At 67.0% G+C, this 49,379-nt stretch carries 39 protein-coding genes and 3 tRNA genes; 21 read left to right on the top strand and 21 right to left on the bottom strand.

Going from position 1 to position 49,379, the window contains the following annotated elements; all coding sequences use genetic code 11:
• Nucleotides 1-926: 926 nt before the first annotated feature.
• From O3684_RS07790 to O3684_RS07805, 4 genes are all read right to left on the bottom strand, one after another.
• Nucleotides 927-2,039: an IS1249 family transposase gene (locus O3684_RS07790; protein WP_500066136.1), complete on the bottom strand. Its 1,113-nt coding sequence runs from the start codon at nt 2,037-2,039 to the stop codon at nt 927-929.
• Nucleotides 2,040-2,377: 338 nt separating this feature from the next.
• A tRNA-Pro gene (locus O3684_RS07795) sits at nt 2,378-2,451 on the bottom strand.
• 208 nt (nt 2,452-2,659) lie between these two features.
• Nucleotides 2,660-3,640 (bottom strand): metallophosphoesterase, encoded by a 981-nt coding sequence (locus O3684_RS07800; protein ID WP_500066138.1) that lies wholly within the window; start codon nt 3,638-3,640, stop codon nt 2,660-2,662.
• Nucleotides 3,630-5,750 (bottom strand): transglycosylase domain-containing protein, encoded by a 2,121-nt coding sequence (locus tag O3684_RS07805; protein ID WP_500066140.1) that lies wholly within the window; start codon nt 5,748-5,750, stop codon nt 3,630-3,632. Before O3684_RS07805 ends, O3684_RS07800 begins: the two co-directional genes overlap by 11 nt.
• 168 nt (nt 5,751-5,918) lie before the next feature.
• Here O3684_RS07805 and O3684_RS07810 point away from each other — a divergent pair, with 168 nt between their 5' ends.
• Together O3684_RS07810 and sp36 are read left to right on the top strand one after the other, a co-directional pair.
• A complete protein-coding gene (locus tag O3684_RS07810) occupies nt 5,919-6,278 on the top strand; it encodes a WhiB family transcriptional regulator (RefSeq protein ID WP_500066142.1) in 360 nt (119 codons plus the stop codon).
• Nucleotides 6,275-6,454 (top strand): Sp36 family protein, encoded by a 180-nt coding sequence (gene sp36, locus O3684_RS07815; RefSeq protein ID WP_003791133.1) that lies wholly within the window; start codon nt 6,275-6,277, stop codon nt 6,452-6,454. Before O3684_RS07810 ends, sp36 begins: the two co-directional genes overlap by 4 nt.
• 147 nt (nt 6,455-6,601) lie before the next feature.
• On the opposite strand, the gene O3684_RS07820 is transcribed toward sp36, so the two are convergent.
• The 4 genes from O3684_RS07820 to O3684_RS07835 form a co-directional block, all read right to left on the bottom strand.
• Entirely contained in the window at nt 6,602-7,285 is a 684-nt protein-coding gene (locus O3684_RS07820; RefSeq protein WP_003791132.1) for a Crp/Fnr family transcriptional regulator, read from the bottom strand.
• Nucleotides 7,286-7,465: 180 nt separating this feature from the next.
• Nucleotides 7,466-8,371, bottom strand: coding sequence for an alpha/beta fold hydrolase (locus O3684_RS07825; RefSeq protein WP_500066144.1), 906 nt, complete (start codon nt 8,369-8,371; stop codon nt 7,466-7,468).
• Nucleotides 8,368-10,278: a hypothetical protein gene (locus O3684_RS07830; RefSeq protein WP_500066145.1), complete on the bottom strand. Its 1,911-nt coding sequence runs from the start codon at nt 10,276-10,278 to the stop codon at nt 8,368-8,370. Before O3684_RS07830 ends, O3684_RS07825 begins: the two co-directional genes overlap by 4 nt.
• A 54-nt stretch (nt 10,279-10,332) precedes the next feature.
• The gene (locus O3684_RS07835) at nt 10,333-11,262 is read right to left on the bottom strand and encodes a hypothetical protein (protein WP_500066147.1); all 930 of its coding nucleotides are present in this window, start codon (nt 11,260-11,262) and stop codon (nt 10,333-10,335) included.
• 17 nt (nt 11,263-11,279) lie between these two features.
• Here O3684_RS07835 and O3684_RS07840 point away from each other — a divergent pair, with 17 nt between their 5' ends.
• Entirely contained in the window at nt 11,280-12,116 is an 837-nt protein-coding gene (locus O3684_RS07840) for a hypothetical protein (protein ID WP_500066149.1), read from the top strand.
• Nucleotides 12,117-12,157: 41 nt separating this feature from the next.
• Here O3684_RS07840 and O3684_RS07845 read toward each other — a convergent pair whose 3' ends face one another.
• Nucleotides 12,158-12,928, bottom strand: coding sequence for an HAD family hydrolase (locus O3684_RS07845; protein ID WP_500066151.1), 771 nt, complete (start codon nt 12,926-12,928; stop codon nt 12,158-12,160).
• 142 nt (nt 12,929-13,070) lie between these two features.
• Here O3684_RS07845 and O3684_RS07850 point away from each other — a divergent pair, with 142 nt between their 5' ends.
• The 6 genes from O3684_RS07850 (at nt 13,071) to O3684_RS07875 (ending at nt 17,653) form a co-directional block, all read left to right on the top strand.
• Nucleotides 13,071-14,099, top strand: coding sequence for a CpaE-like family protein (locus O3684_RS07850; protein ID WP_500066152.1), 1,029 nt, complete (start codon nt 13,071-13,073; stop codon nt 14,097-14,099).
• A complete protein-coding gene (locus tag O3684_RS07855) occupies nt 14,092-15,204 on the top strand; it encodes a TadA family conjugal transfer-associated ATPase (RefSeq protein ID WP_500066154.1) in 1,113 nt (370 codons plus the stop codon). The genes O3684_RS07850 and O3684_RS07855 overlap by 8 nt, the downstream gene beginning before the upstream one ends.
• On the top strand, nt 15,201-16,463 hold the full coding sequence (locus tag O3684_RS07860) for a type II secretion system F family protein (RefSeq protein WP_500066155.1): 1,263 nt from the start codon (nt 15,201-15,203) through the stop codon (nt 16,461-16,463). The genes O3684_RS07855 and O3684_RS07860 overlap by 4 nt, the downstream gene beginning before the upstream one ends.
• Before the next feature lie 160 nt (nt 16,464-16,623).
• Entirely contained in the window at nt 16,624-16,899 is a 276-nt protein-coding gene (locus tag O3684_RS07865; RefSeq protein ID WP_500062965.1) for a DUF4244 domain-containing protein, read from the top strand.
• Nucleotides 16,896-17,234 (top strand): TadE/TadG family type IV pilus assembly protein, encoded by a 339-nt coding sequence (locus O3684_RS07870; protein WP_500066156.1) that lies wholly within the window; start codon nt 16,896-16,898, stop codon nt 17,232-17,234. The genes O3684_RS07865 and O3684_RS07870 overlap by 4 nt, the downstream gene beginning before the upstream one ends.
• Nucleotides 17,231-17,653: an Rv3654c family TadE-like protein gene (locus tag O3684_RS07875; protein WP_500066158.1), complete on the top strand. Its 423-nt coding sequence runs from the start codon at nt 17,231-17,233 to the stop codon at nt 17,651-17,653. The genes O3684_RS07870 and O3684_RS07875 overlap by 4 nt, the downstream gene beginning before the upstream one ends.
• 291 nt (nt 17,654-17,944) lie before the next feature.
• On the opposite strand, the gene O3684_RS07880 is transcribed toward O3684_RS07875, so the two are convergent.
• The 3 genes from O3684_RS07880 to O3684_RS07890 all read right to left on the bottom strand — a co-directional run bounded on the left by O3684_RS07880 (nt 17,945) and on the right by O3684_RS07890 (nt 21,616).
• Nucleotides 17,945-20,524, bottom strand: a complete 2,580-nt coding sequence (locus O3684_RS07880) for a DEAD/DEAH box helicase (protein ID WP_500066186.1) — start codon at nt 20,522-20,524, stop codon at nt 17,945-17,947.
• A 190-nt stretch (nt 20,525-20,714) separates the two neighbouring features.
• On the bottom strand, nt 20,715-21,203 hold the full coding sequence (locus tag O3684_RS07885; RefSeq protein WP_500063464.1) for a YbjN domain-containing protein: 489 nt from the start codon (nt 21,201-21,203) through the stop codon (nt 20,715-20,717).
• A complete protein-coding gene (locus tag O3684_RS07890) occupies nt 21,200-21,616 on the bottom strand; it encodes a YbjN domain-containing protein (RefSeq protein ID WP_500066160.1) in 417 nt (138 codons plus the stop codon). The genes O3684_RS07885 and O3684_RS07890 overlap by 4 nt, the downstream gene beginning before the upstream one ends.
• 402 nt (nt 21,617-22,018) lie before the next feature.
• Here O3684_RS07890 and O3684_RS07895 point away from each other — a divergent pair, with 402 nt between their 5' ends.
• From O3684_RS07895 to O3684_RS07915, 5 genes are all read left to right on the top strand, one after another.
• On the top strand, nt 22,019-23,110 hold the full coding sequence (locus O3684_RS07895) for a phosphatase PAP2 family protein (protein WP_500066161.1): 1,092 nt from the start codon (nt 22,019-22,021) through the stop codon (nt 23,108-23,110).
• Between the two features lie 1,250 nt (nt 23,111-24,360).
• Nucleotides 24,361-24,885: a hypothetical protein gene (locus O3684_RS07900; protein WP_500066163.1), complete on the top strand. Its 525-nt coding sequence runs from the start codon at nt 24,361-24,363 to the stop codon at nt 24,883-24,885.
• A gap of 780 nt (nt 24,886-25,665) precedes the next feature.
• Nucleotides 25,666-27,585 (top strand): ribonucleoside triphosphate reductase, encoded by a 1,920-nt coding sequence (locus O3684_RS07905; protein ID WP_500066164.1) that lies wholly within the window; start codon nt 25,666-25,668, stop codon nt 27,583-27,585.
• A gap of 1 nt (nt 27,586) precedes the next feature.
• Nucleotides 27,587-28,399, top strand: coding sequence for an anaerobic ribonucleoside-triphosphate reductase activating protein (locus O3684_RS07910; RefSeq protein WP_500066166.1), 813 nt, complete (start codon nt 27,587-27,589; stop codon nt 28,397-28,399).
• A 116-nt stretch (nt 28,400-28,515) separates the two neighbouring features.
• Nucleotides 28,516-29,757, top strand: coding sequence for a variant leucine-rich repeat-containing protein (locus tag O3684_RS07915; RefSeq protein WP_500066168.1), 1,242 nt, complete (start codon nt 28,516-28,518; stop codon nt 29,755-29,757).
• Nucleotides 29,758-29,932: 175 nt separating this feature from the next.
• Here the strand turns inward: O3684_RS07915 and O3684_RS07920 are convergent, their stop codons facing one another.
• Nucleotides 29,933-31,078 carry an acyl-CoA dehydrogenase family protein gene (locus O3684_RS07920; RefSeq protein ID WP_500063472.1) on the bottom strand — a complete coding sequence of 382 codons (1,146 nt, stop codon included), beginning with the start codon at nt 31,076-31,078 and terminating at the stop codon, nt 29,933-29,935.
• 196 nt (nt 31,079-31,274) lie between these two features.
• Here O3684_RS07920 and O3684_RS07925 point away from each other — a divergent pair, with 196 nt between their 5' ends.
• Nucleotides 31,275-31,883 (top strand): LytR C-terminal domain-containing protein, encoded by a 609-nt coding sequence (locus O3684_RS07925; protein WP_500063473.1) that lies wholly within the window; start codon nt 31,275-31,277, stop codon nt 31,881-31,883.
• Nucleotides 31,884-33,520: 1,637 nt separating this feature from the next.
• On the opposite strand, the gene O3684_RS07930 is transcribed toward O3684_RS07925, so the two are convergent.
• The 5 genes from O3684_RS07930 to O3684_RS07950 all read right to left on the bottom strand — a co-directional run bounded on the left by O3684_RS07930 (nt 33,521) and on the right by O3684_RS07950 (nt 40,371).
• Nucleotides 33,521-34,768: an App1 family protein phosphatidate phosphatase gene (locus O3684_RS07930; RefSeq protein ID WP_500066170.1), complete on the bottom strand. Its 1,248-nt coding sequence runs from the start codon at nt 34,766-34,768 to the stop codon at nt 33,521-33,523.
• Between the two features lie 46 nt (nt 34,769-34,814).
• Nucleotides 34,815-36,035: an MFS transporter gene (locus O3684_RS07935; protein ID WP_500066171.1), complete on the bottom strand. Its 1,221-nt coding sequence runs from the start codon at nt 36,033-36,035 to the stop codon at nt 34,815-34,817.
• Between the two features lie 211 nt (nt 36,036-36,246).
• Complete coding sequence (locus O3684_RS07940) at nt 36,247-37,749, bottom strand: multicopper oxidase domain-containing protein (protein ID WP_500066173.1); 1,503 nt, start codon at nt 37,747-37,749, stop codon at nt 36,247-36,249.
• A complete protein-coding gene (locus O3684_RS07945; protein WP_500066175.1) occupies nt 37,742-39,040 on the bottom strand; it encodes a serine/threonine-protein kinase in 1,299 nt (432 codons plus the stop codon). The genes O3684_RS07940 and O3684_RS07945 overlap by 8 nt, the downstream gene beginning before the upstream one ends.
• Nucleotides 39,037-40,371, bottom strand: coding sequence for a DUF8744 domain-containing protein (locus O3684_RS07950; protein ID WP_500066177.1), 1,335 nt, complete (start codon nt 40,369-40,371; stop codon nt 39,037-39,039). Before O3684_RS07950 ends, O3684_RS07945 begins: the two co-directional genes overlap by 4 nt.
• A gap of 206 nt (nt 40,372-40,577) precedes the next feature.
• Between O3684_RS07950 and O3684_RS07955 the strand changes: the two genes are divergently transcribed.
• From O3684_RS07955 to O3684_RS07965, 3 genes are all read left to right on the top strand, one after another.
• Nucleotides 40,578-41,306 (top strand): hypothetical protein, encoded by a 729-nt coding sequence (locus O3684_RS07955; protein ID WP_500063480.1) that lies wholly within the window; start codon nt 40,578-40,580, stop codon nt 41,304-41,306.
• Nucleotides 41,307-41,314: 8 nt separating this feature from the next.
• Nucleotides 41,315-42,931, top strand: coding sequence for an alpha/beta hydrolase (locus tag O3684_RS07960; RefSeq protein ID WP_500066179.1), 1,617 nt, complete (start codon nt 41,315-41,317; stop codon nt 42,929-42,931).
• An 80-nt stretch (nt 42,932-43,011) separates the two neighbouring features.
• Nucleotides 43,012-43,530 (top strand): DUF4853 domain-containing protein, encoded by a 519-nt coding sequence (locus O3684_RS07965; protein ID WP_500063483.1) that lies wholly within the window; start codon nt 43,012-43,014, stop codon nt 43,528-43,530.
• Nucleotides 43,531-43,625: 95 nt separating this feature from the next.
• Here the strand turns inward: O3684_RS07965 and O3684_RS07970 are convergent, their stop codons facing one another.
• From O3684_RS07970 to pgm, 3 genes are all read right to left on the bottom strand, one after another.
• Nucleotides 43,626-44,402, bottom strand: coding sequence for a GIY-YIG nuclease family protein (locus O3684_RS07970; protein ID WP_500066180.1), 777 nt, complete (start codon nt 44,400-44,402; stop codon nt 43,626-43,628).
• Nucleotides 44,395-45,552 (bottom strand): DNA cytosine methyltransferase, encoded by a 1,158-nt coding sequence (locus O3684_RS07975; protein ID WP_500066181.1) that lies wholly within the window; start codon nt 45,550-45,552, stop codon nt 44,395-44,397. Before O3684_RS07975 ends, O3684_RS07970 begins: the two co-directional genes overlap by 8 nt.
• 128 nt (nt 45,553-45,680) lie before the next feature.
• Complete coding sequence (gene pgm / locus O3684_RS07980) at nt 45,681-47,357, bottom strand: phosphoglucomutase (alpha-D-glucose-1,6-bisphosphate-dependent) (protein ID WP_500066183.1); 1,677 nt, start codon at nt 47,355-47,357, stop codon at nt 45,681-45,683.
• Between the two features lie 249 nt (nt 47,358-47,606).
• Between pgm and O3684_RS07985 the strand changes: the two genes are divergently transcribed.
• The 3 genes from O3684_RS07985 (at nt 47,607) to O3684_RS07995 (ending at nt 49,284) form a co-directional block, all read left to right on the top strand.
• Nucleotides 47,607-48,947 (top strand): AGE family epimerase/isomerase, encoded by a 1,341-nt coding sequence (locus tag O3684_RS07985; RefSeq protein WP_500066184.1) that lies wholly within the window; start codon nt 47,607-47,609, stop codon nt 48,945-48,947.
• Between the two features lie 82 nt (nt 48,948-49,029).
• Nucleotides 49,030-49,116, top strand: a tRNA-Ser gene (locus tag O3684_RS07990).
• A gap of 78 nt (nt 49,117-49,194) precedes the next feature.
• Nucleotides 49,195-49,284: transfer RNA gene (locus tag O3684_RS07995), tRNA-Ser, on the top strand.
• Nucleotides 49,285-49,379: the final 95 nt, after the last annotated feature.

Raw genomic sequence — 49,379 nt, forward strand, 5'->3', positions numbered from 1 at the left:
GTCATTTATGTCTGTTTCCCGAGCTTCACCGTCGGGTGCGGCGCCCTACGCGGGTTCCGTGTGGGGGGTTTGCACTACACGGGGGTGCGACACGCCGGCGACACGCCGTCAGAGGGCTTCGTGTAGTGCAAAACCCCCATCGCACCAGATTGGAGATCGCACGGTGCATAATTCGCGCGGCCGGTGAGGGGGGATAGGCCGCGCAAGGTGTCGCCTCCCCAAGGCTGCTTCTCCCCGAGGTGCCTTCTCCCCGAGGCGCCGCCAAGAACGCTTCTCCACAAATTTCGCATGCAATTCCCCGACGGTGCGAATCGACGCAAGCTCAAAAACCGTGTAATTTCAACGATCCGATTTCAATACTTGAAATATTCTCAGGGGAATTGCATGCGAAATCGCTGGACCCCGCGCTGTCTACCCCCAGAAAAGTCGCACGTAATTCCTTCCGGGCCTCATTCGGCGATAGCTCGAAAACCGCGTAATTTCAACGATCCGATTTCAATATTTGAAACATCCTCGGAGGAATTACGTGCGAAACTGCTGTGCCCGTGGGACGGCAGAGCGGGCCGCGCACCCCCGCCCGGAGGCCGCCGCGTGGCCTGCGGGGCCTGGTCGGACAACGCGTCGACGCGCCGAGCGAAGCTCGTGGCGCGGACGGCGGGCGGGCAGGCTACGCGGCGGCCGGAGATCAGGCGGGCTGCCTCGAGGCACTGCACATCCGGATAGGTAATCACGATCCGGATAGGTAACGAATATCCGGATAGCTTAATTACCTATCCACATGCGCATAACCTATCCGGATGTGCACAACCTATCCGCATCCACGCACCCCACCCACCTAGCATGCAAACTGCAAGCAGACCAGGGCCTGCAGGCCGCGTGGTGGTCGGAGATCTGGGGTTATAGGACAAAACGTGTTGGTTGAGGGGTTAGTCCCAGGTGTTGTGGTAGGGGGTGGTGTGGTGGAGTTCGTTGAAGCAGATTGCGTCGCCCCAGCCGGGGATGATGGCGGTGGCTTGGTGGTTTTGCGCGGCTTGTTGCCAGGCGTTTTCGAGGTCTGTGTCGGTGGGCATGGTGGCGAGGATGCGGGCTGCTGGCTGGGGGTGCGCAGAGTGGGTGTAGCACCACCAGAACACGGCTTTGATGCGTCGGGTCAGGCGCATGCCGCGGTGGTCGCGCAGCATCTGGCGTAGGCGAGCGTTCGTGCTTTCGATCTGGTTGGTTGTTGCGGGCATCGGCTGGTCCCAGGTGGGGTCCAGGTACGTGAACAACAGACCTTGCCTGATGAGCTTGTTGAGGCTGTTACGAGCCCGAACAAGCCTCTCGTGGGTGTATTCCCATCCTCCGTCAGGCCTGTGTGTTTTCTCCTCCAGGAAGTCCTTCCAGCGCGTGCACCAGGCCTGGTAGGCATCGATCCATTCCTGGGCGCCTTCACTGTCGTGCACGTGCGTGAGCTGGCGCCCCAGAGCATACAAGCTACGCGAGGCCTCCAGTTTGGGGCGCGTTGTGGTGGCTTGGCGGATACGGCAATACGCGTGGAAGGTGCAGCGTTGCACGCGCGTGGTCGGCCAGATTCTCTTGCAGGCTTTCGCGAACCCGCTGCCCCCGTCAGTGACAACCAGGGCCGGTGGCGCGATCCGGCTCATGAGCGCTTCCCAGGCACGGGAATTCTCACTCCTAGCCGCGTACCAACCCAGCACGGAATCGGGAGTTTGAGCGATGAGAACAACGGCGCCTCGGCCCAGGTGAATACCGTCAACGAAGATGACCTCATGAACCTCATCGACGATCGGGCTAAACGGCCATAACTGCCACAACGGCTCACAGCGCCTACGAAACGAGCGTCCCCCGCCAGGCAAATCCGCCTGACGACGCCCACCCAGCAGCCAGGCCAAGAACTCATCAAGATGCTTCGCCGTGGAATTAATGCGGCTGACCTGGCTGATATTGCACGGGGTGCAGCGCCATCGCTGCGCCCCTGAAGCTGAGTGTCCATACCTGGTCATCACTCGTCCGCACGCCGGGCATTTGGGGGTATTCATTCCCCCACGATGAAACAATCAACTTCAATGTGGCTTTTCCCGCACCAGCAAGCCGAAAAGTCGCTACAAAACCAACACGTTTTGTCCATCCTTCAAGTTGGCTCCCACCAACTTCAATACCGATTTTTCCGCACCAACAAGCCGAAAAGTCACCATAAAACCAACACGTTTTGTCCTATAACCCGGCGCGGACGGTGAGCGGGCGGGGCGTGCGTCGGAGATTAGGCAGGCCTTGTGGCAGCCCGAGATATGGGGCGTGACCCCAAATCTGGCGGCGAGCCCACGGAAGGCTGAGCGATAAAAAACCGCCGGGACCAAACGGTCCCGGCGATTACCGGTCGGGGTGGCGGGATTTGAACCCACGGCCTCTTCGTCCCGAACGAAGCGCGCTACCAAGCTGCGCCACACCCCGGTGCCGTTCGAGTATAGCGTTTCCTCGCCGATATTCCCAAACGGAGATCAAGCAAGCGGCATAAGTGTGTCCCACGCCGCATTGGACTGGTTGGTTGGCGACTGCCTCGCGCAGACTCCTCGCGGCGCGAATGCCCTCGCGACGCTGGGTATGCGTATGTGGTGACGCCGGGTGTACGTGTGTGGTGACGCCGGGTATGCGTATGTGGCTACGCCGGGAACACGTGCAGAAGCGATGCCTCGGGGCGAGTCGCGATACGCACCTTCGCGTAGGGGGAGGTACCCAGGCCCGCGGACACGTGCAGCCATGCAGCCGATCCGTCCGGTGCCTGCCAGCGCTTCAGACCCTTCGCGTAGGGGCGCGAAATATCGCAATTCGTGATGATCGCGCCGACCCCCGGAATACCGATCTGGCCACCGTGCGTATGACCCGCGAGGATCAGATCAGCACCCGTCGAGGTAAGCGCGGAGACGACACGGGTGTACGGCGCGTGGGTCACCCCCAGGCGCAAGACATCGGGTGCCGCCCACGACGAGGCCGGGGCGCCCAGGCGATCGCGGTAAATATGCGCGTCATCCGTGCCGAGCAGAGAAACCGTGCCCGTGGGCAGGTCGAGTGTGCCGGGTGCGTTCGACAGGTCGACCCAGCCGGCCTGGCGCATGCGACGCACCATCGGCAGGTAGGGAAGATCGGGAACGACCCTCGCGGGGTGCGGCTTTGATCGTGACAGGTAGCGGCTCCAGCGCTTCGGGATCGGCGAGTAGTAGTCGTTTGACCCGAGCACGAATGCGCCCGGATAGGACAGGAATGGGCGGTACGCGTCCATGACCATGTCCTGGGCATCCACGGATCCGAAGTTGTCGCCGGTCGCCACGACCATGTCGAAACGCTCCGAGGCTGCTACGTCGGACAGGAAGCGCAGGAGAAACTCCTGCCCGGCAAACAGATGCAGGTCCGCAATCTGGAGGATCGTCACCTCGGGAACGTTGCCCTTGATCGGGACGTCGTAGCGGCGCAGCACCGGCATCGTACGCTCGACCGAACCCCACGCGAGTGCCGCGCCACCCGCAGCCAGGCCGGCGAGACCCAGCCCGCCGACGATCGCTCCCGCGGTGCGCAGGAGGCCACGGCCTCGTCGAGCGGACGAGGCCGTGGCCCCTGCGAGTGTAGACGCGATGTTAGTGGTCATTGCTGGTGGGTGACGCGCTCGGTGTGGGAGTGGGAGTCGCGCCGCGCTGAGGCGTCGTCGCGCCGATGTTCGCGTTCGACACGGCTTCCACCGGGGTGCCCGCCAGCGCCTGCGTCATGTAGGGAGCCCAGATGTTCTGGCCGACGTAGGTCTCACCGAAGATCTCGGAGTGGTAGACGCCGTTGATGACAACGCCGGACACTTCCTGCGAGGAGTTGTCGCCGTGACCCACCCACGTGGACGTCGCGAGCGACGGCGTGAAGCCCGTCAGCCACGTGTTCGCGTGGCCGTCGGTGGTACCCGACTTCGCGGCGAAGGGGCGGCCGTCGCCCAGGCGCGTCGACGTGTAGTACTGGCCGGCCGACGCCGTCAGCAGCGCAGCCGTCTTGTTTGCGACGTCAGGGGAGATGACCTCCTTGCAGTCCGCTGAGAACTCCTTGAGGACGTTCTCGTTACGGTCGGTCACGGACTCGATGGACTGAGGCGTGCACTGCTGGCCGGAGTTTGCGATCGTCGCGAACACGGACGCCATCTGCAGCGGGGAGCTCGACACGGAACCAAGGATGTTGGCCGGGAAGGGCGCAGGAACCTCGCCGTCCTCCGTGACGCCCATGTCATAGGCGGTTTGGAAGATGGAGCAGAAGTCCACACGCGACGCCATGTTCACGAAGGCCTGGTTGACGGACAGGCCCGTCGCGCGCACGACGTTCATGGAGCCGGTCTTGCCTGCGAGGTCGTTGACCTGGTAGCCCTCAGTGGTGATGGCGCGGCCATCACACTTGAAGGATCCGTTGGGGTAGAACGTGTTGTTCGAACCTACGGTCTCGTATGCCGAGTGGCCTTCCTTGAACCACTCCAGGAGGGTGAACACCTTGAAGGTCGAACCCACCTGGAAGTTGCCGTCGGCCGAGTAGTTCGCCATCGTCTGGCCGCTCTCGATGCCGTACGTCGTATTCTGGGCCATCGCCAGGACCTTGCCGGTGCGCGGATCCAGGGAGACGATCGCGTCGTTCAGGCCGGAAGCGTCGCCGACGGGAATCGCGTTCGTGAGAGACGCGTAGGCTGCGCTCTGCTTCGCAGGGTCCAGCGTGGTGCGAATGGTGATGCCCTGCGTCTTGAGCAGGCGCTCACGCTCGTTGCGCGTGGAGCCGAAAGCCGAATCCTCCAGGAACTGCGACAGGACATAGTCGCAGAAGTAGGCCTGCGCGGACGGGGCACCGGAGCAGCCCTCGGAGGATACCGTCGGATGCAGCATGGACTCGACGCTCGTCGCGATGCCCTGGTCGTACTCCTCCTGCGTGATGACACCCTGCTCAAGCATCGTGGCCAGGACCGTGTCGCGGCGTTCCTGGGCGGCCTCGGGGTGGGTCAGCGGATCGTACTGGACGGGGGATTGAACGAGGCCAGCGAGGAGCGCGGCCTCCAGGTAGTTCAGCTCCGAGGCCGACTTGGAGAAGTAGCGCTGCGAAGCGGCCTCTACGCCGTAGGTGATCGGACCGAAGGGCGCGATGTTGAGGTAGCCCGTGAGGATCTCATCCTTGGACTGGGTCTTTTCCAGCGCCAGCGCGTACTTCATCTCACGGAGCTTACGCTCGGTGGTCTGCTCGGTCGCCGCGCTCACCTGATCCGCGTCGCCCTCGAGGTAGCCGCGCTCGGCCAGCGAGTTACGCACATACTGCTGGGTGATCGTGGAGGCGCCCTGGCGTCCGCTGTCGCCCAGGTTGGAGACCAGCGCACGCGCAATGCCGGTGGCGTCAACGCCGTTGTGCTCGTAGAAGCGCTTGTCCTCAATCGCCACGATCGCTTTCTTCATGACATCGGCGATGTTGGCGCTGGGCACAACGATGCGCTGCTTGTCGTAGAAGTGCGCGATCACGGCACCAGACGAATCCAGCAGCTGGGACTCCTCGGCGGGAGCCACCGTCTGCAGATCACCGGGCAGCTCGTTGAAGACGGACGGAACCGACTTCGCGACGAGCGCGGTGGGGCCGGCGACGGGGACAAGCATGCCTGCCCCGACGACGCCCATGAGCGCGGACACGCTCAGGAACGCCAGCAGCAGCGCGAGCAGCTGGGCCGGACGGACAGCGCGAGAGTGAGAGTGCGACATATTCCTAGCTTACGTGGCGGCGTGCTCATCTGGCGTTTGGCGACGCGTGAGAATTGCCTGATGAGTCACGCCTGACGGCCTTGATCGTGGTCGCAGCGTTTGCACCCACAATCGTATGTGTGTATGGTCACAGGAAGGGCTCGAAATACAGTGAAGTGGAGTTCCACGATGTCAACGCAAGGCGACGACCAGAGCTGGGTCGCTCGCGCACTCTGCGCGTCCATCGAACCGGACGTGCTGTTCGTGCAGGGTGCGTCTCAGCGTCAGGTTCGTATGCGCTGCTATGAGTGCGAGGTTCGCCTCGAATGCCTCGCCGACGCGCTTGAGTCCGAAGCCAACTACGGCGTGTGGGGCGGGCTGACAGAGCGGGAGCGCCGCGCGATTTTGCGCCACTATCCGCACGCGGAAAACTGGTTGGAGTGGCTGCGCACCTCCGACGAGCCCCTCGCGCGCGAGCTGCGCAGTCCTCACGTCCCTAAGGTTCTGTCCTTTGTTCGCCCGCAGATGGCAGGTAGGATGGAAGCATGACTAAATGGGAATACTCCACGATTCCGCTGCTCACGCACGCGACGAAAGCAATCCTCGACCAGTGGGGCGCCGACGGGTGGGAACTCGTCCAGGTGATCCCCGGCCCCACGGGCTCGGAGAATCTGGTGGCTTACCTCAAGCGTCCGATTGAGGAAGCTCCCGCCGTTCAGAACTGACGCGCAGTATCCGCGCGCAGATAATCGAATACGACGAGGCCGTGGCTGGCGCGTGCGTTGACCGCACGCGGGCTGCGGCCTCGTTTGTATTGAGGGCAAAGAGCTTGGGCCCGGCACCAGTGGTGCCGGGCCCAAGCCGTGATGAGGTCAGCGAGCGCGACGCGCCAGGCGATCAACGTCGAGGAGGGTCACAGCGCGACCTTCCAGACGGATCCAGCCGCGCGACACGAAGTCGGCCAGAGACTTGTTGACGGTCTCGCGGGAGGCACCGACCAGCTGGGCGAGCTCTTCCTGCGTGAGGTCGTGGGGGACGTGGACGCCCTTATCGGTCGCGGTGCCGAAGCGGTCCGCAAGGTCCAGGAGGGCCTTGGCAACGCGGCCGGGAACGTCGGAGAATACGAGATCCGAGAGGGACTCGTTGGTGCGGCGCAGGCGCTGCGCGAGGGCGCGCAGCATGTGCTTGGCCAGCGTGGGGTTGGTGTCGAGCACGTGCATGAGATCCTCGTGCTCGAGGTAGAGGAGGGATGCCGGGGAAACGGCGGTCGCAGTGGTCGAGCGCGGGCCCGGATCGAAGAGCGTGAGCTCACCGATGATCTCTCCGGGGCCCAGGACTGCGAGCAGGGACTCGCGGCCGTCGCTGGAGGTGTGGCCGAGCTTTACCTTGCCCTCGGTCACGATGTAGAGGCGATCGCCGAGATCGCCTTCGTCGAAGAGAGTCTCTCCGCGACGCAGGGTGGTATGACCCATCTTCTGCTGGAGGGACACCTGCTGTGCATCATCAAGGCCACCGAACAGCGGCACCTGGCTGATGAAGTTTCCGTCACCGATCATTGTGCGGAGCTCCTTCCGCTCGTGCCCGATTGCTCGGGCGTTCCGATTTGGACTGCGCAGTGGTTCCCATACGTAATACCGCTCACGAGGAGGTACCGCGCATCACACCATTATGCCCTATCTATCAGGTGAAACGCGTTTCATTTCGCGATTTGTGTGAGCTGTCTAATGAAAAATGCGCTATTTAGCGTGTGCTAAAGCGTGTTCTGACAGAGCATCAGCCACCGCCTGGGGAGACTCCTCGGGGAGGAAGTGGCCGGCCTCGCGAATGACGATCTGCGTGAGCGGCGCATCCACGAACTGGGCGTCGGCCGCGTGATCCAGCGTCGACCAGGCGCCATCATCGCGCCCGACCAGCGAGAGAACGGGCACGCGCAGCGGCTCGGCGAGGATGCGGCGCTCCTCGCGCGAGATCTTGCGGGCGGCGCCGAGGCCCCGCAGCGCGGTGTGCGCAGCGAAGGGGCGACGCAGCGCGGCCCGGTACGTTCCTGACTGGGAGACGAGGCCATCCACGTTCCCCGGCGAGGCCCACGCGCGGTAGACGGTCGTCACGAGCGAGCCGGAACGCAGGGCCCGTTCGCGCCCTGTCGGCAGCGCGAGGCGCCCCTGGAGCACGCGTCCACCCGCCCACGGCGCGCGTCCGATCACGGGCTGAACGCCGAGCGGATGAGGGGCGGACAGGACGGCCACCGACCGAAGCTCCAGGGGTGCGAGCGCGCCGATCATCCATGCGACCGTGCCCCCGATACCCATGCCAGCCACGGAGAAGGACGCGATGCCGAGCGCGCGCACGACGGCGATGACATCGTTCGCCATCTGGGTGAGGTCGCAGTCCCCGCGGGTCAAGTCGGAGGTGCCAAAGCCTCGTAAATCAAGGGCGAACACGCGCGACGTCGCCTCGGCGAGGGCGGGCAGAACGTCGCGCCATGCCCACCAGTGCTCGGGGAAACCGTGGAGAAGGACGAGCGCGTGGTCCATGCCCTCGCCCATGTCGGCGACGTGGAATGCGGCACCGCCAGCGCTCACGTGCCGGTGAGTCCAGGGACCCTCGAGCTCGATCGCGCTGGCGGGAATCAGAGTCTTCACTTGCGGGCCGCGTCCTTTGCTGCCTTCTTGCGTGCGCGCTTGGAGTAGAAGGCGCCCGCCGGGTTCGTGGCCTCGATCGAGGTACGCAGGGCCTCCTCGTCGCGGCCGGTGCGGCGCGCCGCGTGCGACACGTACGCCAGACCCAGGAGCGCCACGCCCAGCAGGACGAAACGGCCCGAGTAGCCGGAGGCCTGCAGGTGGTGCGTCAGGTTTGCGCCCAGGGAACCCGTGCCTGTCAGCGCGGTCAGTGCGGCCAGCGCCGACGTAGCCGTGATACCGGGGGCCATGACCCACGGCAGGCCAACGATCAGGGTGCCCAGGCCCATCAGCCAGGCGCCCAGCGAGGAGCGGCGCGCCACCACGAACAGGATCGCAGCAATGATGACCGAGCCCAGCAGCTCGCCGAGCGCCAGCATCGAGGCGACACCCGTGTACATGGGCGCGGCGTCAGCCAGCGTCATGCGCGCGCCAGCGTCGGCGGCCAGGTACCAGCCGACCGGCGTGAGAATGAGGAACAGCAGGAACGAGAGCCAGTGCGCGCCCGTCCGCGAGGGCATCTCCGTGATCTGAGGAGCCGCGGAGAAGAGCTCGTCGTCCAGTCGCCCGGAGTCCGACTTGTCGCCGCGGGAGGCGGTCGACGCGATCGCGGCCAGGGTCGCGGCCTCGGCGTCCTCGTTGCCTTCACCCAGCAGGGAACGGCGGCGCGGGCGCGCCTCCTCGGCGGCGTCCTGGTCCGCGAAGGAGTACGAGGCCCGAGCCTCCTGGGTCGGCAGCTGCGCCGTCGGCTCGGTGAAGGGGGTGGGCGCCTCGGCGGGCTGGTCGAGCATGGCGGAAGGCTCGCCGGTCTTGTTCGACGAGGCCGGGGCGGCCTGCTCAGTGGGCGCGAGTGCGGGGATCGACGGGGTCGTCGCCTCGTCGTCACCGAAGATCATCGATCGGCGCGAGGCGAGCGGGTGCTCGGCCGCCGCACCGCCGACGGCCGAGGTGGTTTCCCCGGCCTGGTCCGCGTCCTTGGCCTCGTCGGTGGATTCGCGCGCGAAACCATCCGCAGAATCGGCACCGGAATCGTCGTTGGAGTCGGCGGCCTCGGTGGGTTCCGCGGACTTGGCAGACTCCTCGGAATCAGCGGGCTCCTCGGCCTTCGTGACTGCCTCATCCAGGTTCAGGCCTAGCGCTGCGGCAGCCTGCGCGGGCGTCATCACGGGGGCGAGCGCGGGCTCCGGATCCTCGGTCACGTCCTCGGTCGCCTCGTCTGCGGCGTCCTCGTCTGCGGCGTCCTCGTCTGCGGAGGAGAGGAGGGAAGCAAAGGGATTCTCGGCTTCTTCCGCCTGGTCCGCGGAGGCCTCGGGCTGCTCGCCCTCCTCGTTCGACGAGGCGGGGGTGGGCTCGTCGGAGGCGGTGTCCTCTGCGGGAGCCTGCTCCTCGGTCGCGTCCTCAGCGGGGGCCTCCTCAGCGGGGGCCTCCTCAGCGGGGGCCTCGTCGGTGGTCTCGGGCTCATCGGTCGCCTCTGCGGACGGCGCGTCGCCCTCGGCAGACTCATCGGCGACCGGAGCCTGGGCGGGGGGCTCCTGCTCGGCCTGCTCCTGCTCGGGGGCGGAGCCGGCCTCGTCCGTGGTGGACACGACCGGGAGGTCGCCCTCGGGGGCGGTAACGACGGGCAGCTCGCCCGTGGAAATCTTGTCCTCGATCGTGGGCTTGAGCGGGGCAGCAGCCGGAACGCGTCCCGTCAGGCCGCCGATTGCGACCGACTCGATCTCGCCCGTGTGGATGGGCTCACTGGACTCGCCGATGATCGCCGACGCGTCGGAATCTTCGCCCGGCAGCTCGATCTCCTCGCCGGTGAGCACCACGTTCTCGCGGTCCTCCTCGGCGCGGTCGCGCTGGACGTCAAACTCGTTCTCGGACATGCTTCCTCCTTATATCTGCCCACATATTACGGTCCGTTAGACCGCTTGCGCGCATTAGGCCTCGGCAGGCCCCTCATTCGTCGATGCGGCCTGCGACGCATCGAGGTTCTTCAACGCGCGCATCCGCGCCCACAGAACCCCCATCGACGCGCAGCCCGTCGCCATTCCCAGGGCCGCCAGGGGAGGAGCGGCGAGCGAAAACTTCGTGATGATCGACGAACCGGGAACGATCACGTTGCCCGTCAGCGACGCCCACACCGGCAAGATCACGTAGCTCGGCAGCACGAGAATCGCCCACGTCGCGATCTGCGTACCCGTGATCGACCAGCGGGCGTTCACCGCTAAAACGGCGAAGGCCAGGCCCGAACCGAGGGCGAACAGCGGAGCGAGGGTGTGGCCCTCGAGGATTCCCTCCAGGCCCATCGCCGCGACGTTCGTCGAATCCGAGGGCGCCGCCCCCACCATCAGCACGCCCGCGGTGATCGCGGCCGGGAGCGCGACCGTCGTGCCAAACGCATGACGGTGCACGCGCGCGAGAGGCATACGCGTGTCCTTGCCCGCGCGCACCCGCACAGACTTGATCGTCAGCGCACACGCGCCGAGTATGAGGGACAGACACACCGGGTACATGCACCACAGGACGCCGGCGAGCATGTCTTCGCGGCCCACCGACGACTTCATGAGTAGCGGCAGGCGCGCCACGCCCAGGAACTGCGCGACCCCCACGACGAGTGACCACACGAAAGTGACGACCATGCCCGCGCTCGACTCCTCGCAGTTGAGCGCGATGAGGGCGAGCAGCAGCGACGCGAGCGCCATGCCGATGAGGCCCTCCACCGAGGCGAGCGGCTGACCGACGGCGGCCAGCGCCTGCACGTCGACCATCGACGACCCCAGGAACACCAGGGCGACCGGCGCGAAAACGAATGCGAACAGCCCCGAGCGCAGGCGCGCGGAGAAGTTTCGATGCTGCAAAAGCGTCATGCCCCTAGTGTAGAGGGGTGAGTATCGAAGCCCTCGTTGACCCCGCGCCCGCCGTGCTGCGGGCGGCCGCCGCTCGTCCCGACGTCGCCTCGGCCATGAACGAGGCGCACGCCGCGCTCGCTGATCTGCGTTTCAGTGAGGGACTGCGCCGAGGCTGGGAGGAGGCCCGCGCCGAGGCCGCAGTCCGCGAGGCTGCCGCCCTGTCCATCATCGAGGGTGCCCGCACGAGCGTCGACGACGTGCGCGCCGCGTCCATGGGGGACGAGGGCGGTGCCGCATCGGATCCGGGTGCAGCCCTCGCGCTGGGGATTTGGCGCTCGCAGTGGAACCTCGCCTCGCGTTTCCCCGCCCTGAACACGCGTTCCCAGGGCGGTGCGCGCGTCGCCCCGACACCCCTGCCGGCGCTGATCGCCGGGCTGCATAGGGATGCCTGCTCCGGTCTCGTGGCCTCCGGCCTCGCCCAGGCGAACGCCGTCGCCCTGCCCACCGATCCCGCTCTGCTCGCACCCGCCCTCGCCTACGCGCGTGACGATGCCCCCGCCCTCGCCGTCGCCGCCGCGCTCACCGCCCACTTCCGATTCCGGCGCGTCTTTGACCCGGCCTCGTCTGTCGTGGGAAGTGGCCTGGCGCGGTGGATCCTCGTCACGCGCGGCGTCGACCCGACCGGCGTGTGCGTGCCCAGCGCCTACGACGCGCTGGATCCCGCGCGCGCGGGGCGGGAGCTCGCCGGGTGGGTGAGCGCCGATGAGGCCGGCCTGGCCAGGTGGATCACCCACTACTGCGCGGGGATCGTCTACGGAGCCCAGGTGGGGCGCGACGTCGCCCGCCACGTGCAGGCGGGCCGGCTCTCCTAAATCTGCTCGATCCGCGCGATCCGTCCGATCTGCGCGCCGTGTCAGCGGCGCAGGAGCGCGCAGGCCGCCGCACCCACGGCGACGCCAGCAATGAAGGGAAGCGCGACCTTCGCGGGGGTTGGGACCTCGCGCGGCAACACGCGCACCGTGGACGTGAAGGTGAGCGTGGGCCAGCCCTCGCGCTGCGCCATCTCGCGCAGGCCCCGGTCCGGGTTGACCGCGTAGGGGTGGCCGACGAGGCGCAGGAGCGGCGCGTCCGACACCGAATCCGAGTAAGCCGAACATTCCGACAGGTCCCATCCGCGCGCGCGAGCCAGGGTCTCGCAGGCGTCCGCCTTGCCCTGCGCCTGGTTAAAGTGCGTGATCTCGCCCGTGAAACACCCGTCCTCGTCGACGGCCGCCCGCGAGGCGAGGACCTCATCCGCCCCCAGCATGTGGGCGATCGGGCGCACCACCTGCTCGACCGAGGCCGACGCGATGACGACGACGTCGCCCGCGCGCTTGTGCTGCTCGATGCGCGCGAGAGCCTGCGCGTAGCAGACGGGCTGGATCGTGCGTTCGAGCGCGTCCTCGACCGTGGCCTCGAGGAATGCGGCGTTCCAGCCGCGTCCCATGCGCCCCAGCGCCTGCGCCATCTGTTCCATGCGCGACTCGTCGGCCCCCGTGAGCAGGTAGGGCAGCTGCACGAGGACGGAGGTGATCGCGGTGCGTCGGTTCATGAGCCCGGCCTCGATGAACGGTCCCGAAAGCGCCACGTTTGAGGACGTGTCGAGAATCGTCTTATCCAGGTCGAAAAAGGCCGCGCGTACCATGCGTCTACTCCAGCGTTGGCTCAATCCACAGGGTCCTCCGTCGGGCCCCTTCTATGCACAGGGTGGCATTTCGGGTCTGCGTTGTCCACAGGGGCACGCGCGCGGGTGGACGGGAGGGTTCCCTCAGGCGCAGCGTAGCTGCATGGAAACCCATGATGAGACGCGCGATGTCGCGAATCGGGGGCCCGTCGCGCTCGTCGGCCTCACCCCGCCCGACCTGGAGTGCGCCCGAGACGCGGTGGAACTCGCCGGGGCGCGGGTGTGCTCGAACCCGGCCCGCGCGCTGCTGGTCCTCGCCTCGCCGGGCGCGCCCGTGCCCGTCGGCGTGCCCTGCGTGCGCGTCGGGGGAGAGGGGCAGGTGAGTCTGCCCGGGGACACGGCCCTCCTCGTCTCCCTCATCGCCGAGGCCTGCCACCGGTGGGCGACGCCCGGCGCGGTGTGGGTGGTCGCCGGGATCTGCGGCGGGGTGGGCACGACGAGCGTCGTGCGACTGCTGGCCCGCGAGTATGGGCGGCGCCGCGGTGTTCCAGGGCGGTGGTGGCGTCGGGCGAGTCGTCGTGAACGCGGGCGGGCGCGAGGCGTGGTCGTCGTTGACGCCTCCGGGTCTGTGCCCGGGTTTGCTCGCGCCCCCGAGTGCGATGTCCCCGGCGTGCGGTGGGCGGACCTCGACCCGGGGGAGGACTGCTATTTGCCGTCGCTGCGCGATCACCTGCCCACTCTGGGTGGGGTGCGGGCCCTCGTCGGGGACGCGCGCGGCGGTGCCAGCGCGGACGACCCGCGCGTCGCCGCCGCCTGCCGGTCCCTGCACGCTCCCCTCATCGTGGACGCGGGACGATGGGATGAGCGGGCTGCGCGCTGCGCGTCCGCCGTTCACGCGAACGCTCTCGTCCTCGTGACGCGCCGGGACCTGGAGGGTGCCGCGGCGATGGCCGCGAGCCTTGCCTGCCATCCTCCGCCGTGCCCCGCGATCACGCTTGTGTCGGCTGGTCGCGGCAGGCGCAGCCCGGGGCTGTCCGCGTGTGCGCCGCGCCCGATCCTGCGCGCGCCGACGCGACCGGGCCGGGATCTGCGTGCTCTCCGCCGGGCCCTCGCCTCCCTCGAGCCGACGCCCCTGCGCGGGCGTTCCATCGCCCGCGACGAGACTTTGCGCCTGGAGGTGGCCCGTGCGTAGCGCCCTGCGACTCCTCGCCCGCGGCACGCCGCCCGCCGGGGCGATCGCCGACACGTCTCGACCCGGCTGCGGCGCACGCGAGGCCGCCGACGCCCTCGAGACCCTGCGTGCCCGGCAGCGCGGGATGGACCCGCCCCTCGCGCGCCTCCTCGACGACCCGGGCGTCACCGACGTGCTCATCAACGGCGCTCACGCGTGGGCCGAGCGAGGAGGCGGTCTCGCGCGCGTCGACGTCGGCATCCACGACGAGGCCGACGCCCGCCACGCTGCGATCCGGCTGGCGAGCGCGTGCGGGGCGCGCCTCGACGACGCCAGCCCCATCGCCGACGGTACCCTGCCCGGGGGCGTGCGCCTGCACGCGGTCCTGCCCCCCGTCTCCGGGTCGGGAACGCTCATCTCCCTGCGCGTGCTCGGCACGCGTCGGCTGGGCGTCGGGGACCTCATCGCGCGCGGCACCCTGCCGGGCGCCCTCGGCCCGCTCCTGCGCACGCTCGTCGCCTCGCGCGCCAACGTCCTCGTCTCCGGCGCCACCGGCAGCGGCAAAACCACCCTCCTGAGCGCCGCCCTCTCCCTCGTCCCCTCCAGCGAACGCATCGTGTGCATCGAGGAGGTCGCCGAGGTCGCCCCCGCCCACCCGCACTGCGTCCACCTCGTCGAACGCAAGCCAAACGTCGAGGGGCGAGGCGCCGTCACCCTGTCCGACCTCGTGCGCGCGGCCATGCGCATGCGCCCCGACCGCCTCATCCTGGGAGAGTGCCGAGGCCCCGAAGTGCGCGACGTCCTGACCGCCCTCAACACGGGACACGACGGCGGCTGGGCGACCATCCACGCGAACGGGACGCGAGAGGTGCCCGCGCGTCTGGCCGCCCTCGGTGCGCTCGCCGGCATGGGCGAGGAAGCCGTCGCCGCCCAGACCGCCAGTGCCTTCGACGCCGTCCTCCACATGCGACGATCCCCCTGCGGGCACCGCTGGGTATCCGAGGTCGGGGTACTCACGCGCGCTCGCGGGCCGCTCGAGTGCGCGGTCGCGCTCAGCGCCACAGCCTCAGGACAGGTGACCACTCACGAGGCCTGGGAGTCCCTGGCTCGAAAGGCCGGACTATGAGGTGGGGTGCCGGTTGGATGGCCGTTCTCGGTGGCGGTCGCGACGTCGTGGCGCGCTCGGCCGATCGCGCGCTTGCGTGCGTGCTCGTGCTGTGCGCGCTCATCCTGGTGTCTCGTGCGCTCGCGGCCGTCGTACGTGGTGTGCACGAGCGTCGCGTTGTGCGCGCGTGGATGCGCCCTGCCGGTTCTCGTCAATCTGCCGAACGCGCGTGGATGCGCCGCCTGCGCAGACGCCTAGGCAGGGGAGGAAGCGGGAGGCATCGAGGGCGCACCTGCGGCGTGCCTCAGGCGCGCGAGCTCTCCCTCCTGGTCGCCGAGGTGGCGACGCGGCTGCGCGCGGGAGCGCCGACGCGGCGAGCCTGGTCGGACTCCCTCGCGCGCATCGGCGCGGGCGGAATTGTGCCTGAAAGCGCGTCCTACCCGCCCATCCTCGACGAATGGGCGCGAGAGCCGCCGCGGTGGGAGCTCCCCTTGCGCGCCCGGGCCCCAGACGCGGCCGCTCGTCGCACCGCCGCCTCCGTCGCCCTGGCCTGCCGATTCAGCCACGGCCTCGGCGCGCCCATGGCCGACATCCTCGACGCCATCGGGGACAGTATCGATGACGCCCAGGCCGTCGCGGAAGCGCGCCGCGTCGCCTCCGCCGGTCCCCTCATGTCCGCGCGAGTCCTCGCCGCGCTTCCACTTGTCGGAATCGTGAGCGCGCTCGCCCTGGGCGCCTCGCCCTGGCAGTTCTACACGGGAGCGACCGTCGGGAGAATCTGCGCGCTGCTTGGTGCGGCCGCCTGGGTGGCCGGCATCGCCTCGTGCCGCCGGATCCTCGCGCGGGCCCGATCTGTCGACGAGGAAACGGACCCCGCCCTGGCCTGCGACCTCGTCGCCGCCGGCCTCGCCTGTGGGGCCGCGATTCCGCGCGTCCTCGACGCCCTGGCCGCTGCCTGTGCGCGAGAACCCCTCGCGTGGACGGCCCAGGCCCTGAGGCTCGGCGTCCCATGGGACGAGGCCTGGGAAGAGACTCCGGAATGGACGCGCCCGCTGCGCGATGCCCTCGAATCGTCCTGGACCAGCGGAAACGCGCCTGAGACGATGCTCGCTCGCAGCGCCTCGTGGGAACGCCGGGCCCGCCTGGCCGACGCCAAAACACGCGCCGAAGAACTCAGCGTCCGACTCGTCGGGCCGCTCGGCGCCTGCTTCCTCCCCGCATTCCTCGCGCTCGGGATCGCGCCCCTGCTCGCCACCCTCACCGGTGGCCTCGGCATGTAGGAGCCATCCACAGGGGTCGTTGGTGTGCACGAGTTATCCACAGGGCTCTTCGGCGTGCCTGAGTTATCCACAGGGGTCCGAATCCGCGTGGAATCGGGGGAGGGGCGGCGGGCACACTGGCCGCACGCGTCGATAGGCGCGCAGACGAAAGGACAGATCAATGATGATTATCGACAGAATCGAATCCGCGGCCACGCGCGCTCAGCTCCGCGCGTTGAGCGCCCTGCAGGACGCGGCCCATCACATGACGGTGGGGCGGGGCGGGGACGCTCCCACAGACCCCGCGGATCCGGAAGAGGGGGCCACCACCGTGGAGTACGCGATCGGGACCATCGCGGCCGCGGGATTTGCTGGCCTCCTCATCGTGATCCTCAAATCGGACACCGTGCGCGCCGCCCTGGAGTCCATCATCCAGGAGGCGCTGAACACCCGATGAAGAGCTGCGACCACGGGTACGTCACCGTCGAACACGCCATCGGATTCCTCGCCGTCACGGCCGTCATCGGCGTCATTGTCGCGGTCGCCCAGGCCGGGATGACGGGGGCATCCCTGTGCCAGGCGGTGCGCGAGGGGGCGAGGGCCGCCTCGATCGGGCAGGGGGATCCGCAGGCGGCGGCATCGGCCGCGTACGCGCCGGGATCCTACGCCGTCACCCGCGCCGGCGGGTGGGTGAGCGTCACCGGCACCGCCTCCTACCGCGGCGCCGCAGGTTGGGTTGGGGGCGTGGCGCGCTGCTCGGTGACGACCATCGACGAGGGGGTCCTGCCGTGATCCCCGAACAGGGGGCGGCCACCCACGGGAGCGACCCTGAGGGGGCGGGCGATCCGCGCGCGCTGTGCGGGGAGGACGGATCGGGGACCGTCAACACCGTAGCCCTGATCGTCCTCGCGCTCGGCCTCGCTGTGGTCCTCGGTGGGGTGGGCGCCGCGCACCGCGAGCAGGCGCGCCTGCAGGCCGTCGCCGACCTAGCGGCGTTAGCGGGCGCCGAAGAATCGGCAACGGCGCCCTGGGAGGACGTGGGAGAACGCCCATGCGTGGCGGCATCCTCCGTCGCTGCGGAGAACGGAGTAGGGATCGAGTCTTGCGAAGTGCGCGAGTGCGATTGCCTCGTCGTTGTCAGTCAGAGCATCAGAATCGCTGGAATATCAACGATTGCGCGTGCGAAGGCGCGAGCCGGGCCGGAGCGGTGAAAAATTCTCAGGAAATTGCCAGCTTCGTTCAATGGTTCCCACAGGTGAGGTCCGTACATTAATAGTCATCAAGCCAAGGGCGACACCCACCAAGGGTGAGCCGAGAAAGGGAACGCATCGGAAGACTTGCACTGTGTTGATGGGATACTCGAAGGGGTCGGCCTCAGGGTCGGCCCCTTCGAGTATCTACGGTGTGGGGTCGAGCCTTGCGTGAGTATCTCCGGTGCAGGTTCGGGTGTCTTTAGTGCGAGGCTGAGCCGTCCACGAGTGGCGGCGGTGCGAGTGCGCCTCTCACGCCCCCGGCGCCCGGTCCTGCAGGTAGGTAAGCAGCGTGATCGCGCCCTGTTTGGACAGGGGTTCGTTGCCGTTGCCGCACTTGGGGGATTGGACGCAGCGCGGGCACCCGGACTCGCAGTCGCAAGAGGACACGGCCTCGAGCGTGGCCGCGACCCACGACCGGGCGCTGTGAAAGCCGGCGAGCACGTGCCCCGCGCCGCCCCGGAACGCGTCGTGAATAAACACGGTGGGTGCGCCCGTGTCGTCGTGCAGCTCGGTGGATAGGCCGCCCAGGTCCCATCGGTCGCAGGTCGCGACGACGGGCAGGATTCCGATCATCGCGTGCTCGGTCGCGTGCAGCGTGCCCGCCAGGTCCGCGGCCTCGATCCCCATCGCTGCCAGCGCCTGCGGGGTGAGCGTGAACCACGTGGACTTCGTGGGCAGCGTATGGGTGGGCAGGAACAGCTCGATGTTGCGGATGAACTCGAGCCCGGGCAGGCGCAGCAGGTCGTAGTCGGTGACCCGCGTCGACACGTTCGTCGGCCCGTGATGCCACGTGACCGTGCCGTCCCCGCACACATACGTCTCCTCGATGGCGCACACCTCGACGCTCGTGTGGGTTGCCGAGCGCGTGCGCAGGGGAGTGCGGACCTCCTCGACCAGGGCGACGCGCGCATCGCCCGTCCGTGCGGGCGGGATGATGATCGACGAGGCCTGGGCCCCCTCCCGCTCCCCGCCCCCGAGGTGCTCGCTTCCCCGGGTGCCGCCCGACGCCTCGGGCAGGAGTGCGCGCGGCCACCCCTGGGCAGCGGGGGCGGTGGGCGTGGTGAGGGAGCTGAGGCTCAGGACGTGGAAAGTGCGCCCCTGGTGGATGTAGATGGCACCGGGGAAGACGTGGGCGTCGGCGGAGGCCTGGTCGATCGTGCCGACGACGGTGCCGGTGGCAGCGTCGACGATCTGGACGTCGCCGGCGGCTCCGCGCAGGTCGGTGAGGTCGCTGGGGCGCTCGGGGCGAGTGGCGTCCCAGAAGTACCCTGCGGGCCTGCGCTTGAGGTACCCGTCGGCGACGAGGCGCTCGACAACCCCGCGCAGCTCCGTCCCAAAGTAGGTGATATCGGACGGGGTGATCGGTATTTCGGCGGCTGCAGCGGCGACGTGCGGTGCCAGCACCCATGGGTTCGAGGGGTCGATGACGGAGGCCTCGACCTCGCCGAGAATATGCTCCGGGTGGCGCACCAGGTACGCGTCCAGCGGGTTGTCCGATGCGATGAGCACGGACGTGCCCGGCGCGCCCGCGCGACCCGCGCGCCCGATCTGCTGACGCAGCGACGCGCGAGTGCCCGGCCAGCCGACGGTGATCGTCGCGTCCAGCCCCGAGATGTCCAGGCCCATCTCGAGCGCCGACGTCGTCGCGAGCGCCCGCACTCCTCCCGTGCGGATCGCCTCCTCGAGCGCCCGGCGCTCCTCGGGCAGGTAGCCGCCGCGATATGCGCCGACCCGGCCCGCGTTCGCGGAACCACGCGCCGAGAGTCGGTCGCGCACCTGAGCGGCCACGGCCTCGGCCCCTGCGCGCGAGCGCACGAAGGCGAGGAGGCGCGCCCCCTCCTCGACGAAGGCGGTGGCCAGGTTGGCTGCCTCGACCCCGGCGCTGCGCCGCACGATCGGGACCTTGAGGGTGGCCGCCCCCAGCGGCGCGTCGATGGCCTCCAGGAAGGAGGAAATATCGACCTCGGACTCGTCGGCCATGATCGCGCCCTGCCACAGGACCAGCTCGTGGGCGCCCGCCGGCGAGCCGTCCTCGGTGATGGCGACCGCGTTGCGCCCCGTGAGTGCGCGGCCCACCGCCGCCGCGTCGCGCACCGTCGCGCTCAGCATGACGACGCGCGGATCCGCCCCCAGGTGGTGGGCGACGCGCAGCAGACGGCGCACGACCAGCGCAATGTGCGAGCCGGTCACGCCGCGCCAATGGTGTGCCTCGTCGATGACGATGAGGCGCAGCGACGCCAGGAACCGCGACCACCGCTGGTGCGAGGGCAGCATCACGTAGTGTAGGAAATCAGGGTTCGACAGGATCAGGTCAGCGCCCGCGCGCGCCCACTCCTTCGCCTCGCGCGGCGTGTCCCCATCCACCGTCGTCGCGCGCACGCGGCGCAGCCTCTCATCGACGAGGCCGGGGCTCCCTTCCGGGGCGGACTTCCCTCGCGCATCGTCCGGTTTGTCGTCCTGGCCGAGCAGCGCCATGAGCGAGGCCAGCTGATCCGCCGCCAGAGCCTTCGTCGGAGCCAGGTACAGCGCTGTCGGGCGTCGGTGAATCGCGGAAATACGCGACGAATCCTCGGCCTCCACCAGGTCGGAGAGGATCGGCGTCCACGCGGCCAGCGACTTGCCTGACCCCGTGCCCGTCGCGAGCACGACATCGCGGCCCTCACGCACAGCGTCCATGGCGTCGCGCTGATGAATCCACGGGCGCTCCACGCCCCGGCGCGCCCACGCGTCCACAACCGCGGGGCTGACCCACTCCGGCCAATCCGCGATCCGCCCCTTCCTCCCCGGCAACGTCACGTGGCCGAGCAGCCGATCATCCCCGGCGCTCAGGCGTTCCAAAACACTCAGCAGGTCGGCGGGAGAGGGAGACGAGGCGAGGCCCGGCGCGGCAGTGCTGTTCGGTCGTGCCCGATCATCCGCCTCCCCTCGAGGCGACGCCGACGACCCCGTGCCCGGAGCCAAGTGCGCGCCCTCGCGTGAAGCCGCCCCGGCCTCGTACGAGTCGGGAGAGGCAGGGCGGTCAGCGCTCATCCGCGCCCGGATTCACCAACCCCAGCGCCTCGGAGGCGGACTCCTTCACGTACTGGATCGCCGCGATACCCGTCGAAATACCCGACGAAATAGCGTCACGCAGCTGCACATCCGACAGGCCGGCCTCCGTGTCCACCACGAAATCCGCGTACACGCCCAGCGTCCCCTCCGGCGACGTCGACGTGTACACCGTCGGAAAATACTTCTCACGATTCCAATTGTCCGCAGTTGCAAACAGAGCGGGCTCCGCGCTCTCCGCCGGCAGATCCGACTCCCACAGCGCACGAATCGACAGGAAACGCCCCGCCGTATCAAACGACACCAGGAACGGAACATCATCGAAAATCGCGCCCGCCGCGTGACCCTTCTCGATCACATCCAGCCCGTAGCCCATCTCGCGCACGGCCTCAACAACCCGCTCAAAATCGGCCGGGTAAGGGGTCACCTCATCTTCGGGAACCACGTACGGAACGTTCACAGCGAAGCCTCCCGACCCTGAGAATCCCAATCCACGAACCCCGGCAACGTCACCTCAAGATCCGCGAAAAAACCCATAATCATCGACATCGACGTCTCAAAGAAATTATCCAACTGCGCCTGAGTGAGCCCCGACATGACCACGACGTTGCATTCCGCGATCAAGCCATACTGCGTGCCGTCCTCCAGGGGAGCCAGGTACGCCTTCGGGCCCGTGCGCGTCGAATTGCAGGCCGCGACCTCGCGGGCCAGCTCACCGAACTGCTCGGGCGTGCGCGCAATCCCGCGCCACTGCGCGCGCAACTGCAGAATCTGAGGGTTCGTCGCATTCCAGAAAAATGCGGCATTCGGCGTCAAGTAAGCCAGCTCGCCCTTGTTGTAGTCGCCGAAACGCACATCGCGAGAACGCAACAAATCCCGAATACGATCGGTGCTGACAGGTGAAGATGCAGCCACTGACAACTCCCGCGTGACACGTATGGATCGGACACCCCCACTGTAACCGAGGCCTCTCTCCCGCGCGCGCCCACCTTGTCTGACAACTTCCGTGCGCGTGTCGGCTGTTGTTCGTTGTGCCGTGCGTGCCGCCCAGGGGTACCGTGTGTTCCGCCCCTGCCCGGGACGAGGCCTGTGGAAGGTGCGCGGGCATCCCAACTGAGTGCCGCCCACCCGGGGCAGGCCTTGTGCTTCCCTGCCCACCCCAGTCCCCTGTGCGATCGCCTTCGACTAGCGTCAAACCCGAACCGATCCACACGCCCGCGCCACACTCCACTACAGTGGAGACGGAATACGCCATCGACACGAACGGAGGACACCATGGACGACCCCAACGCCGCTCTGCCCTCCGACCCCACCGTCGACGAGTCCTACACCAAAGGCGCGCGCCCTGCGCGCCCCCGCAAGCGCTCGTCGGCAACCGCCGATACCGCGGGCCGCGCGCCCCGAGAGGACAGCGCGCCCGCGACCCAGCGCGGCGCCCGAGGGCGCACCCCCAGCCCCGCACCCGCCGACACGCCTGCGGCGGACGGGCCCCGGCCTCGTCGACTCGTGTCCGACTCCTGGTACCGGCTCAAGCTGGCCCGACGCATCGGCGGCGTCGCCACCTGCCTGCTGCTCACGATGCTCATCAGCCACGTCGCGCTCGCAACCGCGCCCGGGCAAGTCCTCGACACCATCCTCATGGAAGGCACGATGCGCTCCGCGAGCCGCTACGAAGCCTTCTCCACACTCATCACGGGCATCGTGTCCGTGCCCGTCATGGTCGCAGCCGGCCTCTTCGTCGCCCTTGTCGCCGCCGCGCGACGCCGACCCACCCTCGCCGGGCGCGCCCTCGGAGCCGTCGTCGGCGCGAACGTCACGACCCAAATCCTCAAGGACTACATCCTCACCCGCCCCAATCTCGGCGTCACAACGGGTGCCGGCAACTCGCTGCCCTCCGGGCACACGACCGTTGCCGTCACCCTCTCGCTCGCCCTCATCGTCGTCGCACCCCAATGGTTCCGCAGCCCGTCCGCGTGGATCGGGTGGGCGTGGACATCCCTCATGGGCGTGTCCGTCATGATGGAAGGCTGGCACCGCCCCTCCGACGTCATCACCGCCGTCCTCATCGCGGGGGCGTGGGCGCTCGCCCTGTCGCCCATCGAGCGGCGGCCCCGGCACGGCGCGAAAGTTCAACGCGTGATGGTGTGGGTGAGCCTCGGGCTCATCGTCATCGCGCTGCTGGCCACCGGTGCCGCCATGTGGGGCTTCAGCATGTCCGCCGCATCCCCCGGATCCGGCTACGGCTTCGAGGACTTCCTGCAAGTGAGGCCCTGGCGGTCCCGCGTCCTCGGCGTCGCCGCCGTCGCGTGGGTGAGCGCCGCGTGCGGCCTCATCATGCACGAAGTCGACCGCCTCGCGGGCGAGTAAATTCGGCGGTTCCGGCGGTTCCGGCTGATGTGCTGCGGTTCCGGCTGATGTGCTGCGGTTCCGGCTGATGTGCTGCGGTTCCGGCTGATGTGCTGCGGTGCTTGTGGCGACGCTGGTGTTCCGGGCGCTGCCTGTTCTTCGGGCGCTGCCTGTGGCGTCGCTGGTGTTCTGGGCATCGTCGGGCCTGGCTGCTGGGTGTGCCGGTCGGTGGTGGCTTTTCTGCTCATGGTGCTTGTGGTGCCGGTGGTGTTCTGGGCGTTGTCGGGCCTGGCTGCTGTGTGTGCCGGGTTCCTTGCGTTGCTTGTGGTGCCGTTGGCGTTCCGGGCGCGCCCGATTTCCGGCCGCCGCGTGGCCTGCCCGCCCGCTCGCCGTCTGCGCTGCGAGCTTTCAGCTCGGCGCGTCGTCTCGAAGCCCGGCCGGGCCCTGCAGGCCTCGCGGCGGCCTCTGATCGGGCGGTGCTTATCGTTAGTGTGTTGCCGGTCAGGCCCCTGCGGCGTCCTCCGCACCGGCGGTGCCTGTGTCGCTGATCGGCGGCTTGGTGCGTCGTCTCGAAGCCCGGACTGGCCCGTCGGCCTGCCCCCGTGGCCTGCCACCGCGTCCTGGCCCGTCGGCACAGCAATTTCGCATGCAATTCCCCTATATCTATTTCAAACTTTGAATTCAAATCGTTGGAATTGCAACGTTTTCAGACGTTGTTGAAAGTTCATGCAATCGAATTGCATGCGATTTTGCTGAGTGCTGGCCCTGCCGCCCACGGGCACTGCAGCCAAGACGTGCATGCGGGATAAAGTTCTCCCTGCTCGGGTTGTTGGTGGCTCGAGCGGTACAAAGTTCTCCCTGCTGGCGTCAAATGCCCCAAAATCGGCGTTTTTCGGTGTGCTGGGAGAGTTTTGTACTGGGTGGGCCGCTGGCTTGGGTGTGCTGGGAGAGTTTTGTACCGGGTGGGCCGCTGGCTTGGGTGTGTTGGGAGAGTTTTGTACCGGTTCGACCCGCGAGGGCTGCGAACAGGGAGAGTTTTGTACCGGGCCGTCGAATCAGGTGTGCAGGGCCGGTTTAGTGAAACCACCGGAACCACTGCGGATTACCAGTTTGCTGCTGACAGGCATCGGACGTCGCGATGCCACTAGCCCCACATGACTCTAGCGGTGGATAATGGCGGCGGGTTATCGAGCTGCTGACTTGGCAGGCAGTGGCCCTGCCGTCGGCGCTCCAACCCCGCCACCAACCGCAGATCACCAGAAAGGGCCGCCATGCCTCGTTCCGCATCAGCCGTCGTCACCTCCAAGCCCGCGCGCTTCGTCCTGGCGCTGCTGCGCATCGCGGTTGGCTTCATTTTCCTGTGGTCGTTCGTGGATAAGACCTTCGGCCTGCACTATTCGACGGGCCCGTCGCGCGCGTGGATCAACGGTGGCACGCCGGCGCAGAGCTACCTGACGGGCGCCACCACAGGCAAGCCCCTGGCCTCCTTCTTCGAGTCCCTCGCCGTGCCCGCGATGGATTGGCTGTTCATGCTGGGGTTGTTGGGGATTGGGGTGGCGTTCCTGCTGGGTATTGGCACGCGGCTCGCGGCCGTCGCGGGCGTCGTCATGCTGGGTTTCATGTACGCGGCCGTCGCGCCGTGGGTGTGGGGATCCCTCAACCCGGTTGTCAACGAGCACCTGGTCTACGCGCTCGTCCTCATCCTGATTCCGCTCACCAGCGCGGGTGACACGCTCGGTCTGGGCGCGTGGTGGAAGGGCCTGGGGCTCGTCAAGAAGCTGCCCTTCCTCGTCTGATTCGTTCCCTCGACGAGGCCGTGGCCGGGTTCTCCGGTCGCGGCCTCCGCGTTTTGTGGTGGGGGCTGTCGCGTTGGTGGGGGCTGTCGCGTTGGTGGGGGCTGTCGCGTTGGTGGGGGCTGTCGCGTTGGCGGGGGCTGTCGCGTTTCGTGGTTTCCCAACAATCTCGCATGCAATTCCCCTGGGTCTATTTCAAATGTTGAATTGCGATCGTTGGAATTGCAACGTTCGTAGGGGATGTTGAAGGTTAAAGTAATTGAATTGCATGCGGAATTTTGGGTGCGAGGCCGGGGTGCCGGGAGTGTGGGAGCGCGGGGTGCCGGGAGTCGGGACGTAGGTCCCCGATGGATCCCGAAAAAGCGCGCAAATGACGAGCGGAATGGCCCGCCGCGCGCGTCGCGTTTCTGACGCACGATTGACACTAGATATTGTGGTCATCGTTCGGCTCAAACACTAGATCTAGTGATCCGTGATCGCGTACCCCTAGATCTAGGGGAGGCCACACCGGGCGGAGGAAACCTCCATCACCCACAGTGCCACGACCGCGCCCCACAAGGGCGCAGTGTTCACGACGTGTCGATCACGCGTCCGAACAGCAGGACGGTCGCCCGCCGGAGGCGGTGAAGCGGCGGCGGGCCGCCTTCGCAACGCAACGCCGCGACAACGCAACACTGCAACGCCGCGACACGGCGACACAGTCCAACAACCACACAGCGACAACCACACACAGCCCCACCACACAGATCCCCACGCCGAAGTACCCACTGCAGAACTGCAGAAGTGCAGACACGCAAACACGCAGACACGCGGCAACGCAGAAAAGACAGGACCAGAACAATGACCGCACCCCGATACGACGTCGACGCTATTGCAACCGTCGAGGAGTACCTCGATCGTTCCGATTGGCGAGTGAACGCCAACGCGAACCAGGGGTATTCGCTGGGCGGTCTGATCCTGAATTCGGCGGGCAAGATCGTCGCCAACTACTGGCTTGAGCACGTCTACACTCCGGAGATTGGCGCGCCGCACCGCGAGGGCGACTACCACATCCACGACCTCGACATGTTCGCCGGCTACTGCGCCGGCTGGTCCCTCAAGCGCCTCATCCAGGAGGGCTTCAACGGCGTGGGCGGCGCGATCGCCTCGGCCCCGCCCAAGCACTTCTCCTCGGCCTGCGGCCAGATCGTCAACTTCCTCGGCACCCTCCAGAACGAGTGGGCGGGTGCCCAGGCGTTCTCCTCCTTCGACACCTACATGGCACCATTCGTGCGCCTGGACGACATGGAGTACGAGGAGATCGTGCAGTGCATGCAGGAGCTCATCTACAACCTGAACGTGCCCTCGCGCTGGGGCAGCCAGTGCCCCTTCACGAACCTGACCTTCGACTGGACGTGCCCGGACGACCTGGCCGACGAGCATCCTCTCATCGGCGACGAGGTCGTCGACTTCACCTACGGCGAGCTGCAGCGGGAAATGGACCTCATTAACCGCGCGTTCATCGAGGTCATGACGGGCGGCGACGCGGACGGGCGAGTCTTCACGTTCCCGATCCCGACCTACAACATCACGCCCGACTTCGATTGGGAGGGCGAGAACGTCGACGCCCTCTTCGATATGACGGCGAAGTACGGCCTGCCCTACTTCCAGAACTTCATCAATTCGGACCTGGACCCGCACATGATCCGTTCCATGTGCTGCCGCCTGCAGCTGGACCTGCGCGAGCTCCTCAAGCGCGGCAACGGCCTCTTCGGCTCGGCGGAGCTCACGGGCTCGATCGGTGTGGTCACGCTGAATATGGCGCGCCTCGGCTACCTGTACAAGGGTGACGAGGAGGGCCTGGTCGCGCGCATGGACGAGCTCATCGACCTGGCCTCGAAGTCCCTCGAGATCAAGCGCGAGACCATCCAGTGCCACATGGATCACGGCCTCTTCCCTTACTCGCAGCGCTACCTGGGCACGCTCGATAACCACTTCTCGACGATCGGCGTCAACGGCATGAACGAGATGGTGCGCAACTTCAGCGACGACGCCTACGACCTGACGGATCCGCGCGGCTTTGACATGTGCGTGCGTGTCCTGGACCGCGTGCGCGAGCGCATGGTTCAGCTCCAGGAGGCCACCGGCCACATGTACAATCTGGAGGCCACCCCCGCGGAGGGCACGACGTACCGTTTCGCGAAGGAGGATCGCAAGCGCTTCCCCGACATCATCCAGGCGGGCACGCCCGATGAGCCGTACTACACGAACTCCTCGCAGCTGCCGGTCGCGTACACGGATGACCCGTTCCAGGCGCTCGAGGATCAGGAGGTCCTACAGGGCAAGTACACGGGCGGCACGGTCCTGCACCTGTACATGGGCGAGCGCGTTTCCTCGGGCGAGGCCTGCAAGGAGATGGTGCGCCGCTCGCTGACGGCCTTCAAGGTTCCCTACATCACGATCACGCCGACCTTCTCGATCTGCCCGGTTCACGGCTACCTGGCGGGTGAGCACTTCACCTGCGACAAGTGCGCTGCCGCCCACCCCGATGCCGAGCCGCAGGCCTGCGAGGTGTGGACGCGCGTCATGGGCTACTTCCGCCCGGTCCAGTCCTTCAACATCGGCAAGAAGGGCGAGTACCACGAGCGTCAGATGTTCTCCGAGAGCGCCGCGGACGCGCACGGTGAGCTCGTCAGCGCGTTCCCTCCCGCGGGGAGCCGCTGACGTGGGTGCCCGTCCCCCGATTGACGAGGCCGGGGCTCCCCGGGAGGGCACGCTGAGCCTGGGCGGCCCCGGCCTCGTCGGGGGGCGAGCGAACCGCGAGTGGACGCCGGACGACCTGCAGATCGCGGGCCTCGTCCCGATGTCGACCGTGGACTGGCCGGGCAAGTTCGCGGCTTCCCTGTTTCTGCAGGGGTGCCCGTGGGCGTGCCCGTACTGCCACAACAGCGCGATTATCGACCCGCGCATCCCGGGCGTGGTCGCATGGAGCACGCTCGAGGATCTGCTGGCGCGCCGCCGCGGCCTCCTCGATGGCGTCGTGTTTTCGGGCGGCGAGGCGACCCGCCAGGTAGCGCTGGGGGCGGCGATGGCGCGCGTGCGCGAGCTCGGCTTCTGCGTCGGCCTGCACACCGCGGGTCCCTACCCGCGCCGCCTGGCGGAGCTGCTGGGCGCGGGCCTCGTCGATTGGGTGGGCATCGACGTGAAGGCGACCCGGGGCAACTACGAGGCCGTGGCCGGGCGGGCGGGTGCCGGGGAGCGGGCGTGGGAGTCGCTGCGCATCGTCCTGGCCCACCCCGAGGTGGACCACGAGGTGCGCCTGACCGTCTACCCGGATGGTCCCGGCGACGGTTTCGAGGTTGCGGCGCGCGCGAGAGAGATGGGGGCGAGGACCTTCGCGCTCCAGCAGGCACGCGACATGGGCACGCCCGATGGGTTCTGTGCGACGAGGCCGGGGTGGGACGACCAGGTTCGCTCCCTCGCGCGGGACATCGAAACCCTGGGCTTTGACAGGTTTGTCTTCCGTGGTGACTCGTAGAGCTTTTGTCAAGTGACAGCGCCGCATGGTGGGAAAAAATATGGTGAAGGTTTCACTTGTGACCCCTGATCGCGGTATTGTGTAACAACCTCGTGACCGTGAAGTCTGGAGTTTCGATGGCTGAAGAGCTGCATTTCGACAACCCTGCGGCGGCTGCCCAGGACCCGTCGACCGACGCTGAAGCGCTGCGCCAGCTGGCGTACCGCTACCCCGAGCTGCGCCCGGTGGTGGCCGCCCACCCGCACGCCTATCGCGGGCTGCTCGACTGGTTGCACCAGTTCAACGATCCGCAGGTCAACGCGGCACTCGAGGCTCGCGACGACTATGACGGCTACATCGACTCCAACGGCTACCTTGTCATGCACGGTGATGTGTCCGGCGCGGTCGCCGGCTCATCGATCCGCACCTCCGAATCCGGCATGTACGTGCTCGGCCAGGGGGGCGTGAACTCTTACTCGCAGGTCGAGCGCACCACCCCCTACTCGGCTGTCGTCGGCACGAATGCTCCCGTCCCGCAGGTGGGTGCTCGCGAGCAGGTCGTTGCCCAGGTGCAGCGTCATTCCATCCTGGGAGGCAAGGCCGCCCAGGATCCCGAGGCGACCGCCGTCTACCCGAGCGCATCGGCAGGCTCGTCCTACCCCAGCGCGTCGGGCACCCCCGCGCGCACGCAGCCCATGCCCCAGGCCTACCGGGGTGCAGGCGCGTCCTACCAGGTCCAGCCGAGCGCCCCGCAGAACGCCGCGCCCGCCGTCGAATCCAAGGAAAAGCGCGGCTTCCCCGTCATGGCCGTCATCCTCGGTGTCCTCGCCGTGACCGCGGCGGTCCTCCTCGCCTTCGTCATCTACGTGTTCACGCGCGGATACGAGGGACCCGCGGCCGGTTCGAGCCCGAGCTCGTCGTCCTCCTCGTCCTCGTCGACCCCGACGCCTTCTGCGAGCGCCACGACCGAGGAACCCGCGAAGTACCCGGCCCCCGCCGGTGCGATCACCGTCGACTCGTTCTCCTCGCCGTCCGGCAACATCACCTGCTCCTTCACCGCTGACGGCGTCAGCTGCGGCATCGGCGAGTCCGACTGGGCCGAGGACGGCTTCGCCTCCTGCACCGGCAACAAGGTCGGCGTCCTGACCGCCACGAAGGACAAGGCCGGACAGTCCTGCGAGAGCGCTTCGCCCAGCGGCGGCAACGCCCTCGCCTACGGCGCGGCCGCCACGAAGGGCGACTACGCCTGCCACTCCACGCAGGACGGCATCAGCTGCTGGAACACGAAGACCGGTCAGTCCTTCGCGCTGGCGCGCGGCGGCTGGATGATCGGCACGACCGGCGAGATCGGCCCCGAGAAGTTCACGTGGAACGACTGACGCGACGCGCGTAACACGCGCTTCACGGAGGGCGGGCCCGAGGAAATCCTCGGGCCCGCCCTCTCTGTCTGAGTCGACGACGCCTGGGCGCGGCCGTCCTGCGGGGTGGTGCCTCGGGCCGCGCGGCGCGTTCTTGGCGCCGCGCTGCGGCCCCGGCCTCGTTCCCGCTCCGGCGCTACGCCTTCTCGATGGGGCCCAGGATCAGGTTCGCCCACGCGGCGTGCAGGGACTCCTGGTCGGAGGGCTGGAAGAGGCCGGCGAGCGCGTCGCGGTACAGGCGCGAGAGCTCGTGCGTGTTGTAGTAGGCGCTGCCCCCGCACGCGCGCATGGCCTGCTCGACGGCACGAAGCGTGGCCTCGGCAGCCGCGTTCTTCGCGGCGGACAGCTGCGGCATCCACGAGCGGCCGCGGTCCACGCCCTCGTCGATGTCGCGCGCCAGCTCGCGGATCTGCGGGCCGACCGCGTTCATGATGAGAGCGGCCTCGGCGATACGCCAGCGGATGTCGGGGTCGTTGGAGTAGGTCGTCTGGTTCTTCACCGAGCGGCGCTTCGCCACGTGCTCGGCGGCGACCTCGACGGCGCGCTCGCCCACGCCCTGGTAGGTGGCCGCCAGGAGGATCTCGAAGTGGGAGAAGATCCCGAAGATGACGGGGTCGGCGCTCGGTCCCGGGTCCGTGATCGTCAGGATGCGCTCCTCGGGCACGGTCACGCCCTGGAGGAGTGTCGTCATGGACTGGGTGGCGCGCATGCCCAGCGTGTTCCAGTCGTCCTTGATCGAGTAGCCCTCGTCGTCGCGGTGGACGATGCCGAACACGGACTTGGGGCCCTCCTCGGCCTGTGCGCGCCCGAAGATGAGCAGGCGCGTCCACACGGGGGACAGGGACGTGAAGATCTTGGTGCCCTCGAAGGAGTAGCCGCCGTCCGTCGTCGCGGTTGCCCGCGTCGTCGAGCCGAAGAGAACGAGGTCGTTGCCCGGCTCGGAAATACCGAAGCCGAAGACCTCGCCGGCGGCGGCGTCGCGCAGGATCTGCTCGCCGCGCGCGTTGCCTGCCGCCACCAGGTAGCGGCCGAGCCCGACGATGATCTGGTGCATGTTGATGCCCAGCGCGGTACCGGGCGCCGCCTTGGCCAGCGCCGTCTGCTCGGCGGCGATCTCGGTCAGGCTCAGGCCGGCGCCCCCGAACTCCGTGGGGACGAACGCGGCGAGGTATCCGGCCTCGCGCAGGTCGGCGAGGTCGGCCTCGGGGTAGGTGTTCGCGGCGTCGGCGTCGGCGGCGCGCTCGTGGATGCGGGCGAGCAGGTCGGTGTCCAGGAAGCTCATCGCGGTCCTCTTTCGGGTCGGACGGAGGCGAGGCCGGGGCCCCGTGCGGTTGGTGTCCCGCGTAGGGCGGCAGCGCGTGGCCCCGTTACTCAGGGTGACCTTACTGTAGCGCCGAGGGTGTGCGGCGGCGAGATGTAACGTGCCTGACGGGGCGTTGTCTGGCCTCGGGACGCTCCCATTCGATAGGCTGGACACTGTGAGTACTCCGAACGCGCCCCGCACTGCCCTCACTCCGCGCCAGCGATTCCTGCGCGAGCGCCAGCAGCGTCAAAACACGACGTTCGCCATCATCGGTGTCGTGATGTTAGTGGCCGCGGTGGTGGCCTCCCTGGTGTTCACGGGCATCATCCCCGTCCCCTTTGGCAATGACTTTTCGGTGAAGATCAAGTACGCCGAAACCGGCGATATTCCTTGCCCGACCGCGAACGCGAAGCCCGTCGCCCCCGGTCAGGTGTCCGTTATGGTCATCAACACGACGCAGCACCAGGGCCTGGCATCCAAGGCGACGGACATGCTCACAACCGCTGGATTCCAGACGGCGGAGCCCGCGAACTCGGACGTCGAGTACACCGGCAAAGTGCGCATTACCGCCGGTCCGAACGCGGTGGATAACGCCTACTCGGTGGCGCGTTTCTTCCCCGGCGCGCACGTGCGCCTCTCCGACGCGCAGGATTCCACCGTGACCGTCGAGCTGGGAACCTTCTACGACGACGTGATGAGCGCCGAAGACGTGCAGCGAGTCCTGAAGTCCACGGATCCCATCGAGCAGCCCACTAAGTGCCGTCCGATGTCGGGATCAAAGTAGGACTTGTGACGACGCAATAGATGGAAGGGCCGCCCCTCGGGGCGGCCTTTTTATAGTGATGAGCTTCGTTTCGGGGCTAAACGGCAAAATGGGGTTAAAGGACAAAACGTGTTGGTTTTGTGGCGACTTTTTGGCTTGCTTGTGGGGTTATAGGACACTGCGTGTTGCTGGAAGGGTGACTTTTCGGCTTGGCGGTGCGGGAAAGTCGGTGTTTTAGTTGGTTGGGACCAACTATGAGGATGGACAAATCGTGTTGCTGGAGGGGTGACTTTTCGGCTTTGTTGCGCGGGAAAGTCACGATTTTAGTTGGTGTGTTTGCCTCGTTCCTGTGAATCCTGCATCGCGCCCGTGCGTGGGCGAACGCTTGGCCAGGTGTGGACATTCAGCGTCAGGGGTGCAGTTCGCTGAGGCGTGCTAGCCGCCTGCGTTCCTCGCCGCGCACGTGGACCCGCTGATTCGCACGTGGGCCCTCTAATCCGCACGTTAACCCGCCAATACGAGCATGGGTAGCCCGCCCACACTCCACATAGCGGGTTTACGTGCGACATAGCGGGTTAGCTCTCGCAATAGCGGGTTCGCGTGCGAACGCGCAATGTGGCTGTCGGGTCGCTACCACCCTGTCCAGGCGCCCGACAATGTGCGCGAGCAACCCATACCCCCGGGAACTGCCCAAAACGCAGACCACTTCGCCACTAGCAGCCCGTTTTCAGTGTTTTTCACCGAGGTGGTCTGCGTTTTGGGTGCCTCGCTCGTCAGGCAGGCCCCTCGACGGGGGGAATTGCACTACAAGAGGGTGCGACACGCCGGCGACACGCCGTAAGAGGGCTTCGTGTAGTGCAAAACCCCCACCGCCACCGTCGTGGAGCGCACCTGCGGGTCCGGAAGGCCCCGCCCCAGTGCCCATGAGCGGGAAAGCCCAGCAACAGGACCCAAGGGCGGCCCACTTCCGGTACAAAACTCTCCCAGCACACCCCTTCCCACCGCATGTGCGGTACAAAACTCTCCCAGCACGAGCCTCACGGCCCCACTTCCGGTACAAAACTCTCCCTGTTCACCCGAAATGGCTTGATTTGGCGCTTTTTCTACATGCAGGGAGAGTTTTGTACCGTTGTCACCGCCAAGAAGCTGAGCAGGGAGAATTTTGTACCGAACGGCAGAGTTGGGGCTCGCCAACAGGACACCAGGCCCCACCTGCGTGGAGGGTGCCGGAGGGACCGGTGTGGAGGGCACGGGCGGGCTTCGAGGCACAGAGCCTGGCCGCGGTGCCGGTGGGCGGTGGTGGAGCCCGGCCGCAGTATCCACAAACAACAGCAGCACCCAGCCCAAGCAAATTTCGCATGCAATTCCCCCACGACACGAATCGATGCACGCTCAAAAACCGCAGAATATCAACGATCAGACTTCAACACTTGAAATACACTCAGGGGAATTGCATGCGAAATTGGTGGGAGAGTGGCCCGTGGGGCCTCAAGCAGCGTCACGCCGGCGGGCTTGCCCGCTCAGCGGCCGGTCAGCGGCCGCTCAGCGCTCGGTCAGCGCTCGCTCAGCGGCCGGTCAGCGGCCGGAGAGTGGCCCGTGGGGCCTCAAGCAGCGTCACGCCGGCGGGCTTGCCCGCTCAGCACCCGCTCAGCACCCGCTCAGCGGCTGGCGAGCGGCCCGGCCGTGCCACGGCCTCGGATATTCTCCAGGAGCGCCTCGCCGTCCGAACCGTACCAGACGGGAATGGACTCGGGGACGGTCCACAGGGCGTCGGGCACCATGGCCTCGAAGCTGCCGTGAGCCATGAACTGCTCGATCTCGGACAGGGAGCGAATCGCGATGCCCGCGACGCACTGCGGGAACTCGCGGGCGAACTCCGCGTAGATTTCGGGGTCGCGCTGCCCGTCATCGCCGACCAGGAGCCAGCGCATGTGCGGGAACATGCGGGCCAGGCGGCGCAGCTCGCGGCGCTTGTGCTCGGGGCCCGAGCGGAACCATCCCGTGTTCGAGGGGCCGAAGTCCGTCATGAGGAAACCGCCTGCTGGGTAACCGGTGCGCTCCAGGAAGGAACGCACGGTCGGCACGACGTTCCACGCGCCCGTCGACAGGTACATGATGGGGGCGTGGGTGCCCTCGGGCACGCCCTCCGACGTGGCCGAGGAGGTGGTCAGCGTCGTCAGTAGATTCGCCATGCCGGGGACGGCCTCGCGCGCGGAGACGCGGTCGAGGAACGCGTGCTTCGCGGCCGTGACCAGGCGCGGCAGCATCGACACCATGACGGTGTCGTCGATGTCGGAAACCACCCCGAAATGCTCGTCGTCGGAGACGATGCGCAGACGCACGCGGGCGGGGCGTCCGGCGCGGATGCGGCCCTTGCGGGGGCGCTCGTGCATCGCCGAGGCCGGGGCGGGCAGCGGGGTCGCGGTGCGCAAGGTGGCGGCGAGCTTGGCGGCGGTGTCCTCGGACATGCCGAGGGCGCGCACGTCGCCCGCGTGCAGGACCTGAATGGTCGCGTCGTGCCAGCCGGGTTCGAGGCCGTGGCCCAGGACCGTCATGTCGACGAAGCCGCCGCGGTCCGCGAAGGCGAGCCTGCGCGCGTTACCGACCGTGACGAGCACGGGCTGGCGGGGGACCTGGGCGTTGAAAAACTGGCGCCACCCGCGCCTCGTCTGGAGCCAGGAGCGGCCCTCGTCGCCGCGCGCCATGAGGACGCGGCCGAGGATGCGGGCACTGCGCTGGGAGCCGATGCCTCCGAAGCCGACGACGCCCGGGTAGTACCAGCCCTGCGACATGACTGCGACCAGCAGAGTCGACGCGAACTCGCCGACGCCAGCCGTGAGGGCGAGCGCGAGCGAAGGGGATTCGTCGTCGATGAGAGGCGGTCGGAGGCGCATGAGGGCAATCATAGGGCCTCGACCCACCCGGAGCGCAAGAATCGGGGCTGCGTGGTCCTCAGTCGAGTGGAAGCGTCGGCTTTGGGGCGTGGGCGGTGCCCCTGCGCAGGGCGGGCAGGCCGATAAGCATGAGGAGGACCATCGCCCAGCCGGATCCCGACATGGTGAAGAGTCCGCCGCGCGCGCCGATCGCGTCGATCGCGGGACCTGCGACCGCGGTGCCCAGGGAGGTCCCCAGGTTGATCGAGGTCGACATCCAGGTCAGGCCCTCGGTGAGCTTCGCGGGGGAAACTGACTTCTGGATGATGACGTTGACGTTCGTCATGGTGGGGGCGCAGGTGAGGCCCGTGATGAGGATGACGGCGGCCATCGTCCAGATGTTGAAGGCCACCGGGAAGAAACTCATGCCGATCGCCATCGCGATCACACCGATCACGAACAGCTGCCAGGTGGGGCGCCTCCACGTGCGCGCACCGTAGACGAGCGCGGCCGTCAGCGAGCCGATCGAGAAGAGTGCGAGGAGGATGCCGCCGAGCGCGGGGGTACCCAGCTCCTCAGTGAAGCTGACCATCGACACTTCCATCGCGCCGAACGTCATGCCCATGCCGATGTAGGTCGCCGCCATGACGAGGACGACGGGCTTGCGGATGACGGACTCGCGCGGGGCGCTCGGGTCGTGGGGGATGATGGCGGGCTCGGAGTCGCGGCGCGAAAGGAAGAGGATGCCACCCACCGCCAGGCTTGCGATCGAGATGATGAGGCCGGTCGCGGGGTGCACCGCGGTGCCCAGGACCGTGGAGAGCACGGGACCTACGATGTAGACGAACTCGTCGACCGCGGATTCGAGGGCGTAGGCGGTCGTCAGCTGTCCGGGCTTGTGCAGGATCGTCGACCAGCGCGAGCGCACGAGCGCGCCGGGTGCGCCCCACGTGGCACCCGCGAGGGCTGCCGGGATGAAAAGCGTCCACGCCGGGGCGTGCATGAAGACGGCGGCGACCAGCGCGGACATCGACAGGACCGAGATCGTCCACGCGGGGCCCATGACGCGCAGCTGCCCGTGGCGGTCGACGCGGCGCGCGAGGATGGGCGCGCACAGAGCCATGACGATGATGTTGACCGCCGAGACGGCGCCGGCCAGCGTGTAGTTGCCGTACTCGGCGCGCACCATCAGGATCGTCGACAGGCCCACCATCGACATTGGCATACGCAGCACAAGGCCAGCCGCGGAGAACTTCCACGACTGACGGACACGCAGAATATCGAGATAGGTACCGAGCATCCTCTCATTTTACCGTTGGTCGGTGGGCGGAAAAGCCGCGCGGAGTGGGGCGTACGTAACCATCCGGGCCCCTGTGTGTGGGAGGCGATGTCTGGTGTGACGATGATCGACGAGCGCTGGCAAGCCGGGCGGCGCGCGGGAGGGGACACCGCGAAGAAGCCACGGCCTCGTCCGTGGGGGACGAGGCCGTGGCCAGGATCGGGGAACGGCTTCAGTCGGTCACTTCGAAGACGCCGGTCTGGCCCTTTTCCGCCAGGGAGAGTGCGTGGTTGACGAAGGCGTAGTGGCCGGCCTCGAGGGGCGTGAACTCGACGAAACCGCCCTCGGCGGCGCCCAGGGACAGGACCTGGCCCCAGCCGCCCCCGCTGCCGCCGCCGCGGATCACGTAGGCGCCCTCGCGCCACACGGTGTCGAACTGGGTGCCCACGACGTGGAAGGTGGTCGCCAGGTTGGGGCCCGCGTCCATGACCCACACGCGCACGCGCTCGTTGGTCTTGATGGGGATGGGGTGTGCCTTGTACTGGAAGGGCACGCCGTTGAAGGCCATTGCGTTGGGTTGCAGGGCCGACAGGAGGGAGGCGTCGGCGCTCTGCCCGTCCGCGCCCAGGTAGAGCTCGGAGGCGACCATGACGTACTCGCGGTCGACCTTGTCGAGGTCGGTCGGGTCAATGATGACGGCGCCGAACATGCCGTTCGCGATGTGCATCGACATGGGCGCGGTTGAGCAGTGGTAGAGCCAGATGCCCGCGTTCTTCGCAACAAACGTGTATTCGAGGCTCTGCCCGGGCTCGATGGAGCGCATGACGTTGTCGGGGGCGACGAGGCCCGCGTGGAAGTCCAGCGAGTGGCTCATCGTCCCGTTGTTGACCAGCGTGATGTGGAAGGTGTCGCCGATGTGTCCGCGCAGGATCGGGCCGGGTGCCTCGCCGTTGAAGGTCCACGTCTGGCGGGTCAGCGTGTCGGTGACGTTGGTGGTCTGCTCGGTGACCGTGAAGGTGTAGTAGCGCTCGGTTTCGCTGGTCGCGGCCGGCAGGGCGGGGTCGCGCGCGTCGGTGGACGCCGCGTAGTCGGTCAGCTCGGTCGCCGTGGCCGGCCCGCCGGTCGCATCCTGGCCGTGGTCGTGCCCCGTGTGGCCGCTCGAGGCCGAGGGCCCCGAGGAGGACGAGGCGCCCGTCGCCTGCACGTGCAGCGTCATGCCCATCTCGCGGTGACCCGGCAGGGAACACCAGCCCTCGACGTCGCCGCCGATGACGCCGAGATCCAGCTCCTTCGTCTCACCCGCCGCCAGGGACCCGGAGGACACGCCCGTCTCGAACACCAGGTCGTGGCGCTGATCCCCCGAATTCGTGAAGTCGATGATCAGGCGGTCACCAACCGGCACCTCGATGTGGTTGGGGGTGAACGCCATGCCCTCGACGCCCACCGACACGCGGGTCGTGTGCCCGGTCGGCGTCACGGACGAGGCCGTGGCCCCCGATGCGGTCCCCGTGCCCGACGCCGTGGGCGCGGACGGGTTGGATAGGAAGATCGCCAGCGCGAGTGCCACGACGGAGACGACGCCGATGATCGCGCCCGCCGTGCGGCTCACGGGCGAGTGGTCGCCCGCCGGGCTCATGCGCAGCTTCGGCGTTCCCGTCGAGCTACCCTTCGGGGCGGACGTTGTGCGGGCGTCTCCTCCCGATGAGGGTGACGCAGACAGGTTCAGGTCAGCCACGGCGGCCTCCTTGCGTGGTGGTGGGGGATTGGGCGGCGCGCTTGACACGCGCCTGGGCCACGCCGCAGCGGGCCATGAGGACGATGTCGATGACGTAGGTGGCCAGCAGGACCACCCACGCGGCGATGGTGAGGCGCTCGGCGGGCACGCCGCCCAGGGATGCGACGGCGAGGGCGAACACTGCGGCCACGTTGCGAGCCGCCTCCCGGATGGGCGCCCCGGCCTCGAGCATGCCGACCCCGACGCGCACCGCGGACGGTCCGCCGCCGATGACGACGGGCATCAGGTAGGTGAGCGCGCCGACGAAGAGCTGGCCCACGCCGGCCGCGCCGAGGATCGGCAGCCACGGCAGGAACGCCGCGCGCAGGCCGGTCGCGTCCGCGGCCTCGAAGGCGCGCAGGGACGCTCCCGCGCCGGCGACGAGAATCCAGGCGGCACCCAGCACGAGGGACCATGCGCCGTACTCGGCCGGGCCCTTCGCGAGCGCCGCGCGAAGGAGTGGAACGCCGACGCCCAGCGCCGCCGCGCCCACGACGACGAGGAGACCCACCGACGCCACACGCATCGACCCGGCGAGCGTACCTGCGCCCGCGACGAGGAGAGCGGCCACCCACAGGGGCAGGGCGCTCGTCGCGAAGGACACCGCCCGCGGATCCATGCGCGTACGCATCGCGGTCGGCCCCAGCGTCACCAGGGTCCCACCCATCGTCAGGCCCACCCAACCGGCCACACCCGCCAGCGCGTGGGCGACCGTCAGACGGTCCCGGGCCTCGGCCAGCCACGCGGGTGCGTTCGCATCAAACATGGCCACCGTGACGAAACCGGCCAGCAGCGCGCCGACCACCAGGAAGAACGCCGCCGCGATGTAGTAGCGGATAATCACCGCGAAACGCGACGCCAGGCGCTCGCGGGACGCGGTGAGCAGCGCCCACCCGTGCCATGCGGCGATCACGCCGACGACCGTCGCGCCGGTGACGGTCGCGTGCCACAGATTCGACCACATGCCGCCGATGAGGAGCAGCAGGGAGAGATTGAAGGCCGTGATGCGCACGGTGTTGTCGCGTCCCGCGCGTCGGTCGTCTGGCGCCAGGTGCGCGAGCGCGCGCGTGAAGTACCAGGACCACTGGAAGATCCCGTTGGACAGGACACCCAGCGTGACGAGGTGGATCATCGTCCACAGGTTCTGCGGGATACGGCCTCGGGCGACGATCGTGACCGCGGCGCACGCCGCCGCCGCGCACATCCACACCGAGGTTGCGCGGTCCGTGCGGGGGACGCGGGGCTTGGTCATCGGGCCTCCGTTCCGCCCGAGGGCGCGGGAGTCGCAGGCCTGGCCCCGGCCTCGTCCCCGGTACCGACCTCGCGCGAGACCGCGCGCGCCCGGCGAATCGTCACCGTCAGAGTCGTGGCGACGAACAAGATGATGCCCACGACACCCAGCGTGCCGCCCAGGTGCCACGGGTAGGCAGCCTCGCGCGCGCCCGCGAGGAGGCGCAGAGCGAGGGAAACCTGCAGGAACGCGAAGGGAACCCACATGGCGGCGTGGTAGGGGACCTCGCGCCGAGCGACCGCCGGGATGATGACCGGCGCGTGGGCCAGCAGCATCGAGACGACGAAACCGATCGTGACCGCGTGGACGCCGGCGTCGTACCCGTACCCGTCGAAGGCCGGGGGTGCGATGACCCACATCAGCGCGGGAACGAGCGCCCATGCGTAGCCGCTTAGCATGCACACGGCGGCCAGGCGCGGCAGGCCCTTCATGCGCACGGTGCCGCGCGCGACGTCGTGCCACGCGGTGTCCACCATGAGGGCGCCGAGCGACAGACCGATCAGCGGGTAGCCGACCGCGGGGGAGGAGAGCGCGACGGTCAGGCCCACCATGAGCGCGGCGCTCTCGGCTGTGATGCGCCGCTCGGTGGAGCCGGACGCGAAGGCGAGGCGAGCCAGCTCGACGCGCTCGCCGACGATCGTGACGATCAGGAACGCCAGCCACCACGGCACCGCGCGCGGAGTCTCGAGGCCTCGCCACCACAGGAGGACGCCGCCCAGGCCAATGAGGGCACCCATCAGCTGGATGAGGACCGCGTGGGTGGCCTGCCGGCGCGCCCACACGTAGCAGTAGATGGCGCTCAGCAGCGCCATGCCGAGAGTGATGAGGAAGCCGGGCATCATCCGCTCGGGCGCGAACCCGCTCAGGTGGGCGGCCAGGTAGCGGGGGATCGGAAGGCTCGCGAGGGTGGTGCGCGCCCCCTCGTTGAGGGAGATGACGACCGCGCTGACGGCACCCGCACCGGTGAGCAGGGGAGCGGCGTACGCCCACACGCGCCGCCCGTCGGACTGCAGAGCGACCGCGCGCTCCAGGCAGATCGCGGTGCCCAGGAACCCGTAGATCATGAGGAGCCCGTGCACGGTCCCCAGGCTCGTCGAGGCCACGGGCGCGAGCGCTCCGAGGCGCACGAGGGAGGCGTCCAGGCCCGCGAGGAGCGCGATGCCGGCCAAGAGGAGGAACGCGAGACGGCCGGCGGGCAGGCGGGGGATGGCTGGCCTCGTCGTCGTTGCGGACGAGGCATAGGCTGGCGCATCCGATTCCGCGGAGTGTGCGGGTCGGCGTGCCTCGCTCATGTTGGCTCCTGGAGGTGGTGGGTGTGAGTCAGGCCCCGGTGGGGGTGACAGTGCCAAGGTAGCCGCCCCGTCACCAATTTTCTAGGGGTGTGAGCGGTAAAAATGTGCGATAGGGGAGTATGGGCGCCCCGAATGAATGGGTGCGCGTCAGGTTTCCGTCCGGTAATATTGTCCAGGTCACGCATCTATGAACACAGGAGTGGACGATGAGCGATCTTTCATTTGTTGCCGGCGAGTTCCCTCGCCTCGCTTCGACGGCGCGCGAGGCCGCAGAGGCTGTTCGTTCTGCTCGCCCCGAGGGTGGAGCCAGCGCGTTTGCCTCGGCGATGCCCGGCACGAGCCTGTCGTCGCAGATGCATGGCGTCGAAGATAAGTTCGCGGATCAGGCAACCAAGACGGGCACGAGCCTGGACGAGCACGCCGACTCGCTCGAAGCTGCCGAGCGCGACTTCATCGCCTCCGAAGACGAGAACAGCCAGCTCATCGGTTCCATCATCGAGGGCAACAGATACGGTGGGGGCTCGGGTTCCGGCTCTGGCGGTGGACAGGGGCATGAGAATCCGCGACTCGTTCCTCTTCCCTCACCGAGCAATGGTGGTCAGCCGACTCATCACGGTCCGCGTCTTCCTGGTGACCCAGACAAGCAGAAGGGGAATCACAGGGACGGTGGGCATCGCCGCCGCCACCAACCCCGCCCTCGCACGGGTCGGCCGAAGGTTGAGCCCATGCCCTATGACCCAGTCGGGCCGATCAAACCCTTGGATCCGATCATCACAGGGCCGACCGGTCCCCGCCCCCTTCCGAAACCTGCCATCGAGCTTCCCGAGGTGCCTCCCGTGAAGCTGCCCAGGATGGGAAACCCGACCCCGATAGTGGATCCAATCGAGCCGCTGGATCTGGGAGCCAATCGCTTTAGCGCAGAACTCGGAGGGTAGTCGTAACAATGAAGTGGTCCGATCTCCTGCAGTGGGAGGGCTCATCCCTCAGCCAGCAAGCACAGGGATATGAAAAGAGCGCGGAGTTACTGGCGAACGTGCGTGAGAGTCTCGACGCCCAACTGAGCTCTCTGACCGCGCACGGGCGTACCGTCGATGCCGCCCGTAGTGCGCTGTTCAAGCTGTGCGGAGACGTCGAACGGCAGGAGGGTAAGCTCAAGGCCCTCGCCAGCATCTTTAACGAGGCCTCGGAGGGTGCACAAAAAGTCGGATCAGCGGCCAGGAATCTCGATGGCGCCGCCGTGAATAACTTCCTCCACATCGGACCGGATGGATCTGTCCATTACGTTGGTCCGCACAATGTATCTCCGATCGATGCGGTGGCGATCAAGAAAAACATGGCGATCGTGTCTGGTCAGGTGGGCGCGATCATGAAGACGGCAGCCAGCGTCGTTCAGAACACGCAGAGCAAACTCGCGGCAATGGGTGGAGTGGGAAGCTCCTACGCGAATGGATCGACCAGTGGTAGCCGCGGCCCGACGAAGAAACTCCAGCTTCCACCCAAGGGGGCTTCCGAAAAGGAAGTGGCGGACTGGTGGTCCTCGCTCAGCGACGCCGACAAAGAACAGATGATCAAGGCCCACCCCCAGGAGATCGGCAACCTGAACGGCATCGACGGAACGTCGCGTGACAAGGCGAACCGCATCTACCTGAAGGACGCCACCGCGCGGGAAGAGAAGAAGCTTGAGCGTCTCAAGGACCGCTACGGTGCCCATCCGTCGCGCCGCGAGCGCCAGGAACTGGAACGTGTCGAAGAGCGAGTGAAGGCACTGAAGAATGTTCAAAGCACGCTCGATCGGGAACAGCCCTCGCCGCAGGGAGACGGGACCCCACGCCAGCTCCTGAGTCTGGAGACTTCGGGCAAGCGGGTGCTCGCCGCCGTCGCTCAGGGCAACGTCGACACGGCCGATCATATCGGCGTGATTGTCCCGGGTCTGTACTCCAACGTTGCGAACAACTTGGGCAAGTACGATGACGATGCGAAGATTATGGGCGCGAACGTGAGGAAACACGCTCACGGCGAGAGTGTCGCAATGATCTCCTACCTGGGCTACGAGGCACCGCAGAACATCGCAGAGGTGACGGATATCGGTTACGCCAGGAGGGGCGCAGATAAACTCGCTGGATTCCTGGACGGTCTCGATGCGTCGCGCGAGCGCGGCGCGGGCGACGCGCACATTACCGTCGCGTCCCACTCCTACGGGTCGACGACCGCCGGTATTGCGCTCACAAAGGTCGATTCGGGTGTCGTCGATGATCTCATCCAGTTTGGCTCGCCGGGCTCAGGCGTCCAGGACGTCTCGGAGTTTAAGCTTGAGAAGGGCCACGCCTGGGTCAGCGCCACCGACTATTGGCAGGACATGGTCCAGGGCATGGGCGACGACGGTCGCTTCGGAAAGAATCCCGCCAAGATGCCGGGCTACAACCACCTGTCCGGCGATGTTGGCGACAACGTTGATAAGTCGCAGTTCTATCCGTTCCGCAAGCATGGTGGATACTTCAACGAGGGCAGCAAGGCGCTCGACGACATTTCACGGGTCATCGCGGGACGAGGTAAGAAGTGAAGCGCCCGCCCATTGGGGTGCTTGCTGTTTTTCTAGCAGTGGTGTGCGCCGCGTGCATACCTTTCGCAGGAGGAAAAAAGTTGAACACGGAACAGAAGGAAGACCTGGAGCGCGCGGCGTCTCTCGAACCCATCGAGGCGTTCAAACGCGACGTGGAACCGGCGATCATCCGGGCACGCAATGAGGTCATGACGCGTGAGAACTACCGTAGCTACGACGGGAACGACTATATTTCTCAGCTGAGCGTTGGCGACCAGACGCTGTATCGAATGATTTCGCGGTCCTACGACTTTGATGAGCATGATCCGCAGCGCGTGCAAGAAGCGTTTGACGGCGAGCTCAAGCCGTTCGGTTTTGACCTGCGCCGCGATACCTACGCCGCCGACGGTGGGTCGACCGACACCGTCCTGGTATGGACGAGCGAACGCTATGGGGTCACTGTCGACATCATGGTCTCGCAAAGCTGGCTGACGTCGCTCAACTACTACACGGGATACTTGCGCAGCGACGGCACGTCCGCGAATCCCCAGGAGCTGGCGGACATTCCGGGACGCGTGCCCGAGTGGTTCGACGCGGCTGCCACTGGCGCGCAATCCTGACGACACCCATCGGAGTTATCTTTTCGACGGACGAGGGGGGCGGCGCTCGTATGAGCGCCCCCCGCGCAACCCGCGCCAGCGGGCAGCGCGAGAAACTAGGGAACTTGCTCCTCGAAGATGTTCCCGACAAGTGCATGGACGTCGATGCAATTGGGATCAGGGCGTGGTCGGCCTTCGGCATAAGCGAGTCGAGCCGCAGCCAAGTCCGCAAGACGAATAGCTTGGATAACGATAACGCGACGCAGCCCAGCGGAAACTTCACCGCGTTCGTGCGCGACGGCCGCAACACGAGCGAGCGTCTCCGCACGCCGTGCAATTCGGACATCCGGGTGCTCACGATCCTCGCGGTACTCCTCGGGAATCAAGTTGAAGCGATAAGAATTCGGTAAATCAACAAGAGGAGAAATAGGCGGAATCTTCTCATTGAGGATGGCGTGGTAGCTCGACTGTTCGATTGCATGGACGTACACGGAGTACTCCAGTGAATCAAATGCGGCGCTTCGTTCTTTCCTGTCGGGGTAAGTGTCCAGCAGGTAATCCGCTGGAAAAAACTCGACCTCTGCAACTTCAAACGGATCCAGAATTCTGTAGGCGAGAGTGTCGCTGCGCTGACCTCTGAGATGTCGACCAATTCGAGTCCCAAAGTCCTCCGTTGTTTGGCCAACGTAGATGGGCTCACCGTCGAAGTCGTAAAAGGCATACACTCCGACGCACTTACCGAGTCGCTTACGCGTCAGAGGCTCAACGAAGTTGAGAGCCGACGACAGATGTGCACGAAACAGCTGCACGAAACGCGTGGGCATCTCGCGCTTCAGCGGTGGCTTGATTTCTGAATCCGGTGAACCGTACGAGGCGATTCCAGTACTAGCCATGAGCAGCTACTTTCAGTGATGAGAAATCCTGGCTGAATTCTTGACGAACCAAGGGCATGAGGTAGTTCTTTCCGAGCCAAGCAACAACAGGGACGGCAACCGCGTCGCCGAAACCAAAACGAATTTGGTTATCCGTGGCATCGCCGAAGTTATAGTCGGGGATGCCCATGAGGGATGCATATTCATGAGGAGTCATCCAACGTACAGCAACCTCACCCTTGCCGGCTCTGACAACAGCTTGTCGTGAAGATCCACCGCGTGCTGTCCGCAGGCAACCAGCAATATCGTCGGGCCGAATTTCCCAAACGGGTTTCCCCTGACGCGTACGCCGGTACGCGGTACGGTATGAGACCTGATTCAATGTGCGCAGAGAGTCGAGTCGTGCAGCCTGAACGGGGGATAGTGATCCAAGGAATGCTGCAGTCCGGTGGGTGTTCCACCAATGGGGATCGTCATCGGGGAGTTGATCTGCAACCGTGGTAAATCCCTCGGTGAGCAGCGGGGGAACGACGGGAAGAGGAGCCCGGTGAGTGGTGAGGGTCGGGTCGGAATGTATCCATTCGAGCCACTCGGGACGTAGATCTGAGGGAGCGTCATCCGATTCGGGCGGATTTAGTGCCCCTACAAGGAACATACGTGGCCGTGACTGTGGAATGAAATGCCTGGCGTCAATAGACAGAGCATCGATGGAATAACCGAGTGAATTAAAAGCGCGGATTGCTGCAGTAAGATCATCGCCTGAATGCGAGGAAGCGAGCCCAGTGACATTCTCGAGGACCGCGACAGGAGGGCGGTTTTCCCCCATCTCTTCGAGGATCCGCATGAAGTGCCAAAATGTTCCCGATTGCTTGCCGTCAAGTCCACCTCGATTACCAGCGAGGGAAAGGTCGGTACAGGGGGAGGATGCCCAGGCGATTGCGGCGTCCGTCGGCAAATCGCTGCCAGTGACGTCAGCGATATCGCCGACATGGTAGTCGGTGTCTGTTCCGTACTGAGAGCGATATAGCTGGTGCTTTTTGGCTTCGTAGTCATTTGCCCAGGCGACGGAGAATCCCGCTTGTTCAAGCCCTGCTCGAGCGAGGCCAATGCCGGCGAAAAACTCCAGTGCGGTTGGACTTTTACCCGAAATTAAGCGAATAGCTGCTGTCATGGTAGTCCTTCCTGATCTGGGTGTTCCAAGGGTACATCGGCCCATGCACATCTGCGGTAAGCAGGGGGGCGGCGCTCAATCGAGCGCCGCCCCCCTTGCAACCCGCGTGAGCGGGCACCTCCAGAGCGTCAGCCGTTCAAGGCGTCGGACACGACCTTCTTCGCGGCCTCCTGGACCTGCGCCAGGTGCTCGGCACCCTTGAAGGACTCCGCGTAGATCTTGTAGACGTCCTCGGTGCCCGACGGGCGCGCGGCGAACCACGCGTACTCGGTCGTCACCTTCAGGCCGCCGATGGGCGCGTCGTTACCGGGCGCGCGCACCAGCTTCGCGACGATCGGGTCGCCGGCCAGCTCGGTCGCGGTCACGTCATCCGGGGACAGCGCGGCGAGCTTCGCCTTCTCCTCGCGGGAAGCAGCGGCGTCAATGCGGGCGTAGGCGGAGGCACCGAAGCGCTCAACCTGCTCCTCGTGCAGCTGGGAGGGGGTCTTGCCGGTGACGGCCAGGATCTCCGAGGCGAGCAGCGCCAGGATGATGCCGTCCTTGTCAGTCGACCACACGGTGCCATCCTTGCGCAGGAACGAAGCTCCCGCGCTCTCCTCGCCGCCGAAGCCGACGGTGCCGGACAGCAGGCCGGGCACGAAGTACTTAAAGCCCACGGGCACCTCAACCAGCTTGCGGCCCATGGCGGCCACAACACGGTCAATGAGGGCGGAGGACACCAGGGTCTTGCCCACGGCCGCGTCCGCACCCCAGCCGGGACGATGCGTGAACAGGTACTCGATGGCGACGGCCAGGAAGTGGTTCGGGTTCATCAGGCCGTCGGGGGTGACGATGCCGTGGCGGTCCGAATCCGCGTCGTTGCCGGTCGCGATGTCGTAGGGGGTGTTGCCCTCGGCGTCGGGAGTCATGGCCTGACGCAGGGACGCCATCGCGTAGGGCGAGGAGCAGTCCATGCGGATCTTGCCATCCCAGTCCAGGGTCATGAACGGCCACGCCGGATCCACCTCGGGGTTCACTACGGTCAGGTCGAGGCCGTAGTGCTCGCCGATGGCCGCCCAGTAGTCGATGGACGCGCCCCCGAGCGGGTCCGCGCCGATGCGCACGCCCGCCTTGCGGATGGCCTCAATGTCGACGACCTGGTCCAGCTGCGAGACGTAGAACTCCAGGTAGTCGAAGGGCTTGATGTTCGGGTCGTGCAGCAGGTCGGAGCCGGTGACGCGCGGAACGTTCTTCCACTCGCCCGAATCCAGCAGCTCGTTGGCGCGCGCCGCGATCCAGCCGGTCGCGTCGGTGTCGGCGGGGCCGCCGTGAGGCGGGTTGTACTTGAAGCCGCCGTCGCGCGGCGGGTTGTGGCTGGGGGTCACGACGATGCCGTCGGCCAGGCCGTCGCCCTCGGTGCGCAGGTTGGCAGGAGCGCCGTTCGCGCCCAGGATCGCGACAGACACGGCGGGGGTCGGCGTGTAGGAGCCACGCGAGTCAATGCGCGTGTCGATGCCGGCGGCCGCGAGGACCTCCAGGGCGGTGCGCCACGCGGGCTCGCTCAGGGCGTGCGTGTCACGGCCGATGAACAGGGGACCGTTGATGCCCTGGGCGGCGCGGTACTCGATGATCGCCGCGGTGATGGCGATGATGTGCGCCTCGTTGAACTTACCGTCCAACGAAGCGCCGCGGTGGCCCGACGTTCCGAACGCGACGCGCTGTCCCACGTCGGTCGGGTCAGGGACGATGTCGTAGTAGGCGGAGATGACATCGTCGACGTTGATGAGGTCTTCTGGAAGGGCACGTGTGCCAGCTCGTTCATGCATAGTGACAGTGTTGCACGTTACGCCGCTTTGTGGCTAGCGCCGTCCCAGGGCGTGGACCGCCCCATACTTTCTCTTGTTCGAGGCCGTGGCTGGGCGGGCGCAAAAGGGCAGGTGGCAGCGGGGGCAGCCCCGGCCTCGTCCCCGAGAGAGGACAGGGGGTCTGCACGTTTTCCCAAAAACGGCAGTGACCGACTATCCTATGAGATGTCGGTCACCGAAGACCGTGACTGTGTCGTCAGGAGGAACACCGTGGGATGGTTTGATTCCATCGAACATAACCGTTGGCTGAGCGCCCACATGCAGGCGCTCATCGAAGAGGCTGAAGGCGCGATCGTCGCGACTGGTTTCGCGCACCTCGATGCCGATGGAAAGCCCGACCCGACCCGATCCATCGACCTGGCCGTCACAGGTCGCATGGCCTACGTGTTCTCGCTCGGCGCGCTCATGGGTCTGCCCGGCACCCGCCGCTACGCCGATCACGCCGTCAAAGCACTCACCAACTACTTCACGGACCCCGTCAACGGCGGCATGTGGTTCGCCATCAAGCCCGAACCCGACGAGGACGGACACGGCGTGCCGTGGGACGAGGCCTCGCGCGTGAAATCGCAGTACCACACCGTGTACGCGCTGCTCGGCGTGGCCGCCGCGACCGTCGCCGACCGCCCCGGCGCCCACGAGCTGCTCAACCGCATGCTCGAGGAGCAGAAGGAACTGTGGACCGACGACTACGGGCGCGTCTGGGATGAGTACGACGAGGCCTTCACCGAGGCCGTCCCCGTCCACACGCTCGGCACCCTCATCCACACGATCGAGGCCTACATGGCCGCCGCCGAGGCCACGACCGAACCCGAGTGGCTCGACCGCGCCGAGAAAATGGCAGCCTTCGCCTACAAGGTCGCCTCCAAGAACGGATGGCGAATCCCGGAGTACTTCGACGAAAACTGGGAAGCCAACCACGAGGCCGGCAAGCTCCTCAACGACGGGCGCCGCTACTACGAGGGGTACGTGACCGGCCACTCGATGCAGCTCGCGCGCTTCGCACTGCAGGTGCGCGCCGGGCTGCGCTCGATGGGGTGGGACGTACCCGACTACCTCCTCGAAATGGGCACCGAGCTCTTCGAACGCGCTCGCGTCGACGGATGGCGCCGCACCGACGCCTGCCCCGGCTTCTCCACCGGCGTGGACGACGAGGGTGACCCGATCCCCGGCGAAGACGAGCACCAGCAGTGGGTTGTCTGCGAGGGCGTGTGCGCCGCCGTCGCCGTGCGCCGCGCGATGCTAGACGACGGTGCTCGCGTCTCCGAGGTTGAGCACTTCGAGCACTGCTACCGCTCCTTCGTCGACTACATCCACGACTACCTCATCACCCAGCCCGGCCGCTGGGTGCGCCGCCTCGGCGCCCACAACGAGACCGTGCAGCCCGCCAAGTCCTCGCGCTGGGACGTCTACCACGCCATCCAGGCGACGCTGGCGATCCGCGTGCCGCTCTGGCCGCCGACCGCGCCCGCGATCTCACGTGGCCTCCTCGACCACCCCGAGGAACCGGCCCCCGACAAGAAGTCCTGGAACTTCTTTGGGCTGCGCGGCTGACGCATCAATTTTCTGAGGGGCTCGGGCCCGGGGATGCGAGGGTCGCATCCCCGGGCCCAGTCCTGTAGGATGATCCGAGTCTGGAGGGCTGTCTGAGTGGCCGAAAGAGACGGTCTTGAAAACCGTTGTGTCAGCAATGGCACCGGGGGTTCGAATCCCTCGCCCTCCGCCGAGCCGACCGCCCGTGGGCGTCGCGGCGGGCGCACGTTCGCGCTCGCGGCAAAAATGCCCTAAAGTAGTCGGCACTGGAGACGTCGCATAGTCCGGTCGAGTGCGCCTCCCTGCTAAGGAGGTAGGGGTGCATAGCCCCTCGCGGGTTCAAATCCCGCCGTCTCCGCGCATGACCCCCGCGCTTCGAAAGAAGCGCGGGGGTTTTCGTGTTTTCTGGGGTTGAAGGACAAAACGCGTTGGTTTGGGGTTATAGGACAAAAC

This window comes from Pauljensenia sp. 20925_1_27, from assembly GCF_041432835.1.
In the GTDB taxonomy this organism is placed as follows: Bacteria; Actinomycetota; Actinomycetes; order Actinomycetales; family Actinomycetaceae; genus Pauljensenia.

Excerpts from the sequence above, each read along its gene's own strand:
- O3684_RS07900 (WP_500066163.1), top strand. The coding sequence starts at position 24,361 with ATGCCTCGTTCCGCATCAGCCGTCGTCACCTCCAAGCCCGCGCGCTTC.
- O3684_RS07955 (WP_500063480.1), top strand. The coding sequence starts at position 40,578 with ATGAGCGATCTTTCATTTGTTGCCGGCGAGTTCCCTCGCCTCGCTTCG.
- O3684_RS07860 (WP_500066155.1), top strand. The coding sequence starts at position 15,201 with ATGAGGTGGGGTGCCGGTTGGATGGCCGTTCTCGGTGGCGGTCGCGAC.
- O3684_RS07810 (WP_500066142.1), top strand. The coding sequence starts at position 5,919 with ATGTCAACGCAAGGCGACGACCAGAGCTGGGTCGCTCGCGCACTCTGC.
- O3684_RS07950 (WP_500066177.1), bottom strand. The coding sequence starts at position 40,371 with ATGAGCGAGGCACGCCGACCCGCACACTCCGCGGAATCGGATGCGCCA.
- O3684_RS07920 (WP_500063472.1), bottom strand. The coding sequence starts at position 31,078 with ATGAGCTTCCTGGACACCGACCTGCTCGCCCGCATCCACGAGCGCGCC.
- pgm (WP_500066183.1), bottom strand. The coding sequence starts at position 47,357 with ATGCATGAACGAGCTGGCACACGTGCCCTTCCAGAAGACCTCATCAAC.
- sp36 (WP_003791133.1), top strand. The coding sequence starts at position 6,275 with ATGACTAAATGGGAATACTCCACGATTCCGCTGCTCACGCACGCGACG.
- O3684_RS07930 (WP_500066170.1), bottom strand. The coding sequence starts at position 34,768 with ATGATTGCCCTCATGCGCCTCCGACCGCCTCTCATCGACGACGAATCC.
- O3684_RS07850 (WP_500066152.1), top strand. The coding sequence starts at position 13,071 with ATGGAAACCCATGATGAGACGCGCGATGTCGCGAATCGGGGGCCCGTC.
- O3684_RS07970 (WP_500066180.1), bottom strand. The coding sequence starts at position 44,402 with ATGGCTAGTACTGGAATCGCCTCGTACGGTTCACCGGATTCAGAAATC.
- O3684_RS07845 (WP_500066151.1), bottom strand. The coding sequence starts at position 12,928 with ATGGTACGCGCGGCCTTTTTCGACCTGGATAAGACGATTCTCGACACG.
- O3684_RS07790 (WP_500066136.1), bottom strand. The coding sequence starts at position 2,039 with ATGAATACCCCCAAATGCCCGGCGTGCGGACGAGTGATGACCAGGTAT.
- O3684_RS07960 (WP_500066179.1), top strand. The coding sequence starts at position 41,315 with ATGAAGTGGTCCGATCTCCTGCAGTGGGAGGGCTCATCCCTCAGCCAG.
- O3684_RS07945 (WP_500066175.1), bottom strand. The coding sequence starts at position 39,040 with ATGACCAAGCCCCGCGTCCCCCGCACGGACCGCGCAACCTCGGTGTGG.
- O3684_RS07830 (WP_500066145.1), bottom strand. The coding sequence starts at position 10,278 with ATGTCCGAGAACGAGTTTGACGTCCAGCGCGACCGCGCCGAGGAGGAC.
- O3684_RS07820 (WP_003791132.1), bottom strand. The coding sequence starts at position 7,285 with ATGATCGGTGACGGAAACTTCATCAGCCAGGTGCCGCTGTTCGGTGGC.
- O3684_RS07915 (WP_500066168.1), top strand. The coding sequence starts at position 28,516 with ATGGCTGAAGAGCTGCATTTCGACAACCCTGCGGCGGCTGCCCAGGAC.
- O3684_RS07895 (WP_500066161.1), top strand. The coding sequence starts at position 22,019 with ATGGACGACCCCAACGCCGCTCTGCCCTCCGACCCCACCGTCGACGAG.
- O3684_RS07835 (WP_500066147.1), bottom strand. The coding sequence starts at position 11,262 with ATGACGCTTTTGCAGCATCGAAACTTCTCCGCGCGCCTGCGCTCGGGG.
- O3684_RS07800 (WP_500066138.1), bottom strand. The coding sequence starts at position 3,640 with ATGACCACTAACATCGCGTCTACACTCGCAGGGGCCACGGCCTCGTCC.
- O3684_RS07865 (WP_500062965.1), top strand. The coding sequence starts at position 16,624 with ATGATGATTATCGACAGAATCGAATCCGCGGCCACGCGCGCTCAGCTC.
- O3684_RS07935 (WP_500066171.1), bottom strand. The coding sequence starts at position 36,035 with ATGCTCGGTACCTATCTCGATATTCTGCGTGTCCGTCAGTCGTGGAAG.
- O3684_RS07975 (WP_500066181.1), bottom strand. The coding sequence starts at position 45,552 with ATGACAGCAGCTATTCGCTTAATTTCGGGTAAAAGTCCAACCGCACTG.
- O3684_RS07870 (WP_500066156.1), top strand. The coding sequence starts at position 16,896 with ATGAAGAGCTGCGACCACGGGTACGTCACCGTCGAACACGCCATCGGA.
- O3684_RS07805 (WP_500066140.1), bottom strand. The coding sequence starts at position 5,750 with ATGTCGCACTCTCACTCTCGCGCTGTCCGTCCGGCCCAGCTGCTCGCG.